The following is a 42,724-nucleotide window of genomic DNA, read 5'->3' as shown; positions in this document are numbered from 1 at the left end:
GGGCTACAAAGGCTGGAGCAGCCCGCGCTGATCGCGCGACGCGACCCGCGATTCCTGGCGGCGCCGGTCGGCGCCGGTCGGTGCGGGTCGATGCGGGTCGGTGCCGCGCGCGGACACCGGCCCTACCCGTCCGTTCACCCCAACCGCCGCACCGCCGCGCGACACGCCGCGGCACATGGTCTCGACACAACGACGACGTTCCCCCGCCGTGCCGTATTCGGCGAAGCGCTGACCGACTTCATCCGTGATGACGCGCGGCATTGGCGCAGCGTCGCCGGCGGTTCATGCTGGAACGTGGCGCGCGCCCGCGCGCGGCTCGGCGTGCCGACCGCCTTCGCCGGCACGGTCAGCCGCGCTGATTCGGCGGCACGGGAAAACACCTGGCGAAGCATGCGCGCCGCCCAGTCACGCACCACGCTTCCCGCCGTTACCGCGCGCCTGCAGCAGTTGCAGGCTCTCGTCGACACTCAGTTCGGACATCGCATCGTCGCGCAGCGTATCGTCGGTCGCGCGGCGCAGCGCATGCAACGCGTGCTCCTTGAGCCGCACGATCGCGAACTGCAGCCCGCGTGCCGCGCATTCGGCGGCGAACGTGCGCAACGACTCGATCGTCGTGCCGTCGACGTCCGGCGTTTCCTCGAGACTCAGCATCACGGTATGCGTGTCGGGCGCGGCCTTCATCAGCGCGCGCACGCGATTGAGCATCCGGTCCGCGTTCGCGAAAAACAGCTGCGCCTCGGGCCGCACGATCAGCACACCGGGGATCGGCTTCGCATCGGCGTGATTCGCGACGTCGACGAAATCGTGGCCGTCGCGCAGCCGGCCGAGTACGCTCACGTTCGGCTCCGACAACTTGCGCAGCGTCAGCAGCAGGTTCACGCCGATGGCCGCGAGCAGCCCGTGCAGCACGCCGAGCACGAGCACCGCGAGCAGCGCGGCGATCACGACGAGCCGGTCGCGATGCCAGACCCAATACGGCCGGAACACCGACGGATGCAGCGAGTGGCTGACCGCGAAGATCACGATCGCCGCGAGCACGGGCTCCGGCGTGCGCGCGAGTTGCGGCAGCAGCAGCCACACGATCAGCGCGACCACGCCGGCCGCCCACAAGCCCGCGAAACGCGACTGCGCGCCGGCCGCCTCGTTCGCGGACGTCGCCGAATAGCCCGCGCCGACCGGCATTCCGTGCAGCAGCCCCGACACGAGGTTCGCGCAGCCGATCGCGACCAGGTCGCGGTTCGCCGACACGCTGTCGCCGTGCTTCAGCGCGAAGTTGCGAATCGATCCGTACGACTCCGCATACAGGATCAGCATCAGCGCGAAGGCGAGCTCGACCGTCTGCATCCATGCGTTCCGGTCGAGATGCGGCAGCCCGAATTCGAGATGCCGGAAATCGATGTGTCCGACGATCGCGATCCCGTAGTGCTGCCAGTCGAGCACATAGCCGGCCGCGATCGACAGCACGATCACGACGAGCGTCGCGGGCACGCGCGAGCGCCGCCCGAGCACGAACAGCAGCGCGAGCGCGGTCGCGCCGAGCGCGACGCTCGCGAGGTTTGCATGCGGTGCGCCGGTGACGAGGTCGAGCGCGACGCGCGGCGCATCGCTGTGCTGCACGGAGATCGCGAGAATCTTCGGCAGCTGCTTGATGACGATCGTCAGCGCCAGGCCGAACGTGAAACCGCGCAGGACCGGACGCGCGACGAAATCCGACATGCCCCCGAGCCGCGCGACGCCCGCCAGGATGAACAGCACGCCGGTCATCGCGACGAGCGCGGCCGCGAGCGCGAGCTGCGCGGCAAGCGCCATCCCCGACTCGGCCAGCACGGTCGCGGCGAGCACGGCCGCCGACGACGACGTCGACGACACGATCGCAAAGCGACTGCTGCCGGCCAGCGCATAGACGACGAGCCCCGACAGCAGCGCGATCAGACCGGCCTGCGGCGGCAGGTTGGCGAGACCCGCGTACGCGACCGCCTCGGGAATCAGCAACCCGGCGATCGACAGGCCGGCCAGCGCATCGAGGCCGATGCGCTGCGTGGGCGGCGGTGGCGCCGCATTGAGTGCAGCAAAATGCTCGGGATGCTGCAAGCCGGCATCCGGACGGGTCGGGGCAGTCGTCATGAGGCGGTAGGCGCCGGGGTGCGGGTCAGGGTTTGACGGCGATGACACCCGACCAGCCGGGCAGATAGCGCGCGTCCTGCTCGTGTGCGCGGCGCAGCGAGATGTCGAGCGCCTTCGCGAAGTTCTTGCGGATCTGGTCGAGCGTCACGTGTTGGCGCAGGTAGTCGGCCCACAGGAATTCGCTGAACGGCGTCGCATCCTTCGCGTAGCCGCCGGCCGTGCGCAACTCGCCCGCGAGGCTTCGGTACGGATCGTCCTCGAGCCCCGTCAGCGCCTTCGGCAGTTGTGCGTAGTCGCGACGCGAGCCGTCCACGCCGAACGGATGCACCCACTGGTTGTGTTCCATCATCCGCCAGAAGATCGTGTCGTCGAGCCAGGACAGATCCTTCAGCAGCATCGCGTTCACGCGCGCCTCCCCTTCCTCGATCAGCGCCAGGCCGAGATGGTGATGGTCGGTGATGTAGTGCAGCCCGCCCGGGCCGAGGACGGCCGGAAACCAGTGCGAGTCGATCGCGGCCTTGCGCGCGCGCTTGCCGAGCGCCTTCCAGTGCTTGCGCTTCGCTTTCACTTCACGATAGCCGACCGTCATTTGCGTCGGACGCAGTGCGTCGAGCCGGACGGGAATGAGATGAACGTCGTTGCCGAGTGCCATGGTCGTACCCCATGTTACGAATTTCCGGCAACGATACTCCTGATCGTGCGAGCCGTTAATACGTCGCGACCTCGATGCGCGTGCGCTTGACCATCCCTGACATCCGGTCGCGCCCGCACGCGACGCTATGCACGCAGGTCGTCGCGCTCGAGACGATGGCGAACGTAGGGAATGCCGTCGTGAACGACGCTCACGCGCCGCATCCCGAGCTTGCGCGCGACGTTCAGCGAACCCGAGTTCGCCTCCGCGATATCGGCGATCACGCGCGGCAGCCGCACGGTGTCGAACGCGTGACGCACGACGGCCGCCGCGGCCTCGCACGCGATGCCGCGCCCCCACGCCGCGCGCACGAGCCGCCAGCCGATCTCGACGTCGCGCGCGCCGTCCGCATAATCGGGAATCAGCAGGATCCAGCCGATGAACGCGTCGGGCGCGGCCTTCTCGAAGATCGACCAGTAACCGAGGCCCGGCGGATAGGCGCACGTGATCCGGTGCGTGACGAAGCGGCGATGTTCGTCGGGGTCGTGCCACGGGCCCGCGATGTAGCGCGTGACCTCGGGATCGCGATCCATCGCGATGCTCGCGTCGAGGTCGGCCAGCACGCGCGGGCGCAGCCACAGCCGCGCGCTCTCCAGGACGGGCAGCGCGGCAACGGACGGTTCGGTCATCGGGACTCCTGATTCGGTGGCGATGCGCATCGCGTGCATTACGTATCTGATACAAAAAACCTTCCGGAATGATACAGACGACTGTCGCTCGTCACGCGCACGTTCATTTCCGTTTTCTCAACAGTTCATTTCGTAGGGATTATTCCTGATTCGCGGCTATCGCGCCCCACATCGCACGGCGCCGCGGCCTACACTCGATCCATGCCCCCGCGCCGCGCGCCAGCCGGGCCGGCATCCGCCGGCAGAGTGTGCGCACAAGCCAACGAGGAGACCTCGGACATGAGCTGGACCCGCGAACAACGCAACGTCACGATCGCCGCCTACCTGGGCTGGACACTCGACGCGTTCGATTTTTTCCTGATGGTCTTCGTGCTGAAGGACATCGCCGCCGAATTCGCGTCGACGATCCCCGCCGTCGCGTTTGCGCTTACGCTCACGCTCGCGATGCGCCCGATCGGTGCGCTGATCTTCGGGCGACTCGCCGATCGTTTCGGCCGCCGTCCGACGCTGATGGTCAACATCGCGTGCTATTCGCTGCTCGAGCTCGCGTCGGGCTTCGCGCCGAGCCTCACCGCGCTGCTTGTGCTACGCGCGCTGTTCGGCATCGCGATGGGCGGCGAGTGGGGCGTCGGCTCCGCGCTGACGATGGAAACCGTACCGACCCATGCGCGCGGCTTCGTGTCGGGCCTGCTGCAGGCCGGCTATCCGAGCGGCTACCTGCTCGCGTCCGTCGTGTTCGGCCTGCTCTACCAGACCATCGGCTGGCGCGGGATGTTCATGGTCGGCGTGCTGCCTGCGCTGCTCGTGCTGTACGTGCGCACGCACGTGCCCGAATCGCCGGCCTGGAAGCAGATGGAGAAGCGCCCGCGCCCGAGCCTCGGCGCCACGCTGCAGCAGAACTGGAAGCTCACGATCTACGCGATCGTGCTGATGACCGCGTTCAACTTCTTCTCGCACGGCACGCAGGATCTCTACCCGACCTTCCTGCGCGAACAGCATCACTTCGATCCGCACACCGTGTCGTGGATCACGATCGTGCTGAACATCGGTGCGATCGTCGGCGGCCTGTCGTTCGGCGCGATCTCGGAGCGGATCGGCCGCCGCCGCGCGATCTTCATCGCCGCGCTGATCGCGCTGCCGGTGCTGCCGCTGTGGGCGTTCTCGAGCGGCCAGCTCGCGCTCGCCGCCGGCGCGTTCCTGATGCAGATCTCGGTACAGGGTGCGTGGGGCGTGATCCCCGTCCACCTGAACGAGATCTCGCCCGACGAGATCCGTGCGACCTTCCCCGGCGTCGTCTACCAGCTCGGCAACCTGCTCGCGTCGGGCAACGCGACGATGCAGGCATCGCTCGCGGTCTCCCAGGGCAACAACTACAGTTTCGCGCTGGCGCTCGTGGCCGGCATCGTCGCCGTCGTGATCGCCGTGCTGATCCTGTTCAGCCGCGAACGGCGCGGCATCGACATGACGCAATCGGTCAATACGCGTACCACCGTTGGCTGAAGCCGCGCATTGCCGCGACGCACCATCGCGCGTGCCCCGTCCCGCCTGGGCCGCGCGACATGCTTTCCGCATTCGCACATCGAACTAGAGGAATTTGTCCAGATTCCGCGCTTGCCCGCGCCGCACGCGTTTTTTTATCTTAATAAAAACGGCTGTTTGAATCAGATAATCAAATCACCTGTTCGCGGCCGGGCAACCGGCATTGGGAGGCGGGACATGGCAGTCAGTCAGGAGGGGCGAGCGTCCGCGGGACGACCGTCCGGGACGCGGTCATCCGGCAATCGGCAGGCCGGCGGGACGAAGGCGCGCATTCTCGATGCGGCCGAGGACCTGTTCATCGAACATGGCTTCGAAGCGATGTCGATGCGGCAGATCACGTCGCGCGCGACGGTGAACCTCGCCGCGGTCAACTACCACTTCGGCAGCAAGGAAGCGCTGATCCACGCGATGCTGTCGCGCCGGCTCGACCAGCTCAACCTGGAACGCCTCGGCATCCTCGACCGCTTCGATGCGCAGCTCGGTGCGCACATCACCTGCGAGCACGTACTCGGCGCGATGTTCATTCCCGCGCTGAAGGCGTCGCGCGACCCCGAGCGCGGCGGCCCCGCGTTCCTCCGGCTGATCGGCCGCGCGTACACCGATCCGTCGCCGTTCGTGCGCAACTTCCTGACCGCGCACTATGCGAGCGTCGCCGGCCGCTTCTTCGATGCGTTCCAGCGCGCGCTGCCGCATCTGCCGCGCACCGAGCTCGGCTGGCGGCTGCACTTCGCGATCGGCGCGCTGTCCGGCGCGCTGGCCGGTGCCGAAACCGAAAGCCTGATCGACGAATTCTCGCAAGGCCGCACGATGAACGACGTGCAGATGATCGCGCGGCTGTCCTCGCTGATCGTCGCCGCGCTGAAGGCGCCGATGCCCGACAGCGCGCAGTTGTCGATCTTCGCGGCCGTGCTCGACGATGCGGGCGCGAGCGAAGCGTTCGGGCTGTCGTCGAGCACGGCTGCTGCCGATACGGCGACGGCGCCTTCGGCGAGCTGATCGCACCAGGCCGCGCAGGCGGCGTTTCACGATTTGGGCGGCCCGGGCCGGCGTTGATGCGCGGGCCCGGGCCGAACGAATGTCATGCGGCGGGAGCCAAGGCAGGCTTGCTTTCGTCGACGAAAAGCATGGGTACGAGTAAGCGCTGAAGTGCCAACTCTCACCGACCGCGAAGCATGGGGTACGAGTAAGCGCTAAAGCGCTAACTCTCACCGACCGCGAAGCATGGGGTACGAGTAAGCGCTAAAGCGCTAACTCGTACCGACACCGGAGACACATCATGGCCTCATCCGCAGCAACCGCAGCGGCCCAGCTCCCGCCTAACAGCGACGGCATCTGGTACGCGTCGTATCCGCCCGGCGTGCCGCACGAGATCGACGTCACGCAATACGCATCGCTCGTGCAGTTCTTCGACGAATGCACGACGCGCTTCGCCGACCGGGTCGCCTACGTGAGCGCCGGCGCATCGATGACCTACCGCACGCTCGCGCAGAAAGTCGATGCGTTCGCGTCGTATCTGCAAAGCACCGGCGTAAAACCTGGCGACCGCGTCGCGATCATGCTGCCGAACACGTTCCAGTACCCGGTCGCGCTGTTCGGCACGCTGAAGGCCGGCGCGATCGTCGTCAACGTCAATCCGCTCTATACCGCGCGTGAACTCGCGCACCAGTTGAAGGACAGCGGCGCGCAGACGATCGTCGTGTTCGAGAACTTCGCGCGCACGCTGCAGGACGCGCTGCCGGAAACGCAGGTGCAGAACATCATCGTCACCGCGCTCGGCGACCTGCTCGCCGACGGCTTCAATGCGAAGGGACGCCTGATCAATTTCGTGCTGAAGCACGTGAAGAAGCTCGTGCCGGCCTACAACCTGCCGCAGGCGATCCGGCTGCGCTCCGCCCTCGCGCTCGGCGCACGCGGCAAACCGCAGCCGGTGCAGACGACCCGCGACGATCTCGCGTTCCTGCAGTACACCGGCGGCACGACCGGCGTCGCGAAAGGCGCGATGCTCACGCACGGCAACCTGATCGCGAACCTGCTGCAAGCGAAGGCGTGGATCGCCGACCAGGTGTCGGGCGACGTCGAGACCGTGCTGACGCCGCTGCCGCTCTATCACATCTATTCGCTGACGGTGAACGCATTCATCTTCATGGGGCTCGGCGGGCGCAACATCCTGATCGCGAACCCGCGCGACATGAACATGGTGATGAAGATCATCCGCAACGAAACGTTCACCGGGATCACCGGGATCAACACGCTGTACAACGCGTTCCTCGACAACGAGGAATTCTGCAAGCGCGACTTCTCGAAGCTCAAGCTCGCGATGGCGGGCGGCATGGCGATGCAGCGCGCAGTCGCGGAGCGCTTTCAGCAAGTCACAGGCCGGCCGGTCGTCGAAGGCTACGGGCTCACCGAATGCTCGCCGATCGTCACGATGAATCCGGTGAACCTGAGCGACATGGCCGGGTTCAGCGGCTCGATCGGCCTGCCGGCCCCGTCGACACTCGTGCGCTTTCGCCGCGAGGACGGCACCTGGGCCGCCGTCGGCGAGCCGGGCGAGCTGTGCGTGCACGGCCCGCAGGTGATGCGCGGCTACTGGCAGCGGCCCGACGAAACCGCGAAGGTGATCGACGCCGACGGCTGGCTCGGCACCGGCGACATCGGCGTAATGGACGAGCGCGGCTTCATCCGCCTCATCGACCGCAAGAAGGACATGATCCTCGTGTCGGGTTTCAACGTGTATCCGAACGAGATCGAGGAAGTGCTGGTCATGCATCCGGGCATCAGCGAAGCCGCTGCGATCGGCATCCCGGACGAAGTACAGGGCGAACGGATCAAGGTGTTCGTCGTGCGCCGCGACCCGACGCTGACGGTCGACGACGTGCTCGCGCACTGCCGCAAGAACCTGACCGGCTACAAGATGCCGAAATTCGTCGAGTTCCGCGATGCGCTGCCGCAGACCAACGTCGGCAAGATCCTGCGCCGCGCGCTGCGCGACGAGGAACTCGCCAGGATCAAGGCCGCGAAGCAAGGCTGAACGATCCAATGCGCCCGGAGACGCTGTCGATGAACGAAGGAACGAAGCGCCGCGCGCGGTACGCCGCCGCGGCACTCGCATGCGTGCTGTCGCTCGCACAAGCCGGCCTGCACGCCGAGGAAATCGCCGATACCGCACGAGACGTACGGCCATCTCGGCGGCCTGCTCGGCAAGATTCCGTTGTGGACGGCGCTCGACGGCGCACTCGCGCGTGCGCAGTCGAATCACCAGGTGAAGGATCTCGGCACCGAGTTCATCACGAACCTGTACCTGACCGAAGGAAGGAAATACCAGGAAGCCGGCGTGCAGCGGCCGACCCAGGTGGAGGCGAAGACGATCGGCGGCGTGCGCGTCGTCGCGCTCACCTACGAGACGCCGACCGGCCGGCCGCAGTTCTACGCGAAAAAGGAAATCCTCGGGCTCGACCTGCACGCGCCCTACTTCAGGACCATCGAGTCCTATGACAACGACGGCAGGATCTTCGAACGGATCGTCATCGAGAAAATCGCGCCGGCGACGCTCGACGAATCCGCGTTCGACCCGAAGAACCCGGACTACGCGTTCTGATCGTAACCGGCGCCGGCGCTACGCACGTCGCGCTCAATCATCATCGTCGTCGTGATGATGCTTGTGCCAATGCTTGTAATAGTGCTTGCGCCATTTCCGGTAGCCGTCGTCGTCCTCGTCGCCATAGTAGCCGTATCCGTAACCCGGATAAGCGACCACCGCAGGCTGCGGCGCCACATAGACCGGTGCCGGCTCGACATAGACCGGCGCGACCGGCACGCCGATGCCCACTGACAGGTCGACCCGCCCCGCCATTGCACTGCCGGAAGCGAGCAACGCCACACTCCCGATCCACACCGCCAATCCCCTCTTGTTCATGTTCCCCTTCCCGGATCCGCCGGCCTGCCCGGCATGCGCGTGGAATGTAATCCCGGCGCGCGCCGCCAGGTGCTACGCCATTGCGAGATTCGTAACGCGACGTAACGAAACGGCCTAGCCATTTGACCGAATCGCGAAAATGCACGGGAACGTCTATAGTGGGTTACGGTTCGACACAATCACGACTGCGCGCTGGTGGAACGAACAGGGTAAAATCCCGCCAAACACTTGGTGGGCAACCACGCCACACACACGCACAACATATTCTCTGACGCAGGCTCCTGCCGCACCTCAATGGCCAATCCCGCAGAATCCCATCCGCAAAACGACTTCATCAATTCGGCGCGCAAGGAACGTAAGCGTGTTGAAATCTATCTCGTCAACGGCATTCGTCTGACGGGATGTATCGAGTCGTTCGACCAGTACCTGGTGATGCTGCGCACCCCCGTGGGTCTGCAAGGCATCTACAAGCGTGCGATTTCCACGATCCAGCTCGACACGGGCGGCTCGCGCCCGGGCGGCGGCGGTCCCCGCGGCCCGCGGCCCGGCGGTCGGCCGGGCGGCCGCGAAGGCGGCGGCCACAGCCCGTACGGCTCGCACGGCGGCCCCCGCGAATCGCGTGGCGACGGCGGCTACGGCTCGCGCGAGCCGCGTGAAGGCTACGGTTCCCGTGAACCGCGCGAGGGTTATGGCGCGCCGCGCGAGCCCCGCGAAGGCTATGGCGCCCCGCGCGAAAGCTACAGCGCACCGCGCGATGCCGGCGACGCATCGGGCAACACGTCGCCGTCCGACGCACGCGGCGGCAACGGGCCGGTGATCGTCACGCGCCGCCGGCGAATCGTGCCGGACGGCCAGTAAAACAAAAGGGCAAGCCAGGCGGCTTGCCCTTTTTTCTGGCGGATCGGCGCGGCATGTCGCCGCACCGGCCGTGCCGTGATCGCTCAGTGTGCCGTCGTCGGCAAACCTGCGTCGGCCTCCCGCTGCAGCGAACGCACCTGCTGCTGCAACGCGCGCAGTTGCGACTGAAGCGCCGCCTGTTGCGCCTGCAGCGCCGCCGTTTCGTTGCGGACGCTCTTCTGGCGATCCGCGACCGCCGCCTGCTGCTCGCGGGCGATCGAGATATCGGCCTGCAGACGCCGCGCCCGCTCCTGCGCGACTTCGATCTGCCGGTCCGTCTGCACCTTCTGCGACTCCAGCTTCGCCGCACGCAGCTCGTTGACGGACAGCCGTTCCGCCTGACGCGAGAAATCGCGATAGATCGCTTCCGCCCGCGATTCGTCGTAAGTCTTGATCACGCGCCAGAACGCCTTCTGCTGGAACAGCGCGACGAAATAGCAACCGTCCTTCACGCTGAACAGCTGGCTGGCGCCGTAGCTGCCGTTATAGCTGGTGCGCATTTCCGTCAGCGAATGCGCCTGGATCTGGCGCTGCAGTTCGTCAACCGTGCTCTGCCCCGTCGTCTCGCCTGCCTGCGGCTGTATCGAGGTTTGAACCTGCTGATCGATCATCGGAATCGCCGCCACCGGTGCCGACGCCTGCTGTACCGCCGGCGATGCATTGCCCGCCAATCCCTGCGCGAACGCACCCTGCATGGCTCCCATCATCGCGAGCAACACCCACGCCCGCCCCCACCCCGTCATATGGCTCATGAATTTTGATTCCTGCCCGTGTCGTTGTAATTCAGCGCGATTTTATCGCATTAATTATTCGCTTTCGCGGGTCTCGGGCTCTTCGTCGAAGATCTGATATTTGCGCATCTTTTCCCACAGCACCTTCCGGCTGATGCCGAGCTGCTGCGCCGTATCCTGGCGTCGCCAGCCGTTTGCGTCGAGGGCCGCGATCACGCGGCTGCGCTCGTTCATGTCCCACTTGCTGCGGTCGACGAAGACCTCCGCCGCGCTCTCCACCGGCACCGGCTGCGCCGCATTGCGCGCATGCGCGACCAGCCGCTGGAGTCGCGCGGCGTCCCAGCCGCCCGTTTGCCGCACCGTCACGCCGACGCGCTCCGCAAGGTTGCGCAGTTCGCGCACATTGCCGGGGAAATAGCTGTCCGCGACCGCATCCGCGAGCCAGTAAGGCAGGTCGGACAGTTGCGCGAGCCGTTCGTCGCCCACCACCTCCGCGACGAACGACTTGAACAGCGCGATCTTGTCGACCGCGCCCCGCTCTTCCAGCGACGGAATGCTCAGTTCGATCACCGCGAGCCGGTAATAGAGATCCGCGCGGAACAGGCCTTCCTTCACGAGCTGCGGCAGCTTCTTGTTGCTGGCCGCGACGAGACGGAAATCGACCTTGATCGGCGTCGTCGCGCCGACCCGCAGCACGGCGCCGTCCTCGAGCACGCGCAACAGCTTGACCTGCTGATACAACGGCAGATCGCCGACTTCGTCGAGGAACAGCGTGCCGCCCGCCGCCTGTTCGAAATAGCCTTTATGCGCAACAACCGCGCCGGTAAACGAGCCTTTTGCGTGCCCGAAGAACAGCGATTCGAACAGGCCGTCCGGAATCGCACCGCAGTTGACCGGCACGAATTCGCCGTCGCGGTAGCGCGAATGCTTTTCGTGGAGCAATTGCGCGATGCGTTCCTTGCCGACGCCGGTTTCGCCGTGCAGCAGCACGTTGGTGTCGCAGTCGGCGAACGTATCGACCTCGTGCAGCAGCGCCTGCATCGACTCCGAGTGCGCGACGAGTTCGGACGGCCGCAGCGTATCGGCCGCATGCGCGCGCAGCTGGGTGTCGAGCTTGCCGATCATCCCGCGTAGCTCGGCGCACGTGAAGTCGAGCGGCAGGATGTGCGAATAGTCGGGCGGATACTGCGACGCGTCGTGGTCGCGCGCCGCGCCGACCCAGACGACCGGCATGCCGATGTTGGCCTGCCAGTCGCGCAGGAACGCCGCGCCGGTTTCGATCATCGTCACGCTGATGATCGCGAGCGATGGCCGCAATGCGGCGCGCTCCGGCGAGATTTCCGCATTGTCGGCGCGGATCACTTCGACGTCGAAGCTCGCCATGCAGCGGGCAACGCGGTCGACAATGTCCGCCTTGCCTTCCCAGACGTACAGGTCGAGTTCTGCGATTGCGGAGGGGGTTCTCATCGTTGATGCTTTCAATGAACGATTTGCGGGGCGTTGCAAGTCAAGCCGTGTTGAATCACGGTCAGCTGTCCGATCTGCAATCCTAATGCCGTCAGCAATGGTGTCACCAGCGTATTGAGCAACGGATTGACGAGCCCGAGCAGCAAAGGAATGAGCTGCCCCGTCAGCGGCTGAAGAATCTCGGTCAGGATCGATAGATCCAGCCCCAAGACATTCAGCTGAAGCGACGGTAGATTCAACAGATTGGTCAGTTGTACGTTGAGTGTGTTGGTCGCCGTCGACGACGTGGTCCAGTTGGGCCCGGGAGACCACGCGGACGACGTACAAGCGCCGTTGCTCGGCTTGGTATTGCAGAACGAGTATTGCGAACTGTTCTGATAGACGATCCCCGTCCCGCTCAATGACAGGCTGGCGTTCAGCGCGCCAGGGGTCGAGGGCAATGGCGGCCCGCTGTAGATGGGCGTGCTGGCGCTACTCCCAACGTACGCGACGGGATTCGATACCGACAGGACGACTTGTAGAAGCGAAAAATTGCCGAGTAGTCCCCCGCCCGACAACTTGGCAACGGGAATCGTGCCGGAGGTGGACGCACAGCTCGGTGAATTGAGGTTCAGCTTGCCGCCAGTTGTTTGTCCGGCGCAAATCATCGCTACACCCGGCAACGCACCGAACGTCGCGGTGCTCGATGCAGGGGTCGATTGGCAACTCGTATTGGCCAGCCAAGCGCGCCCTGGGCCGCCCAGGATGATATAGAGCGGCAAGTGCGGTCCCGTCAGCTGAAGCGTCAATACGCCGGGAATTCCCAGTGGAGGCGGATCCGACAGCGCCTGCACATCGACGTAGAGTCCGATCTCCGCTTGCGACGCCTGCGTGCGCCAGATGCCGTTCACTTGTCCGGCCTCGCCGATCCCGATCGACGGCGGTGCCAGCACCTGCAATTGCAGGCTGTTGACTCGAACCAGCGACGACACCGCTGAAATGAGCGGGCAAAACGGACTGCCGGGGCAGTTGCCTTGGCCGACCGACACCGTCAGCGCGCTGTTGTATGCCCCGACCTCCGCCGTCGTCAGCAACAGTTGAAGCACATTGATGCTTGCGTTCGCGGCCGCTTCCGCATTGCTGCCCGAGTATTGAAGGAGACTTCCCAAAGAGATCTTGTTGGCATTGACGTTGGCGCCAACACTGTTCTTCAGCGCGGTGAGTACCGTGCCCACCGTGGTATTGCTGCCGACCGCGGTGGCGGTGAGGTTCAGGATATCCGCTACGGTCAGATTGAGACCAAGCAACTTCCCGACGCTGGCTGGACTCGACATCCCCGCGGTGCCGAGCTGTGTCGCGACGTTCGCCAGCTGACCCAGCGTAATGTTTGCCCCGGCCAACGCCTGGTAACTCGCCAGACCGACATTGACGTTGGCCGACGCGCCCAGCAATCCGGTGAGCAGCGGGTCAAGGATCGCGGACGACGAGGAATTCAGGCTCGCGAGCGTCGACCCCACGCTGAACGTGTCGATTGCCGCCGCGCGTGCGGTAGCCGTTGCGGAAACAACGACCTGCCGCCCGCTCAACTTGTTCAGCAGCCCAAGGAAGAAGTAGCTCACCTGCCGGTACGCCGTCACCTGCGCCGCATTCGCCGCGGCCGACGCCGGCGTCACATAGGCGGTCGACGGATCCCACCTCCCGCAACTGACGGCAATCTGGTCCCTTCCCGCCGTAGGATTTGCCGTTGCCGTGGCGCTTATCAGCGTAACCGTATAACCCTTGTCGTTGATGTTCGCGCTCGTGGTTACATTGTTCTTCGCATCGCTCAGGCAACCAGTCGGATCGCTCGACATCGGCTGCACCGCCGCCAACGCGGCCAGGTCCGCGACCCGCTGCAGATCCCGCTTCTGCAGATACAGATTCGCGATGTCGATGACCCCGAGCACGACGATCGCGACCGTGACCCAGAGCGCTGCCATGACCACGATGGAACCGCGTTGACGTCGCTTCCCCGGCCTGCGAGCACCCCGCCGCCGAGATCCATATGGTTGATCTACGCGCATCGTCATCTCGCTTACTGCGCGCCCTGCCCGCTACCCGACATGCCACCGGACGAGCTACCAAGTTGCGTGCTCATCGACTCGGGAATCTTGTTCTTGAACGAATCGAGATAGCGCTGATAAACGACAGACGCGACATCGCCGAGCATCGGTTGCGTCGGCGCCGCCGCGCGATTGTCTCGTTGCAACGAAAGCCACTCCTTCGTCGAACGGTCGACGTCGGATGCGGACGGTGCCGTTCCCTGTTGCGCCTGTGCGGCTGCAGTGCCCATCGCCATGCCCATGATCGCGCTCAACACCACGACGCGGCCCGCAAGCGTGTTTCGATAATATTTATTGTTCATGTCGTTCCCCGCCTGTCTGTTCATTGTGCAAACCGTTGCAGCAGCGGCACGGTCTGGTCATAGCCGAAATTATTTGCCATCGGCGTGATCGGTGCAGTCGTGGAGCGCCGCGATACCACCGGCGGCGTCGCGACCGCACGCTGCTGCGCACGTGCCGCGGCCGCGATTTTTGCGGCATCGCCGACGATGTTCTTGCGGATATCCGTCGGAAGATGCTGCTGGTTCATCAGCCGCTGCGCGTCCTGCGAGCGCCCGGCAGCTAGCAGATACAGCGCGAGGTTGCTGACGATTTTCGGGTTGCGTTGATCCAGTTCCGCCGCCTTCATCAGCGGCACCCGCGCACCGACCACATCGCCGTTACGCAACTTCGCATAGGCGAGATCGGACAGCAGCGACGCGTCGGTCGGAGCGAGCTCGGACGCCTGCGTCAGGGCCTGTACCGCCTGGGCGAAATCGCCGGCCGCACCGGCGATCAGCCCAAGCCCCCGGAAACCACGCGCGGCGAGCGGCGTCTTCAGCAACTGTGTGTATGCAGCCGCGCTCGCAGCCGGCTGGTCGGTCATGCGCAGCGCATCAGCGCGCAGCAAGATCGAGTCCGGCGACACGCCGTACGCCTTGTCGTATGCGTCGATGTGCGCAAGCGACGCGTAATAGAGACCCTGTGCCTGCATCCGCTGGATCAGACCGAGATACATCGCGGGCGTATCCGGCACTGCCTGTTTCTGGTCAGCCGCCTGGATCAGCGCCGCACGTTCGGTCTGTGCACCGACGCCGTACCCGCTTTCCTTGGTCGCACATGCGGCAAGGAGCAGCACCGCCATCGCCATACTTGCGTGCCTCGCCATCCTGCTTATCCGCTTCATCGTCGTTCCTTCCAACCATCAATGACGCGCCGACAGCGCATGCATCACCGCCAGAAACCCGGGCCCCGCCGTCACGATCAGCAGTGCGGGCAACAGCGTCAGGACCATGACACCTGTCATCTTCACGGTCAGTCGACCGATCCGCTCGCGCAGCATCGCGCGGCGCGTTTCGCGCAGCCGGTCGCCGAACTGCTTGAGCGGCTCCTGCACCGCGCCGCCGTGCTTGTCGACCTGCACCATCAACCGGGCAATCGCGCGCAAGTCCTCGTTGTCGAACCCGCCGGACAACCGCTGCATCGATTGGTCGCGCGTGCGGCCCGCCGCAAACTGGCGCTGCGCGATTCCAACCTCGGACGACAGCACCGGCATCATCCCGCGGAAATCGTTCGTCACGACCTGCAGGCTTTGATCCAGCGACAATCCCACGCCCTGCAACAGGCGCAGCATGTCGACGAGTAAAGGCAGTTCATCGACGACGCTCTGGCGCCGTGCCGCTGCACGACGGCGCACATAGAGTTTCGGCAGCATGAAGCCAAACCCGAATGCGGCGAACATGCCGATCGTCCAGTGTCCGCCTTTCATTCGTCCGCTCGCGACTACCGCGAAAAACACCGGCACCGCGATCCCGCAAGCGATCCGTGCGATCAGAAACAGCCCGCGCGTGCGCGTGTCGACGTAACCGCATTGTTCGAGAAGACGACGATCCTCTTCCGCGACGATGTGCTTGCCGAAACCGGTATCGAGCCAGCGCATCCCCGCCGCAGACAACCGTGCGAGCATCCGCTCGATGCGCTGCTGGCCACGCATGTCCGGTCTCGCTTCCGTACGTTCTTCCGTCGAGGTCCGTAGCTTGGCCGCTTCGAGTGCTGCCATACGCTGGTCGAGCGCATCGGCCAGCGCGCGTTGGGCACGCGACGCGGCCCTCGCACGCAGCAACGCGATCATTCCAAGCAAGAGCACGCCCAGCGCGCCGAGCGCCAGAGCAATCGAGCCGATCTGAGTTGCCGTCATCGCATCACCTGAGTCGAGCCATTCGATACAACCACACGCTCCCGGCAACCTGCATCAGGAACGCGAAGACAAGGAACGTGCGCCCGTTCGGATCAATCCACATGCCTTCCAGATACTTCGGATTGGTCATCACGACAAAACTGCCGATCGCGATCGGCAGCATCATGAGCACGAACGCCGACAGCCGCGTCTCCGCCGACATCGCCGCCAGTTCGCGCTCCGCCTGCTCGAGGTCGCGCATGAACACGGCCATGCGCTCGAGCATCACGTCCGCACGGCCGCCATATTTGACCGACAATCGCAGCACGGATCCGAGAAGTTCGAATTCCTTCGTCCGGTAGATCTTCGCGATATGAAGCATCGCGCGATCGATCTCGACACCCGTGCGCAACATCCGGGACACGTGGTCGAGACACCCCCGCAGCGGCTCCTCCGTCGTCAGCAGCGCTGCCTGGAATGCGGCCGGCACGCTGTTGCCGAGCGTCACCAGTCTCACGATCCCGTCGAGAAACGATGGAATCTGCCGGACGATTTTCAGTCGACGCCGCTGGATGCGCGATGTGAGCCAGATGCCGAAAATCGCGCTCCCGCAGACAAGCGCAGCGAAACACGCGAGCACGCCGCCGCGGCTGCCCGCGATTGCCGCAACCGTCACGAGAGCCGCCAGCGCGACGATCGCCTTGCCGCGTGCCCCTTCGATCCCGGCCCGGTTCACGAGGTCGGTAAGATACTCCGTCGCCATCGCAAGCCAGTGGACCCAGAAAGCACCGGACGCCGCATTGCGCGCGCCACTGGATGACGACACGGCACGCGGCGCAGCGGATGCTGCCGGTCTTGCAGCCGGTGCCGCCGCGCGTGCGCCGGGCTCCAGCCGACTGTCGATGAAGCGCTTCGCATCGGTGCGCACGCGCCGGGTTTCCGCATGTCGCCACAGCATCAGTGCCGATGCCACGCACAGCATCGCGACCGCGAGCATCCAGATCGTCGCGCTATACATTGAAGCCCCCGCCGCGACCGAAACCGCCGCCGCCAAAGCCGCCGCCGAAACCGCCCAGGCCGTTGTTCGTCAGCGTCTGGCGGAAACGCGCGAGCTTCGGCGAATGCGGATGAATGCCCAGCGATTCCCAGTGATCGACTTCCTCGCCCTCCGGCGTGACGCGCGCTTCGTAGCGATACAGCTCCTGCGTCGCGATGATGTTGTCGGACAGCCCGGTCACCTCGGTGATCGACAGAATCCGGCGGCGTCCATTCGACAGGCGTCCGATCTGCACGATGAAGTCGATCGCGTTCGCGATCTGGCGACGCAGGCTCGACTCGGTCCCCTGGAAGCCCGCGAAGCCGGCGAGCATCTCGAGACGGTACAGGCACTCGCGCGGCGAGCTCGCGTGCACGGTGCCCATCGAACCGTCGTGACCCGTGTTCATCGCCTGCAGCATTTCGAGCACTTCACCGCCGCGCACTTCGCCGACGATGATCCGGTCCGGACGCATCCGCAGCGTATTGCGTAACAGATCGCGAATCGTCACGACACCGTTACCGTCGAAACCGCCCGGCCGGCTTTCGAGCCGCACGACGTGCGGATGGTTCAGCGACAGTTCCGCCGTATCCTCGATCGTCACGACACGCTCGGCCTCCGGAATGTGGAATGCGAGCGCATTGAGCAGCGACGTCTTGCCCGAGCTCGTGCCGCCCGACACGAGCACGTTGCAGCGGGCCTCGACCGCCGCCTCGAGCAATGCACCGATCTCTTCGTTGTACGTGCCGTTACCGAGCAGGTCCGAAGGCTTGAGCGGATCCTTGCGGAATTTCCGGATCGACACGATCGGGCCGTCGATCGACAGCGGCTCGATCACGACGTTCACGCGGCCGCCGTCAGGCAGTCGTGCGTCGACCATCGGGTTCGATTCATCGAGACGGCGCCCGATCGGTGCGAGGATCCGACGCACGATTCGCAACAAATGCGCGTTGTCGGTGAAGCGCACTGGCAGCTTCGCGAGGATCCCGTGACGCGACACGTACACGTCGTTGTAGCCGTTGATCAGGATGTCCTCGACCGCCGGATCCGCGAGCAGATCCTCGATCGGCCCGAAGCCCGCGAGTTCCTTCGTCAGCGCCTCGGCGATCGCACGCACCTCGTTCTCGTTGAGCGGAATGCGGCGCAGGCGCACGAAGCTGTCGATCTCGAGATCGACGAACTGATTGATCGCCTGGCGCGACCATCGGCCGAACTCGGCGCCCAGTTCTTCGATACGCGTCAGCAGGTGCTCGTGCGCGGCATTCTTGATGTCGTGGAATTGCTGCGTCTGGGAGAACGGCGCTGCGCCGTCGGCGAATTGAATGTCGTGTGCCATCGGTTACGACCGCTTGGACGAAGGTTGAATGAAACGTTTGAGCGCGGACAGGCCGGGCGCCGCGCGCGACGCGCCCGCCATGCCGGATACGCCGGGCAACCGCGTGGCGAGGGATTCGAGTGCGCGCACGTAAGGATCGCGCTCTGCCGCATCGACGATGAGCCGCCCCTGGTTCGCCGCATGGCCGATCGCGACGCGGCGCGCGGGCAAGCTGCCGACCAGCGACAACCCGAGACGCTCGGCGATCTGCCCGGGCATCAGGCCCAGCGCCGGATCGTACTGGTTGACCACGAGCTTGACGCGATCGGTATCGACGCCCGCATCGCGCAACCCGGTGAGCAGGTCGGCGGCCGACACGATCGATGCGACGCCTTGGTCGCAGACCAGCCACGCCGCATCGGCCGATGCGGCGATCTGCGTGACGAACTCGCGATTCGAGAACCCGCCGAGATCGACGACCTGCTGGTCGAAGAACGCACGAAAACGGTTCAGCAGGCCGACGCATGACGCATAAGACACGTCGCGCAACCCGCCCAGGTCCGGCGGCAGCGTCGTCAGCGCGACACCGCTCTGATGCCGCGTGAGCGCGGTGTTCACGAACGTGCGGTCAATGCGGCGTAGATTCTGCACCGCGTCGATGAAATGAAATTCGCAACGCGTGTTCAGGAACAGCGCGCCGTCACCGGCCGGCAACCCCAGGTCGATCAGCGCGGTCTGGCGGCCGGCCGGCGCACCGCCGTCCGTGCCCGCCGCACCCGGCCCGAGTGCCCGCTTCTGAAGCCAGACCGCGAGATTCGCTGCGAGCGTGCTGACCCCCATGCCCGCGCGCGCGCCGAGCAACGCGACGACCTTGCCGTGACGGCTCGTCGGCTCGCCGACGTGGGACAGCAATCCACGCGTCGTCCGCAGTGCATCCTCGGCCGATGCCGACACGTCGATGAAATCGCGCACGCCCGCGCGCAGTGCGGCGAGCGTGCTCTCCGGCTGGGCGAGCGAGCCCAGCGCGACGATCGGCAACCCCGGATGTGCCGCGCGTACCGTGGCCGCAGCGACGCTCGCTGCTTCGCTGCGTTCGGAGAAATCGATGAACACGAGCGCCGGATTGAGCCCCGTGATGCGCTGCGCAAGCACGCCCGGCTCCAGCGACGCGGCCTCGACCGCACCGGCCGACATCAGCGTATCGGCCAGCCAGCGCACATGCGCTTCCTTTGTCGATGCGCAAACGAAGTAGTCGGTCACGGCGGGTTCACACAACGATTGGGTTCGTGCATTCATGTCGAACACCCCCGATTACGCAAGGCGTAGCGATGTGCCACGACGCGCAATGCCTCAGATTCATTTCGAAAACCCCGGTGCCGCATCCGGTGATGCCGCACCGCCCAGATAGGATCGCCACACCGGCCCGTCGCGCTGCTCGGACAATTCGCCGGGCGTCGCAGGCAGCACCGCCCCCTTCGCAATCGGTGCGACGAGATGCGGTGTCACGATGATCAGCAATTCCTTGTCGTTCTGCTGGTAGTTCAGGTTCTTGAAGAACGTGCCGATGATCGGCAGGTCGCCGAGCAGCGGCACCTTGCTCACGTTCGACATCGTCTGGCGATCGATCAGGCCGCCGATCACGAAGCTCTCGCCATCGCCGAGTTCGACCGTCGTATCGGCACGGCGCGTCGTGATGCCCGGCACGGCGACACCGCTGATCGTCACGCTGTTCACGAAATCGAGTTGGCTCGATTCCGGCGCGACCTTCAGCGCGATCCGGCTCGGGCTCAGCACCGTCGGAGTCAGCGACAGCCCGACGCCGTATTGCTTCCACTGGATCGCGGTCGAGCCAAGCCCCTGCGGCGACGGCACCGGAATCTCGCCGCCGGCGAGGAAGCTGGCGCTCTGGCCGGACAGCGCGACGAGCGTCGGCTCGGCGAGCACGCGCGCCAGATTGTTCGCTTCGAGCAGCGACAGGTCGGCGAAGATGCCGCGGCCCGCTGCGTTCACGACCAGGTTGAATGCAGACGCAACCGGTGCGCCGAGCGTCGGAATGTACCCCGCCGCGCCAGGCCCCGAACTGCCGTTGTACGACTGCACGCCGCCCGGCGAGAACGACCCAAACGAAAAACCGTTGCTCTGCTTGAAGAAGTTGAAGCCAACCTGCTTGAGCACCGAGCGGCTGAATTCCACCACCCGCACGTCGACCTGCACGACATTCTTGCCGGCCAGCGTCGAACGATCGATCACCGTGCCTTTCGGGCTCATGTTCTTGGCGACCGCCACGGCACGTTCGTGCGCATCGAGCGATGCCGACGTTCCCCGCAGCACCGACGTCCCGCCGTACGCCTTCACCTGCGGCGTCGAACCGTCCAGGACCGCTTGCGCGGCCGCGTCGACGACTTCGACGCTCCACACCGTCGGCTCGTCGTGACCGCGCTCCCACAACATCACGTTCGTTGTACCCGGCGCTTTCGCGGTCAGCAGCACCGAACCGGAACGACTGCCCTTCATGATCAGCACATCGGCGATCGCCGGATCGCCGACGGCAACGCGCTGCAGTGCGCGGCCAGCGGAAATCTGCCGCTGCGCGCCGACCGCGAGTTCAATCGTGCCGCTCGCGCTTGCAGTGGATGCGAATGTCAAGGTCCAGAGAGCAATCGCGAATGCAGTCAGTATGTTTTTCATTGTTTGTTGGACCGTCGCACGGCCTTTACTTGTCGTCGCTGATATCGATGGCCATCGATGTTGTTCAATACGCAACCGTTTCCGCCCGGCCGCCGCGGATCAACTCGATGCTGCCCGCGCTTCCGCTGCCGCTCGCGCGCACCGCCGGCGGCAGACGCGACGGCAACGGCGGCACGTTCATGTTGGCCACCGCGGCCCTCGACGTACCGGACAGCTGTTGCAGCGATACGCCGGCCGCAGCAAGCGCCGACGGCGACAGCTTGTTGTCCGTGCGCACCGCCACCGTCTGTATCGCAAGCTCGTCGTCGCGCGGATTGCGCAGTGCGAGCGTCAGCCGACCGCTCGCCTCGCCGAGCGTGAGTGCATCGACCTGCGCCGTCGGCACCGCGAGCACCGCAATGCGCGTGTTGCTCGGCTGGCCGTTATTGCCGTTCGTGTTGCTGCCGCTGTCGCGCTCCGGCGTCGCGTCGCCGAACGACAGCACGCGCACCTTCGACATCAGGAGCCGCGCTTGTGTCTGCGCGACTTCGCCGTCGAGCATCGCGCCGCCCGCCTCACGCTTCAGGTTCACGAAGACGTCGACGAAGTTGCCGGGCCGCAGGCGATTGCCGACCGCATTGGTCTCGTCGACACGAACCGCAATCGCGCGCTCGCCCGGCTGCACGTCCTCGGCAAGCCCTGACACCAGTGCGTCCGACACAACCGGTACTGACGCCAGAATGTTTCTCGCCGGAACGCGACCGACCAGGGCGGCCGGATCGGAAAACGCACCTGCCGGCGCAGGAGCAACTGGTTGAACCTTCAACGCATCGGCGGCAATCGGCTGTCCCATCGGCAGCGCGCGCGTCGCGATAACTACCGACACCGGGCTCGCAGCGACAGCCTGTTGCACGGGGACGGAACCGGGCGTACTGCGGCCAAGCATCCACGCGTAGATTCCAAGCAGAACAGCGATCGCAATCAGCAACCCCGCGATGATTTTTGTCAGATTGTTGGCCATGTTGATATCGGAATGCCGGAATCAGGTTCTGGAGCGTGATGACGGTCGGGCGACTCGATTAAGTAGGATTGCGATTCAGAGCATGCTTGGCTGAACTTGCACGGTCGCACTACTCTGCAACTGCGGCGCAGTGAACAGGAATATCCATGGAATCAGCGGATTCGCCGCGTATGAATAGGTCGTTGTCACCATCACGTTGAATGCGGCGGTGGACGTCGATGTGAATGTCCCGCCGCAGGTCACGCCGGGCGTCGACGTCGGCGACGGTATCGAGGTGGACACCTGCGCGGCGAAACTGACGTTCTTCGACCACGGGGCGCCGCCCAATGCTTGCGTCACGGCATTTCGCGCATTGACCTGCAGGCGGTCGCACGGCGCCGACGTGTAGTTCAACGCAGCGCGCGCGCCTTCGGATGCCGCAAATGTCAGGCTTTGCTGGATGATGAACACCATCCCGAACGTGACGATCGCGTAGAAAATCAGGAAGAACAAAGGAAAGACGACAGCGAACTCAACCGCCGCCACTCCCCGTTGCCGCCGCCATGCGGACGGCTGGCGCGCTTGCGTCCCCCGAGTCATCACATTCCCCTCACATACATAAGATGCAGAAGCCAAACAGCTGCGGGTATAACGAGAAAGGCCGCATAGGGCGTCGCGCGACGGCCGCCGAGCGTCATGGTGGGCGTCGTGCGCTTGTACAGTCGGGAAACAGACGTCCGCGACAGCAGCATTAACCAGAGCGCGTGCAGCCCCCCGGCGAGACTCGCGACAACCCAAAGCCACAACAACGCTTGCGCACCACACCATGCACCCAGTACGGCGAATACCTTAACGTCGGCCGCGCCCATGACGCGCAATGCGAACAAGGGCGAAAAGCAAATCAGCCCTACGACCGCGCCCGCCAATGATTGAGAGAGGGAAATTCCAAACGGATTTACGGAGGTCGTCGCGCCCACCAATGCGACCACCAAACCGAAAATGACGAGTGAATTTCGAATGCGCCGAAGACGGATATCACTGGCCGCGACAAATACCACCCAGCCCAGGAATGTCCCGCAGAAAATAAGACGTACCATCACGCCGCGATGGATCCCGGCCAGATCCGCGGGCGAACAACTAATGCAGTCCGCCCGCTGCCCAGCCGCAAGATGATTTCCGGAACCCGCGCCCTCTCACCCGCCGCGATTAACTCGAAGCAGCCGCAGTCCAGCACGTGCTGCTCGGCGCCGAGACACAGGTCCCAATTTTCGAGAAGGTACTGTTGAGATTGGACCCCACCGAGGAGGCGCCCACGATGATGGCAACAGCAATCAGACCCGCAATCAGCCCATACTCGATTGCGGTAACCCCGTCTTCTTCCTTGAGGAAGCGCTTGATGAGTGCTTTCATTTTTTAATTCCTCGTGCCTGTATGTACGTTTTTTGGCCTTTTATACGTTGTAGTTCCCGTATATCTGGCCCTTGCCCCGCGTCGTTCGCCACAACTAAGTAACGACAACCGGATGCGCTTTCTTTATATGTCACCCCGAGGGGTATGTATCACAATTTGATGCAAGTTAACATTCGCGATAGTGACCCTCCTCGAACGTCGTGTACCGAGCTGTACATTTCCTTACACCTGCTCCGGATTCTATATCCGATCCTATTTAACTTCCAACCTCTTTTAAGACCGGATCGAAAAAACTTTCCGGGAGCACAGCCGTATTTGTACGGCGTTTCGGTACGACTTACACATAGGACTTACGATAGGTTAGATGTGCACACCTAATCCATCAGTAAAACAGCCGGACCACCCGCCAGGCCTGCACGCCCGCCCACGTTACGCCGCACGCGTAACGCCATTGTTGTGACGTTACGTTACGAAACGGCCGAAACCGTTCTCATTCGACCGTTCTTAAACAGATTCAACAATCTTTCAGTTTGCCTAAATCCCTTTTCCGACAAGGAATTGCCCCGTTTAAAACCAATCATCGATCCGTCGGCCATCGAAATGGCACGACAGTTGCAGAGTAATCCCCGCATCACTCAACACAACATCAGCTTCAATGCGAGGACGAAATGGACATTCAGGTTATCCCTCATGGCACGCTCCGGACGACTATGATCGCGGCCACCGTGGCAGCCATGCTTTCCCTCTCCGCGTGCGGCGGCTCCGGCTCCATCAGCAAGGGGCTCAGCGGCGGCTCCAGCTCGGGCGGCGGCGACTCGATCTCCACGTCGGGCGGCGGCACCTCGGGCGGCACGTCCGGTTCGACGAGCGGCAGCACGTCGGGCGGCACCAGCGGCTCGACCAGCGGCAGCACGAGCGGCTCGACGAGCGGCAGCACCAGCGGCACGACGAGCGGAACGTCCAGCGGCACATCCAGCGGCACGAGCGGCACCTCCGGTGTGTCGTCGAACGCAGTGGGTCAGGTCCTCGCAAGCGGCAGCAATCTCGTCACCAATCTCGGCGGCACCGTGTCAAACCTCGGCGGCGTCGTCGCAAGCCAGTCGTTGCCCGGCGTCAACCCGGCCACGACGCAGGCGGCGGGCGGCATCATCCAGAACGTCGGCGGCGCGGTCACTGCGCTCGGCAATGGCCTCGGCAACGGCCTCGGCCAGCTCGGCGCGACGAAAGACCCGGTCGGCGTCACGGTCGCCAGCACCGGCGGCGTGGTGAACCAGCTCGGCGGCGCAGTCACGCAGACCGGCAACCTGGTCACGAGCCTCGGCAGCGGCCCGCTGTCGCCACTCGCCCCCGTCACCGGCGCCGTCGGCGGCCTCGTGACGCAGGTCGGCAACGCGGTTTCGAACGGCGGCACCACGCTGTCCAACGTGCTGTCGACCGGCCCGATCCAGCAGGTCACTCAGACGGTCAGCTCGGCGATCACGCCGATCACGACGATGGTCGGTCAGACGACGCAGACGATCGGGACGGCCACCGGCCTCGGCGCCCCAGTCAACACGCTGCTCGGCACGATCGGCAACGGCCTGAACCAGGGCGGCGCGCTGATCGCGTCGACGGGCGGCAACCCCGTCACGACCGGCCTCGGCGGCACCGTCTCGTCGACCGGCAATACCGTGAAGGCCGTCGGCGGCCTGCTCACGGGCGGCACCGGCGGCGCGACCAACCCGCTCGCGCCGCTCACGGGCCTCCTCACGACCGTCACCGGCACGCTCGGCGGCGCGACGGGCGGCACGAGCGGCGGCCCGCTCGCTCCGGTCACCGGTCTCGTCTCCACCGTCACCGGCGCACTCGGCGGCGCAACGGGTGGCACCAGCGGCGGCCCGCTCGCTCCTGTCACCGGTCTCGTCTCCACCGTCACCGGCGCACTTGGCGGCGCAACGGGTGGCACGAGCGGCGGTCCGCTCGCTCCGGTCACGGGCCTGGTCTCCACCGTCACCGGCGCACTTGGCGGCGCAACGGGTAGCACGAGCGGCGGTCCGCTCGCTCCGGTCACGGGCCTGGTCTCCACGGTTACCGGCGCGCTCGGCAGCGCAACGGGCGGCGCAGGCGGCAGCACCCCGCTCGCTCCGGTGACGGGCGCGGTGTCCGCGGTCACCAGCACGGCCGGCGTACCGGCACTGAGCGGCACCACGGGCGCCGTCACGAATTCGGGCTCGGGCTCGAACCTGCTCGCGCCTGTCACGTCGCTGCTCGGCGGCCTGCTCGGCGGCACGCACGGCAAGTAATCGAACATCCATTCATCGACAAGACAGCGAGGAGTCCATCATGTCCCAGCAACGTTCCATCACGACGGCCGCCCTGCGCCAATGGCGCGCGCCCCTCACCGCTTTCGCCGCAGCGTGCCTGCTGGCCGCCTGCGGCGGCAACAGCGTCAGCACGCCGCCGACGAGCAGCAATGCCGGCAGCAGCAGCGGCACGAGCGGCACGAGCGGCACCAGCGGTACGAGCGGTACCAGCGGCTCGTCCACCGGCACCAAGGGCGCTGTCAGCACGGTCGGCCAGACGGCAACCGACCTCGGCAGCACGGTCGGCAACATCAGCGTGCCCGGCCTCGGCGACGGCGTGACGAAGGGTGTCGGCAGCACCGTCTCGAGCACCGGCACGATCATCAACGCGGCTGCCGATGCGTTGAGCAACGGGCTGGGACAGACCGGCTCGATCAAGGATCCCGTCGGCACGACGGTCGCCGGCCTCGGGAATGTCGTCGGCGCGACGAGTAACACCGTTTCCGGGCTGAGTTCGACGGTCAAGGCGCTCGGCACGGGTCAGCTCGCGCCGCTCGCCCCTGTCACGACGCCGGTCGGAACCGTGCTCGACACGGTTGCCAACGGCCTCTCGGCAGCCGGCACGACGATCGGTTCGACGCTGTCGTCGGGTGCCGTGCAGCAGGTAACGCAGCCGCTCAGCTCGGCGATCACGCCGCTGGTGATCACCGCAGGCCAGGTCACGCAACAGGTCGGCACGACCACCGGCCTCGGGCAGCCCGTGTCGGGCCTGCTCGGTCAGGTCGGCGGTGCAATCAGCTCGGCGGGCACGAAGGTCGCAAGCACGTCTAACCAGCCACTCGTCGGCGACGTCGGCCAGCTCGTCACTGCGGTCGGCAACACCGTGACCAACGCCGGCGGCCTCGTGAACCCGAACGGTCCGAACGGCGCGGCACCGATCCCCGGCCTGCTCACCAGCCTCGTCGGCGGCTCGACGGCTACGGTCCAGAACGGCACGTCGTCGGGTTCCGGCTCGACGAACCCGCTCGGCGGCCTGCTGTCCGGTCTCGGCTCGACGCCGCTCGGTCCGCTCACGGGTGCGGTCGGCGGCGCAACGGGCAGCTCGGGCAGCAATCCGCTCGCGCCCGTCACGGGCCTCGTGTCGACGGTCACGGGCACGCTGGGCGGCGCAACGGGTGGTGCAGGCGGGGCAAACCCTCTCGCGCCCGTCACCGGTTTGCTGAATACTGTCACCGGAACAGTCGGCGGTGCAGCGGGAACCGGGGGTTCGTCGAGCCCGCTCGCACCGGTCACGTCGCTGGTCGGCAGCGTGACGGGTGCGGCATCGTCGGGCAGTTCGACGGGTCTGCTGGCACCGGTCACGGGGCTGCTGGGCACGCTGGGTAGCGTCGGCAAGTAAAGGAGGACGATCGCGCCTTTGCAGCCGGAGCAGGAGGCGCGGCCGTACCAATTCAACCGGCAATGCGGCACGCGGCGCGCGACACCCTGGTGTCGCGCGCCCGCATTAGAAAGAAGACGAAAAGCAAGGCCTACGAGGAAGAACAATGAAATCCAGACTCGACAGATGGATGATGCTGCTCGCTATCGCGGCAGCAGGCACGGCACATGCACAAACGCGCGCGGCAGGTAACCCGCTCGATTCCCTCCCCCAGATCAACGCCCCGCAGAAAGGCCCGAACGTCACCGTGCAGGTCGCGCCGCAGGCACCGCAACTGCAGGAACTGCTGTCACGGCACCTGACGCCGACGACGTTCCAGGTCGAAGGCGTGAAGTCGGTGCCGTTCGACGAAATCTCGCGTCGCTTCACGCCCCTCGTCGGCAAGGACATCACGATCGGCGAGCTGATCGAAACCGCCAACGGCGTGACCAAGCTGTACCAGGATCGCGGCTATGCGCTGTCGTTCGCGTTCATTCCCGCGCAGACGTTCGAGAACGGCGTCGTGCGCGTCACGGTCGTCGAAGGCTATGTGTCGGACGTCAAGGTGACCGGCAAGCCCGGCGCGATGGAATCGAAGATCCGCGCGATCGCCGCGCACATCACGGCCGATCGCCCGCTGCGCCGCGCGACGTTCGAACGCTACGTGAACACGTTCGGCCTCCTGCCCGGCGTGTCGGTGAAGGCCAATGTGCCGCCGCCGCAGACGACCGACGGCGCAACGACGCTCGAACTGGCCGTCGACCGCAAGGCATTCAACATCAGCACCGGCATCGATTTCAATCATCCGGGCGTGCAGGGACTCATCACCGCAACGGAGAACGGCCTCACGTCGTTCGGCGAGCAATTGAGCATTTCCGCGCTGGTGCCGCCCGGACGCGACAAGCAGACCTACGTCGCATTCAGCGGTGCCGTGCCGGTCGGCAGCAGCGGCCTGGTCACGCGCCTCGACGCCAGCACGTATCGCGGCAAGCCGACCGACAACCCGGGCCTGCCGTCGACCGTCGAGCGCACCGTCAAGAACGAGAAGCTCGGTCTTTCGGCATCCTATCCGTTGCTGCTGAACAACCAGCGCAGCCTGCTCGGCACCGTGTCCGGCTATGCGTCGCACAACGAAGACCGCTACCAGAACAAGATCAGCGGCAACAGCATCGATACACGCTCGCAGGTCCGCGTGCTGCAGATGCAGCTCGACTACACGAGCGTATCGGCCAAGCAGGTACAGAAGCTGAGCGTGAACGTCGCGAAGGGCTTCAACATTCTCGGCGCGTCGAAATCGCAGGACATCACGATCGGCTCGAACACGACGTCGGTGGACAGCCCGATCTCGCTGACGTTCGTGCGCACCGGCGCGACCTTCACGCAAACCAATGAATGGCCGTTCAAGATCGGCACGTCGGTCTCGCTGACCGGCCAGTACAGCCCCGACTCGCTGCCGACGTCGGAGCAGATCTCGTTCGGTTCGACGCGCTATGCGCTCGGCTACCAGCCCGGCGAAACGTCGGGCGACTCGGGCTGGGGGATGTCGCTGGAGGTCAACCGCGGATTCACGCCGGGCTGGACGTACATGAAATCGATCACGCCGTACATTGCGTACGACATGGCGCGCGTGTACCTGCATACCGGCACGCCGTCGCCGAGCCGCCTGTCGTCGGTCGGTATCGGCGTGCGGTTTACCGACAGCCGCTACTACAGTCTCGACCTGAACATCGCGAAGCCGGTCGGCGATGCACCGGTTGAAAGCGCATCGCGCAGCCCGCGCGTGAATGCCGCGTTCTCGTATCAGCTCAACTGATCGGTCACGAGGCAGCCTGCGTCTCGCGGGCCGTTTGGATTAGAACCCCCTCTATCAAACGCGGCGTGCGGTTTCACGTATTCTGGCAAAGCTCGCAACATGCCACCGCCCCATGCAGGCGGTCGTGCGGGCACATCGAACACGACATGAAACAAGGAGGAAGACGATGATTCAACTGACCCGCCCGTTGCGCGCACTGGCCATCGCAAGTGCACTGCTCGCTTGCGCCGCTCCCACCTTCGCCCAGGCCGACAGCCCCGTCGGCATGTGGCAGACGATCGACGACAACACGCATCAGCCGAAGGCGCTCGTGCAGATCGCCGACGACGGCGAAGGCTCGCTGTCGGGCAAGGTCGTCAAAGGCCTCGGCGCCAATGACACGCCCGATCGCCGCTGCACCGCATGCACGGACGAGCGCAAGGATCAGCTCATCAAGGGCATGACGATCATCAAGGCGATGAAGAAGGACGGCGATCACTGGGACGGCGGCAACATTCTCGACCCGGAGAACGGCAAGGTCTACAAGTGCAAGATGTCGCTCGAAGACGGCGGCCAGAAGCTCGTCGTGCGCGGCTACATCGGCGTATCGCTGCTCGGCCGGTCGCAGACCTGGGTTCGCGCACAATGACGCAACGCGCGTCGACACGCGCAACGCGTTAAAAAAATCGGCCTGCGACGACGTCGTCAGGCCGATTTTGTTTTGACGCCGACGTGCATGGAACCGATCGACATCACGCTGCGCGCTTCAGCGCATCCGCCGTGTAGCTGCGCGGCGTGCGATAGACCGGCGCCACGGCACTGCGCACCGCTGCCGCCTTCGATTGCGCGTGCTTGCGCATCCGCGTGGCCAGCTGGTCGCACAGATCCGTGCCTGCGTCGCCATACAACGCGTGCATCACCTGCCACAGCGTGCCGGTCTCGTGCCAGACCTTGAAACGGCGGTGGCAGGTTTGGTACGAAGGGTAACGACGCGGCATCGCGGACCAGGTCGCGCCGCTATAGATGATCCACAGCACGCCGTTCAGGACGGCGCGTGTGTTGGCCAATGGTCGGCCGCGCAACTCGGTGCGCGGCTGCATTTCGGGCAAAAGCGGCGCGACGCAGCGCCACTCATGGTCAGTCAGATCGCGATACGGTGTCATGGATATCTCCAGCCTTGGGAACCATGACACAACGATATCGGCTGACCTCAACCGTGAACATAAGACGAGTCCGAAAATACCCGGAGATTGCGGGAATTTGACCGGAATTGACCTTTGAAGCCCGCCGCTCGCCGGCAACCGCGATCAGGTCAGCGAAGTATCGACGATACGACGCGGCGTTTCGAGGTATTCCTTCGACTGCATCTCGACGATCCGCGACACCGTGCGCGTGAACTCGTTCGCCATCGGCCCTTCGACGTACAGCTGCTCCGCCGGCACCGCCGCGGACATCAGCAGCTTGACCTTGTGGTCGTACAGCACGTCGATGAGCCAGGTGAAGCGTCGCGCCTCGGACGCCATCCGCGGCGACATCTGCGGCACTTCCGACAGCACGATCGCATGGAAGCGGCTGGCAAGCTCGAGATAGTCGTTCTGTGAACGCGGGCCGCCGCACAGCGTCGCGAAGTCGAACCAGACGACCCCGTCAGCCTTGCGCAGCGCCTTCAACTCACGCTTCTCGATATGCAGGATCGGGCTTTCGTCGGGCACCGCGGCGAGCTTCGCGAACGCATGACGCAGTTCGCGATCGGCGTCCGCGCCGAGCGGCGTGTGGTACATCTGCACCTGCGCCAGCGTGCGCTGGCGATAGTCGACGCCCGCGTCGACGTTCAGCACGTCGAGCTTTTGCTTGATCAGCGCGATCGCCGGCAGCATGCGGTCGCGATGCAGGCCATCGGGATACAGATCGTCGGGATCGTAGTTGGACGTCATCACGAACTGCACGCCGTTGTTGAAGAGGCGATCGAGCAGCCGGTACAGGATCATCGCGTCCGCGATGTCCGACACGTGGAATTCGTCGAAACAGATCAGCCGGTAGCGCTTCGCGATGCGCCGCGCGAGCTCGTCGAGCGGATCGGCCTGCCCTTTCAGCTCCTCGAGTTCGCGGTGGACTTCACGCATGAATTCGTGGAAATGCAGGCGCGTCTTGCGCTGCACGGGCACCACCGCATAGAAGCTGTCCATCAGGAAGCTCTTGCCGCGGCCGACGCCGCCCCACATGTAGACGCCGCGCGGAAGGTCAGGATGATTGATGAGCTTCTTGAACGCGTTCGAGCGACGCGCCTTGTACTCGACCCACTCGTCGAAACATTGCTGCAGGCGATCGACGGCCGCGCGCTGGGCAGGATCGGACTGATAGCCGCGCGTGGTCAGTTCGCGCGTGTAGTATTCGGTGACGTTCATCGGGCAAACCGGAAAGAACGAAGGCGAGCGGGAAACCCCCGCCCGCCTTCGTCATGAGACGGCTGCACCGGCCAATGGCCGGCCGGCGCTATACCGCGCTCAGCTGTTCAGCGAGCGCTTGTCGACGGCGAGCGCCGCTTCGCGCATCACTTCCGACATCGACGGGTGCGGATGGCAGATGCGGGCGATGTCTTCCGACGCCGCCTTGAACTCCATCGCCACCACGGCTTCCGCGATCAGGTCCGACGCGTTCGCGGCGATCACGTGCACGCCGAGCAGTTCGTCGGTCTTCGCGTCCGCGATCATCTTCACGAAGCCGTCCGGCGCGTTCATGCCGAGCGCGCGGCCGTTGATCGAGAACGGGAACTTGCCCGACTTGATCTCGCGGCCTTCGGCCTTCAGCTGCTGTTCCGTCTTGCCGACCCATGCGATTTCCGGGTACGTGTAGATCACCCACGGAATGCAGTTGTAGTCGATGTGCGGCTTCTGGCCGTCGATCACTTCCGCGACCAGCACGCCTTCGTCTTCCGCCTTGTGCGCGAGCATCGGGCCGCGCACGACGTCGCCGATCGCGTAGACGTTCGGCACCGCGGTACGGCAGTGGTCGTCCACGTCGATGAAGCCACGCTCGTTCGCCTTCAGGCCGATTGCCTCGAGGCCGAGGTTGTCGGTGTTCGGCACGCGGCCGACCGACACGATCAGGCGGTCGGCGTCGAGCGTCTGCGCGTTGCCGTCCTTGTCCGTGTAAGCGATCGACACGCCGTCGGCGGTCGTCTTCACTTCGCCGATCTTCACGCCGAGATGGATGTCGAGGCCCTGCTTCTTGAACAGCTTGGCCGCTTCCTTCGCGAGCGCTTCGTCGGCTGCACCGAGGAATGCCGGCAGCGCTTCGAGCACCGTCACTTCGGCACCCAGGCGACGCCACACCGAGCCGAGCTCGAGGCCGATCACGCCTGCGCCGATCACGGCGAGCTTCTTCGGCACCGAGTCGAACGTCAGCGCACCTTCGTTGTCCGACACGATCTTGTTGTCGACCGGGATACCCGGCAGGTGACGCGCCTTCGAGCCCGTCGCGATGATCACGTTCTTCGCGGTGACGACTTCGGTTTCACCTTCGCCGCTCACTTCGATCTGCACGCCGGCATCGGTCTTGCCGGTGAACTTGCCATGGCCCTTCAGCCAGGTGATCTTGTTCTTCTTGAACAGGAACTCGATCCCGCTCGTCATCTTCTCGACGATCGCATCCTTGCGGCCGAGCATCTTCGCGACGTCCATCTTCACGCCGTCGACCGTGATGCCGTGGTCGGCCAGGTGATGCGACGCGTTCTCGAACTCTTCCGACGACGCGAGCAGCGCCTTCGACGGGATGCAGCCGACGTTCAGGCAGGTGCCGCCGAGCTTCAGCGCGCCGGCCGGGTTCTTCCACTTCTCGATACACGCAACGGTCTTGCCGAGCTGCGCGGCGCGAATCGCGGCGATGTAGCCGCCGGGGCCGGCGCCGATCACGACGACGTCAAATTCCTTGGACATGACAATCCTTTCTACTTGTACGCCCGCACGCTCGCGCAAGTGCGCGAGCGTGCGGGGCGGGTCAATGCAGTGAGACTCGGCTTACAGGTCGAGCAGCAGGCGGGCCGGATCTTCCAGCGCATCCTTCATCGCGACGAGCGACAGGACGGCTTCGCGGCCGTCGATGATGCGGTGGTCGTACGACAGGGCCAGGTAGTTGATCGGACGGATCACGATCTGGCCGTTTTCGACAACCGGGCGCTCCTTCGTCGCGTGCACGCCGAGGATGGCCGATTGCGGCGGGTTGATGATCGGGGTCGACAGCATCGAGCCGAACACGCCGCCGTTCGAGATCGAGAACGTACCGCCCGTCATTTCCTCGATCGACAGCTTGCCGTCCTTCGCCTTCTGGCCGAATTCGGCGATCTTCTTCTCGATCTCGGCGAGGCTCAGCTGATCCGCGTTGCGCAGGATCGGCACGACCAGGCCGCGCGGCGAACCGACCGCGATACCGATGTCGAAGTAGCCGTGGTAGACGATGTCGTTACCGTCGATCGACGCGTTCACCAGCGGGAACTTCTTCAGCGCGTGCACGGCCGCCTTCACGAAGAACGACATGAAGCCGAGCTTCACGCCATGTTCCTTCTCGAACTTGTCCTTGTACTTGTTGCGCAGTTCCATGACCGGAGCCATGTTCACTTCGTTGAACGTCGTCAGGATCGCGTTGGTCTGCTGCGACTCGAGCAGACGCTCGGCGATACGCGCACGCAGGCGCGACATCGGCACGCGCTGTTCCGGACGATCGTTCAGCCACGTCGCTGCCGATGCCGGCACCTTCACTTCCGGCAGCGCCGGCTTCGCAGCAGCGGCCTTCGCCGGTGCGGCGGCCGGAGCAGCCTTCGGTGCGCTGCCTGCGGCCAGCGCGTCGCCCTTCGTGACACGGCCGTCGCGGCCCGAACCTGCGACGTCGCCTGCCGACAGGCCCTTCTCGGCCAGCAGCTTCGCTGCGGCCGGCGATGCGGCGGCCGAGCTCGACGCGGTCGCGACGGCCGGCTGTGCTGCCGGTGCGGCTGCAGCGGGCGCTGCTGCCGGCTTCACTTCGGCGGCGCCTGCCGCTGCTTCGGCAGCACCTGCCTTCGCTTCGGTGTCGATCGTCGCGATGATCTGGTCGGCGACCACGGTGTCACCGTCGTTCTGCAGCACTTGCGCGAGCACGCCCGCGGCCGGTGCCGGCACTTCGAGCACGACCTTGTCGGTCTCGAGTTCGATCAGGATTTCGTCCTGCGCGACTGCTTCGCCCGGCTTCTTCTTCCACTGCAGCATGGTGGCTTCCGAAACCGACTCCGAAAGCTGGGGGACTTTGACTTCTACGATAGCCATGTGATTTTCCTGGATGCTTAATCTGGGGTATGACGAGGTTCGTGCGATTCCTTCGGCCGGTGCGGCGCGCGACGCGCCCGGCAGGCCAAAAGAGACGGGAAAGCGCAGTGCGCCTTCCCGTTTCGCTTGACGTCGGTTATTTCGCGATCGATGCGCTCTTCAGGCGGCCGAATGCACCTTCGATGAGGGCCTTCTGCTGCTCGTAGTGCTTCGCGTAGTAGCCAACCGCCGGCGAGGCCGAAGCCGGACGGCCGCTGTATGCCAGCTTCTGCCCTTCCTTCATGCCTTCCTTCAGGTGGTGCTCGACGTAGAACCAGGGACCCTGGTTCTGCGGCTCGTCCTGCACCCAGACCACTTCAGTCGCGTTCTCGTACTTCTTCATTTCGGCTTCGAACTGCTTGTGCGCGAACGGATACAGCTGCTCGATACGGATGATCGCGACGTCGTTCGCCTTCGCTTCGCGGCGATGCGCGACGAGGTCGTAGTACACGCGGCCCGAGCAAGCCAGCACGCGCTTGACCTTCTTCGCGTCGATGCCGCCGTCGGTTTCGCCCAGCACCGGCTGGAACGAACCCTTTGCGAGTTCCGACAGGTCCGACACCGCTTCCTTGTGACGCAGCAGCGACTTCGGCGTGGCGACGATCAGCGGCTTGCGGAACAGACGGATCATCTGGCGACGCAGCAGGTGGAAAATCTGCGCCGGCGTCGTCGGCTGGACGACCTGCATGTTGTGATCGGCACACAGTTGCAGGAAACGCTCGATACGCGTCGACGAGTGTTCCGGACCCTGGCCTTCGTAGCCGTGCGGCAGCAGCATCGTGAGACCCGACACGCGGCCCCACTTCACTTCGCCCGACGAGATGAACTGGTCGATCACGACCTGCGCGCCGTTGACGAAGTCGCCGAACTGCGCTTCCCACAGCACGAGCGTGTTCGGCTCGGCGGTCGAGTAACCGTATTCGAAGCCCAGCACCGCTTCTTCCGACAGCACCGAGTCGATCACCGTGAACTTCGCCTGACCGTCGGCGATGTTCTGCAGCGGCACGTACGTGCCGTCGTTCCAGCGCTCGCGGTTCTGGTCGTGCAGCACCGCGTGACGGTGCGTGAACGTGCCGCGGCCCGAGTCCTGGCCCGTCAGGCGCACCGAGTAGCCCGATGCGACGAGCGACGCGAACGCGAGGTGTTCGCCCATGCCCCAGTCGAGCGGCTGGTCGCCACGCGCCATGTTGCGGCGGTCGTTGATCACGCGCTCGACGAGCGGGTGGACCTTGAAGTTTTCCGGGACCGTCGTGATGCGTTCGCCGAGGCGCTTCAGTTCGGCGAGCGGCACGGCCGTATCGGCTGCGTCCGTCCACTTGCGGTTCAGGAACGGAACCCAGTCGACCGCGTACTTGCTCTTGTAGTTCGACAGGACCGGATCGACGGTGTGGTGGCCGTCGTCCATCGCCTTGCGGTACGCCTTCACGTAGTTGTCGGCGTCTTCCGCGGTGATCACGCCCTGCTGCACGAGCTTCTCGGCGTACAGCGCACGGGTGCCCGGGTGCTGCGCGATCTTCTTGTACATCAGCGGCTGCGTGACCGCCGGCGTGTCCTGCTCGTTGTGACCCAGCTTGCGGAAGCAGACGATGTCGATCACGACATCCTTGTGGAACTGCATCCGGTAGTCGATCGCGATCTGGATCGCGAGCACGACGGCTTCCGGATCGTCACCGTTCACGTGCAGCACCGGCGCTTCGATCATCTTGACCACGTCGGTACAGTACAGCGTCGAGCGCGCATCGCGCGGGTCCGACGTCGTGAAGCCGATCTGGTTGTTGATGACGATATGCAGCGTGCCGTGCGTGCCGTAACCGCGCGTCTGCGCGAGGTTCAGCGTTTCCATCACGACGCCCTGGCCGGCGAAGGCCGCGTCGCCGTGGATCTGCACCGGCAGGACTTGCAGGCCGTCTTCGTCGCCGCGACGGTCCATCCGCGCCTTCGCGGAACCTTCGACCACCGGGTTCACGATTTCGAGGTGCGACGGGTTGAACGCGAGCGACAGGTGGACCGGACCGCCTTCGGTCGACACGTCCGACGAGAAGCCCTTGTGGTACTTCACGTCACCGGCCGGCAGGTCGTCGACGTGCTTGCCTTCGAATTCGGCGAACAGGTCGGCCGGCATCTTGCCCAGCGTGTTGACCAGCACGTTCAGACGGCCGCGGTGGGCCATGCCGATGATGATTTCCTGCACGCCGCGCTTGCCCGCGTGCTGGACGACTTCGTCCATCGCCGCGATGAAGCTTTCGCCGCCTTCGAGCGAGAAGCGCTTCTGGCCGACGTACTTGGTGTGCAGATAGCGCTCGAGGCCTTCCGCTGCCGTCAGGCGATTCAGGATGTGCTTCTTCTTGTCGATCGAGAAGGACGGCGTCGCGCGGGTCGATTCCAGGCGCTCCTGCCACCAGCGCTTCTGCTCCGGATCGCTGATGTACATGTATTCGGCGCCGATCGTGCCGCAATACGTATCACGCAGGCCCTTGACGATGTCGCGCAGCGAAGCCTGGTCGAAGCCGAAATACAGGTTGCTTGCGCTGTACGTCTGGTCGAGGTCGCCTTCGGAGAAGTCGTAGAACGCGGGTTCGAGTTCGGGAATGGCGGGACGTTCGCGACGCTTCAGCGGATCCAGATTGGCCCATTGCGAGCCGAGGAAGCGATATGCGCTGATGAGGGACTGGACGTGGACCTGCTTGCGCGCGGTCGCCAGATTGCTGGTGCTTTCGCGCGGGATGAAGGCATTGGCCTTCGCACGCTCGGCAAACGATTCGACGATCGGAAAATGAGCGACGTCATTGGCATTCGAGCCGTCGGTTGCAGGCACGTTCTGCAGCGCGTCGAAATACTCTCGCCAGTTCTCCGGCACCGATGCCGGATTGTTGAGGTATGCATCGTACAGTTCTTCAACGTACGAAGCATTGCCGCCGAACAGATAGGAGTTCAGCTGAAACTGCTTCATTACATCTGACATTTTACGCTCACCTTTCTTCGAGCTTCTCGAGAAATAGCGGGTTACTCAACCTTCCGCGACACGGCCTGACCGTTTAGCGGATTGCGAATCAAGTCTTGCTTGGAAGGACCTAAAACTTGCGTGCGCGCAGCATATCACAGAACCGTTACCGAAGTTCACGACGAAATGTGCCCGAAAGCACCGCGCGACGGGGTTTTGCCGGATTGCCACGACCCGCGGGAACAGTGTTTTGCAGCCCGCCCGATTGCGCATCGCGCAGATGCAAAAAAGGCCGCCCGAAGGCAGCCTTTTTCGTCATGCGCGGGAACAGCCGATGCTTAGTCGACCGCGCCTTCGCGGCTCGCGCGGCGACGCTCGTGCTCCTTCAGGAAACGCTTGCGCAGGCGGATCGACTGCGGCGTCACTTCCACGAGTTCGTCGTCGTCGATGAATTCGACCGCGTATTCGAGCGACATCTGGACCGGCGGCACGAGACGCACGGCTTCGTCGGTACCCGACGCACGCACGTTGGTCAGTTGCTTGCCCTTGATCGGGTTCACGACGAGGTCGTTGTCGCGGCTGTGGATGCCGATGATCATGCCCTCATACAGCGCGTCGCCCGGCTTCACGAACATGCGGCCGCGATCCTGCAGCTTCCACAGTGCGTAGGCCACGGCCGCGCCGTCGTCTTGCGAAATCAGCACGCCGTTGCGGCGCTCGAAGACCGAGCCGTCCTTGACCGGTGCGTACGAGTCGAAGATGTGGCTCATCAGGCCCGTGCCGCGCGTGAGCGTCAGGAATTCGCTCTGGAAGCCGATCAGGCCACGTGCCGAGATCTTGTATTCCAGTCGCGTGCGGCCGCGGCCGTCCGATGCCATGTCGAGCATTTCGCCCTTGCGGCGGCCGAGCTCTTCCATCACGCCGCCCTGGTGTTCGTCTTCGACGTCGACCGTCAGCAGCTCGTACGGCTCGTGGCGCACACCGTCGATTTCCTGCATCACGACGCGCGGACGCGACACGGCCAGCTCGTACCCTTCACGGCGCATGTTCTCGACGAGAATCGTCAGGTGCAGTTCGCCGCGGCCCGACACTTCGAACACCGTTTCGTCGCCCGTGTCCTTCACGCGCAGCGCGACGTTGTGGTTCAGTTCCTTCATCAGGCGGTCGCGGATCTGGCGGCTCGTCACGAACTTGCCTTCGCGGCCGGCCAGCGGCGACGAGTTGACGAGGAAGTTCATCGTCAGCGTCGGTTCGTCGACCGTGATCATCGGCAGCGCTTCCGGCGTGTCGACCGCGCAGATCGTCGCGCCAATGCCGACGTCTTCAATACCGTTGATCAGCACGATGTCGCCGGCTTCGGCCGACTCGACCTGCACGCGCTCGAGGCCCTTGAACGACAGCACCTGGTTGATCTTGCGGTTCAGCACGTCGCCTTCCGGACCGAAGCGCATCACGACCGGCTGGCCCGGCTTGATGCGGCCGCGCGTGATGCGGCCGACGCCGATCCGGCCGACGTACGTCGAGTAGTCGAGCGACGTGATCTGGAGCTGCAGCGGCGCTTCCGGATCGGCCGGGCGAACCGGCACGTGCGCGAGGATCGCCTCGAACAGCGGGCGCATGTCGCCTTCGCGGGTCGCCGGATCGAGCGACGCATAGCCGTTCAGGCCCGATGCGTAGACGATCGGGAAGTCGAGCTGCTCTTCGGTCGCGCCGAGCTTGTCGAACAGGTCGAAGGTCTGGTTGATGACCCAGTCGATCCGCGCGCCCGGACGGTCGATCTTGTTGACGACGACGATCGGCTTCAGGCCGAGCGCAAGCGCCTTCTTCGTGACGAAGCGCGTTTGCGGCATCGGGCCCTCGACCGCGTCGACGAGCAGCAGCACCGAGTCGACCATCGACAGCACACGCTCCACCTCGCCACCGAAGTCCGCGTGCCCCGGCGTGTCGACGATGTTGATGTGCGTGCCTTCGTATTCGACCGCGCAGTTCTTCGCGAGAATCGTGATCCCGCGCTCTTTTTCGATGTCGTTCGAGTCCATCACTCGCTCGGCAATCTGCTGGTTCTCGCGGAAGGTGCCGGACTGGCGGAGCAGTTGGTCGACGAGCGTGGTCTTGCCGTGGTCGACGTGAGCGATGATGGCGATATTGCGAAGGGCGCGGGTCATAGAAACCTGGAAATCGTTGAACGCGCAAACGCGCACGCTCGTCAGTCACCGGGACACGTGCGCGCGCGTTGCAGCTTGGAAAGCCTCAAATTATAGCACGTGAGAATGTCGAGAGCCGGACCGCGTGTTGCAACGCGAAAGATGATGCGCCCCGCCCCCGCTTCGCAGAGGGCGATTTCGCCTGCCGACACACCGCCCGCTAACGAAGACCCTGACGCCCGCAAGGGAATTTCCGGCCACTCAGCGCCCGCCTGCCGGTTCGATTAATATTTGCCGCGGCAAGCAAATAGCGCCTATACTGCTGCCTAGTCAACTATTGCAGCTTCAGGGTTTTATGTCGGATTCTCCTTCCCAACCGCCCGTTTCGCCGCTGTCCTCGTATCAGATGAACGACAGCGTCGGTTATCTGATGTCGCGTGTGAAGTCGGTGATGACCAACCTCGTCACGCAGCGCACGCAGGAAGAGCTCGGCATTACGGGCACGCAGGCGAGCATGCTGTTCATGATCGCCGTCGGAAAGTGCTCGACGGCCGCCGAACTCGCGCGGGAATACGGGATCGACGCGAGCGCGGTCACGCGCCTGCTCGATCGCGTCGAGAAACGCGGCCTGCTGTCCCGCGTGCGCAGCATCGAGGATCGGCGGGTCGTACGGCTCGAGCTGACCGATGAAGGCCGCGCGCTTGCCGAGCGTTTGCCGCCGGTGTTCCGTAGCGTGCTCGACGAGCTGCTGGACGGATTTACGCCGGAAGAAGTCGGGTTCCTGAAGAGCATGCTGCGCCGCATTCTCAGCAACTACTGCGAAACCGCGGGCGGCAGCATCACGTAATAGTTGCCATAACAATTACTTTTGACAGATTAATGTAAGGAAATCCTTGCAGTGTCCATCATTCATTCCGAGTCAGGGAACAGCGCGATGAAATCCTCCCCGTTGTCCGTGCGCGCCGGGTCGTGCCGCGCCGCCGTCGCCGCCGCGGTTGCCGCGCTGGCGCTGGCGGGCTGCGCAAACTACATCGGCATCAAGAGCGACAAGCAGATCGCACCCGCATCGCAATTCGAAACCGCCCAGAGCCTGCCGGCCCAGGGCGGCCAGTGGCCGGCGCTCGACTGGGCCAACCAGTTCGGCGATCCGCAGTTGCCGAAGCTGATCGACGAGGCGCTCCAGGGCAACCCGTCGATCGCGCAGGCACAGGCGCGCATCGCGAAGGCGTCGTCGTACATCGAGTCGTCGCGCTCGAACCTGATGCCGAAGGCCGAAGCCAGCTACTCGTGGACACGCGAGCTGTATTCGTCGAACGCGCTGTTCCCGCCCCCGTACGGCGGCCAGTGGTACAGCGAGAACAACGCCCTCGCGAGCGCGTCGTGGGATCTCGACCTGTGGGGCAAGAATCGCGAGCGCCTGCACACCGCCGTGTCGCAGGAAAAGGCCGCCGAGGCCGACATGCAACAGGCGCGCATCACGCTCGCGTCGTCCGTGGCCCGCACCTACAACTCGCTCGCCCAACTGTATGCGCTGCGCGACATCGCGCAGCGCGAGATCGCCAACCGCCAGACGGTCGGCAGGATCACCGACGGCCGCGTGTCGGCCGGTCTCGACACCAACGTGGAACGCCAGACGGCGCGCGGCAACATCGCGACGACCCAGGCATCGCTGTCCGACCTCGACGGCCAGATCACGACCGTGCGCTACCAGCTCGCCGCGCTGCTCGGCAAGGGGCCGGACCGCGGATTGCAGATCGCCGCGCCGGTGATGAACCCGACCGGCGAAGTCGCACTGCCCGGCAACCTGCCGGCCGACCTCGTGTCGCGCCGCCCCGACATCGTCGCCGCGCGCTGGCAGGTCGAGGCCGCGATGCACGATGTGAAGGAAGCGAAGGCCGAATTCTTCCCCGACGTGAACCTCGCGGCCGGCTTCGGCTTCGATGCGTTCGGCTGGGGCAAATTCCTGAATTTCGCGAGCCGCCAGGCGCAGTTCGGCCCGGCCATCCACCTGCCGATCTTCGATGCCGGTGCGTTGCGCGCGCAGCTCAAGGGCCGCTACGCGGACTTCGACCTGTCGGTCGCGAACTACAACCAGACGCTGATCAACGCGCTGAACGACGTCGCGACGCAGGTCGCGTCGATCCGTGCGGTCGATCGCCAGATGGATGACGCGCAGCGTGCGCTCGATGCGTCGACGCGGGCGTACGACCTCGCCGTGATCCGCTACAAGGCCGGCCTGTCGCCGCAGCTCCAGGTGCTGACCGCGGACACCAACCGCCTCGCATCGGAACAGACGGTGACCAACCTGAAAATGCGCCGGCGCGACATGCAGCTCGCGCTGATCAAGGCGCTCGGCGGCGGGTTCGACGCGACCGGCACGCGGCTCGCCGCGCCCGACGCCGACAAGCAGACAAGACAGGCCGCCAACTGATCCGGCGCCACCACTACGCAGACACTCGAAATAACGGACGGAGAAAATCGCCATGAGCGACCCTCAACAAAACGCCGCCAGCGCACAGCCGCAGAACAACGGGAAGCGCAAACGGATGATGACGCTGCTGATCGCGGTCATCGTGATCGCGGCCGTCGCGTACGGTCTGTACTACTTCCTCGTCGCGCGCTTCCATGAAGAGACGGACGACGCATACGTGAACGGCAACGTCGTGCAGATCACGCCGCAGGTCACGGGTACCGTGATCGCCGTGAAGGCCGACGATACGCAGACGGTCAAGGCCGGCGATCCGCTGGTCGTGCTCGACCCGGCCGACTCGCAGGTCGCGCTGCAGCAGGCCGAGGCCAACCTCGCGCAGACGGTGCGCCAGGTGCGCGGCCTGTTCGTCAACGACGACCAGTACCGCGCGCAAGTCGCGCTGCGCCAGTCCGACCTGTCGAAGGCGCAGGACGACCTGCGCCGCCGGATGGCCGTCGCGCAGACGGGCGCCGTGTCGCAGGAAGAAATCTCCCATGCACGCGACGCGGTGCGCGCCGCGCAGGCGTCGGTCGACGCCGCGCAACAGCAGCTCGCATCGAACCGCGCACTGACCGCGAACACGACGATCGCGTCGCACCCGAACGTGATGGCCGCGGCAGCGAAGGTTCGCGACGCGTACCTCGCGAACGCGCGTAACGTGCTGCCCGCACCGGTCACCGGCTATGT

36 protein-coding genes and 2 pseudogenes (1 of these 38 cut by a window edge) are annotated in these 42,724 nt (G+C 64.9%); 13 read left to right on the top strand and 25 right to left on the bottom strand.

The window, feature by feature from the left end:
• Positions 1–3: 3 nt before the first annotated feature.
• Positions 4–261 carry a hypothetical protein gene (locus NQV17_RS24230; RefSeq protein WP_257774157.1) on the bottom strand — a complete coding sequence of 86 codons (258 nt, stop codon included), beginning with the start codon at positions 259–261 and terminating at the stop codon, positions 4–6.
• Here NQV17_RS24230 and NQV17_RS24225 point away from each other — a divergent pair.
• Positions 229–354 (top strand): annotated as a pseudogene (locus tag NQV17_RS24225) (carbohydrate kinase); the annotation flags it as partial. The gene NQV17_RS24230 and the pseudogene NQV17_RS24225 overlap by 33 nt on opposite strands.
• Positions 355–405: 51 nt before the next feature.
• Here the strand turns inward: NQV17_RS24225 and NQV17_RS24220 are convergent.
• The 3 genes from NQV17_RS24220 to NQV17_RS24210 all read right to left on the bottom strand — a co-directional run bounded on the left by NQV17_RS24220 (position 406) and on the right by NQV17_RS24210 (position 3,444).
• Positions 406–2,124, bottom strand: coding sequence for a SulP family inorganic anion transporter (locus NQV17_RS24220; RefSeq protein WP_257774156.1), 1,719 nt, complete (start codon positions 2,122–2,124; stop codon positions 406–408).
• 25 nt (positions 2,125–2,149) lie between these two features.
• Positions 2,150–2,776, bottom strand: coding sequence for a ParB-like protein (locus NQV17_RS24215; RefSeq protein WP_257774155.1), 627 nt, complete (start codon positions 2,774–2,776; stop codon positions 2,150–2,152).
• A gap of 125 nt (positions 2,777–2,901) precedes the next feature.
• A complete protein-coding gene (locus tag NQV17_RS24210; protein WP_257774154.1) occupies positions 2,902–3,444 on the bottom strand; it encodes a GNAT family N-acetyltransferase in 543 nt (180 codons plus the stop codon).
• A 279-nt stretch (positions 3,445–3,723) separates the two neighbouring features.
• Here NQV17_RS24210 and NQV17_RS24205 point away from each other — a divergent pair, with 279 nt between their 5' ends.
• The 4 genes and pseudogenes from NQV17_RS24205 to NQV17_RS24190 form a co-directional block, all read left to right on the top strand.
• Positions 3,724–4,944 (top strand): MFS transporter, encoded by a 1,221-nt coding sequence (locus NQV17_RS24205; protein WP_257774153.1) that lies wholly within the window; start codon positions 3,724–3,726, stop codon positions 4,942–4,944.
• Between the two features lie 216 nt (positions 4,945–5,160).
• The gene (locus NQV17_RS24200; protein WP_257774152.1) at positions 5,161–5,979 is read left to right on the top strand and encodes a TetR/AcrR family transcriptional regulator; all 819 of its coding nucleotides are present in this window, start codon (positions 5,161–5,163) and stop codon (positions 5,977–5,979) included.
• Between the two features lie 280 nt (positions 5,980–6,259).
• A complete protein-coding gene (locus NQV17_RS24195) occupies positions 6,260–8,014 on the top strand; it encodes an AMP-binding protein (RefSeq protein WP_257774151.1) in 1,755 nt (584 codons plus the stop codon).
• A gap of 138 nt (positions 8,015–8,152) precedes the next feature.
• Positions 8,153–8,581, top strand: a pseudogene (locus NQV17_RS24190) (DUF1571 domain-containing protein); the annotation flags it as partial.
• Positions 8,582–8,614: 33 nt separating this feature from the next.
• On the opposite strand, the gene NQV17_RS24185 reads toward NQV17_RS24190, so the two are convergent.
• Positions 8,615–8,899: a PXPV repeat protein gene (locus NQV17_RS24185; protein WP_044846004.1), complete on the bottom strand. Its 285-nt coding sequence runs from the start codon at positions 8,897–8,899 to the stop codon at positions 8,615–8,617.
• A gap of 294 nt (positions 8,900–9,193) precedes the next feature.
• Between NQV17_RS24185 and hfq the strand changes: the two genes are divergently transcribed.
• Entirely contained in the window at positions 9,194–9,757 is a 564-nt protein-coding gene (hfq, locus tag NQV17_RS24180; RefSeq protein WP_257774166.1) for an RNA chaperone Hfq, read from the top strand.
• 83 nt (positions 9,758–9,840) lie between these two features.
• On the opposite strand, the gene NQV17_RS24175 is transcribed toward hfq, so the two are convergent.
• From NQV17_RS24175 to NQV17_RS24110, 14 genes are all read right to left on the bottom strand, one after another.
• A complete protein-coding gene (locus tag NQV17_RS24175; protein ID WP_257774150.1) occupies positions 9,841–10,548 on the bottom strand; it encodes a DUF2968 domain-containing protein in 708 nt (235 codons plus the stop codon).
• Positions 10,549–10,602: 54 nt separating this feature from the next.
• A complete protein-coding gene (locus tag NQV17_RS24170; RefSeq protein ID WP_257774149.1) occupies positions 10,603–11,994 on the bottom strand; it encodes a sigma 54-interacting transcriptional regulator in 1,392 nt (463 codons plus the stop codon).
• A gap of 11 nt (positions 11,995–12,005) precedes the next feature.
• Complete coding sequence (locus NQV17_RS24165) at positions 12,006–14,036, bottom strand: pilus assembly protein TadG-related protein (RefSeq protein WP_257774148.1); 2,031 nt, start codon at positions 14,034–14,036, stop codon at positions 12,006–12,008.
• An 11-nt stretch (positions 14,037–14,047) separates the two neighbouring features.
• Positions 14,048–14,401 (bottom strand): DUF3613 domain-containing protein, encoded by a 354-nt coding sequence (locus tag NQV17_RS24160; RefSeq protein WP_374692737.1) that lies wholly within the window; start codon positions 14,399–14,401, stop codon positions 14,048–14,050.
• Positions 14,398–15,240: a tetratricopeptide repeat protein gene (locus tag NQV17_RS24155; protein WP_257774147.1), complete on the bottom strand. Its 843-nt coding sequence runs from the start codon at positions 15,238–15,240 to the stop codon at positions 14,398–14,400. The genes NQV17_RS24160 and NQV17_RS24155 overlap by 4 nt, the downstream gene beginning before the upstream one ends.
• An 18-nt stretch (positions 15,241–15,258) precedes the next feature.
• The gene (locus NQV17_RS24150) at positions 15,259–16,251 is read right to left on the bottom strand and encodes a type II secretion system F family protein (protein WP_257774146.1); all 993 of its coding nucleotides are present in this window, start codon (positions 16,249–16,251) and stop codon (positions 15,259–15,261) included.
• Between the two features lie 4 nt (positions 16,252–16,255).
• On the bottom strand, positions 16,256–17,248 hold the full coding sequence (locus NQV17_RS24145) for a type II secretion system F family protein (RefSeq protein ID WP_124667736.1): 993 nt from the start codon (positions 17,246–17,248) through the stop codon (positions 16,256–16,258).
• Positions 17,241–18,602 (bottom strand): CpaF family protein, encoded by a 1,362-nt coding sequence (locus NQV17_RS24140; protein WP_257774145.1) that lies wholly within the window; start codon positions 18,600–18,602, stop codon positions 17,241–17,243. Before NQV17_RS24140 ends, NQV17_RS24145 begins: the two co-directional genes overlap by 8 nt.
• A gap of 3 nt (positions 18,603–18,605) precedes the next feature.
• Positions 18,606–19,877, bottom strand: coding sequence for a fimbrial protein (locus tag NQV17_RS24135; RefSeq protein ID WP_257774144.1), 1,272 nt, complete (start codon positions 19,875–19,877; stop codon positions 18,606–18,608).
• 60 nt (positions 19,878–19,937) lie between these two features.
• The gene (locus NQV17_RS24130) at positions 19,938–21,269 is read right to left on the bottom strand and encodes a type II and III secretion system protein family protein (RefSeq protein ID WP_257774143.1); all 1,332 of its coding nucleotides are present in this window, start codon (positions 21,267–21,269) and stop codon (positions 19,938–19,940) included.
• Between the two features lie 64 nt (positions 21,270–21,333).
• Positions 21,334–22,269 (bottom strand): Flp pilus assembly protein CpaB, encoded by a 936-nt coding sequence (gene cpaB / locus NQV17_RS24125; RefSeq protein ID WP_257774142.1) that lies wholly within the window; start codon positions 22,267–22,269, stop codon positions 21,334–21,336.
• 75 nt (positions 22,270–22,344) lie between these two features.
• Positions 22,345–22,848: a TadE/TadG family type IV pilus assembly protein gene (locus NQV17_RS24120; RefSeq protein WP_257774164.1), complete on the bottom strand. Its 504-nt coding sequence runs from the start codon at positions 22,846–22,848 to the stop codon at positions 22,345–22,347.
• A complete protein-coding gene (locus tag NQV17_RS24115; RefSeq protein WP_257774163.1) occupies positions 22,848–23,345 on the bottom strand; it encodes a prepilin peptidase in 498 nt (165 codons plus the stop codon). The genes NQV17_RS24120 and NQV17_RS24115 overlap by 1 nt, the downstream gene beginning before the upstream one ends.
• Positions 23,346–23,454: 109 nt before the next feature.
• Entirely contained in the window at positions 23,455–23,658 is a 204-nt protein-coding gene (locus tag NQV17_RS24110; RefSeq protein ID WP_257774141.1) for a Flp family type IVb pilin, read from the bottom strand.
• Between the two features lie 668 nt (positions 23,659–24,326).
• Between NQV17_RS24110 and NQV17_RS24105 the strand changes: the two genes are divergently transcribed.
• The 4 genes from NQV17_RS24105 to NQV17_RS24090 all read left to right on the top strand — a co-directional run bounded on the left by NQV17_RS24105 (position 24,327) and on the right by NQV17_RS24090 (position 29,798).
• Positions 24,327–25,940, top strand: coding sequence for a collagen-like triple helix repeat-containing protein (locus NQV17_RS24105; protein WP_257774140.1), 1,614 nt, complete (start codon positions 24,327–24,329; stop codon positions 25,938–25,940).
• Positions 25,941–25,980: 40 nt separating this feature from the next.
• Positions 25,981–27,339, top strand: coding sequence for a collagen-like triple helix repeat-containing protein (locus NQV17_RS24100; protein WP_257774139.1), 1,359 nt, complete (start codon positions 25,981–25,983; stop codon positions 27,337–27,339).
• Positions 27,340–27,484: 145 nt separating this feature from the next.
• Complete coding sequence (locus tag NQV17_RS24095) at positions 27,485–29,170, top strand: ShlB/FhaC/HecB family hemolysin secretion/activation protein (RefSeq protein ID WP_257774138.1); 1,686 nt, start codon at positions 27,485–27,487, stop codon at positions 29,168–29,170.
• A 166-nt stretch (positions 29,171–29,336) separates the two neighbouring features.
• Positions 29,337–29,798 carry a DUF2147 domain-containing protein gene (locus NQV17_RS24090; RefSeq protein WP_044846021.1) on the top strand — a complete coding sequence of 154 codons (462 nt, stop codon included), beginning with the start codon at positions 29,337–29,339 and terminating at the stop codon, positions 29,796–29,798.
• Positions 29,799–29,901: 103 nt separating this feature from the next.
• On the opposite strand, the gene NQV17_RS24085 is transcribed toward NQV17_RS24090, so the two are convergent.
• The 6 genes from NQV17_RS24085 to typA all read right to left on the bottom strand — a co-directional run bounded on the left by NQV17_RS24085 (position 29,902) and on the right by typA (position 39,588).
• Positions 29,902–30,342 (bottom strand): transposase, encoded by a 441-nt coding sequence (locus tag NQV17_RS24085; protein WP_257774137.1) that lies wholly within the window; start codon positions 30,340–30,342, stop codon positions 29,902–29,904.
• A gap of 114 nt (positions 30,343–30,456) precedes the next feature.
• On the bottom strand, positions 30,457–31,554 hold the full coding sequence (zapE, locus tag NQV17_RS24080) for a cell division protein ZapE (RefSeq protein WP_257774136.1): 1,098 nt from the start codon (positions 31,552–31,554) through the stop codon (positions 30,457–30,459).
• A 99-nt stretch (positions 31,555–31,653) separates the two neighbouring features.
• On the bottom strand, positions 31,654–33,084 hold the full coding sequence (lpdA, locus tag NQV17_RS24075; protein WP_257774135.1) for a dihydrolipoyl dehydrogenase: 1,431 nt from the start codon (positions 33,082–33,084) through the stop codon (positions 31,654–31,656).
• A gap of 81 nt (positions 33,085–33,165) precedes the next feature.
• Positions 33,166–34,443, bottom strand: a complete 1,278-nt coding sequence (odhB, locus tag NQV17_RS24070) for a 2-oxoglutarate dehydrogenase complex dihydrolipoyllysine-residue succinyltransferase (protein ID WP_044846025.1) — start codon at positions 34,441–34,443, stop codon at positions 33,166–33,168.
• 136 nt (positions 34,444–34,579) lie between these two features.
• Positions 34,580–37,444, bottom strand: a complete 2,865-nt coding sequence (locus tag NQV17_RS24065) for a 2-oxoglutarate dehydrogenase E1 component (RefSeq protein WP_044846026.1) — start codon at positions 37,442–37,444, stop codon at positions 34,580–34,582.
• A gap of 317 nt (positions 37,445–37,761) precedes the next feature.
• Positions 37,762–39,588 (bottom strand): translational GTPase TypA, encoded by a 1,827-nt coding sequence (typA, locus tag NQV17_RS24060; RefSeq protein WP_044846027.1) that lies wholly within the window; start codon positions 39,586–39,588, stop codon positions 37,762–37,764.
• 334 nt (positions 39,589–39,922) lie between these two features.
• Between typA and NQV17_RS24055 the strand changes: the two genes are divergently transcribed.
• From NQV17_RS24055 to NQV17_RS24045, 3 genes are all read left to right on the top strand, one after another.
• Positions 39,923–40,414 (top strand): MarR family winged helix-turn-helix transcriptional regulator, encoded by a 492-nt coding sequence (locus NQV17_RS24055; protein ID WP_014897211.1) that lies wholly within the window; start codon positions 39,923–39,925, stop codon positions 40,412–40,414.
• Positions 40,415–40,501: 87 nt separating this feature from the next.
• Positions 40,502–41,998 (top strand): efflux transporter outer membrane subunit, encoded by a 1,497-nt coding sequence (locus tag NQV17_RS24050; RefSeq protein ID WP_257774134.1) that lies wholly within the window; start codon positions 40,502–40,504, stop codon positions 41,996–41,998.
• Between the two features lie 52 nt (positions 41,999–42,050).
• Positions 42,051–42,724, top strand: partial view of an efflux RND transporter periplasmic adaptor subunit gene (locus tag NQV17_RS24045; RefSeq protein ID WP_257774133.1) — the 5' portion only. The gene runs 544 nt beyond the window's last position; only the first 674 of its 1,218 coding nucleotides appear in the window; the start codon lies at positions 42,051–42,053; its stop codon lies off the right edge, out of view.

Source organism: Burkholderia sp. SCN-KJ (genome assembly GCF_024656005.1).
In the GTDB taxonomy this organism is placed as follows: Bacteria; Pseudomonadota; Gammaproteobacteria; order Burkholderiales; family Burkholderiaceae; genus Burkholderia.
The sequence above is the reverse complement of the archived record's forward strand: the minus strand, read 5'-3'. Positions and strand labels throughout refer to the sequence as shown.

Coding starts and splice junctions, on each gene's coding strand:
- NQV17_RS24230 (WP_257774157.1), bottom strand. CDS start 261: ATGCCGCGCGTCATCACGGATGAAGTCGGTCAGCGCTTCGCCGAATAC.
- NQV17_RS24220 (WP_257774156.1), bottom strand. CDS start 2,124: ATGACGACTGCCCCGACCCGTCCGGATGCCGGCTTGCAGCATCCCGAG.
- NQV17_RS24215 (WP_257774155.1), bottom strand. CDS start 2,776: ATGGCACTCGGCAACGACGTTCATCTCATTCCCGTCCGGCTCGACGCA.
- NQV17_RS24210 (WP_257774154.1), bottom strand. CDS start 3,444: ATGACCGAACCGTCCGTTGCCGCGCTGCCCGTCCTGGAGAGCGCGCGG.
- NQV17_RS24205 (WP_257774153.1), top strand. CDS start 3,724: ATGAGCTGGACCCGCGAACAACGCAACGTCACGATCGCCGCCTACCTG.
- NQV17_RS24200 (WP_257774152.1), top strand. CDS start 5,161: ATGGCAGTCAGTCAGGAGGGGCGAGCGTCCGCGGGACGACCGTCCGGG.
- NQV17_RS24195 (WP_257774151.1), top strand. CDS start 6,260: ATGGCCTCATCCGCAGCAACCGCAGCGGCCCAGCTCCCGCCTAACAGC.
- NQV17_RS24185 (WP_044846004.1), bottom strand. CDS start 8,899: ATGAACAAGAGGGGATTGGCGGTGTGGATCGGGAGTGTGGCGTTGCTC.
- hfq (WP_257774166.1), top strand. CDS start 9,194: ATGGCCAATCCCGCAGAATCCCATCCGCAAAACGACTTCATCAATTCG.
- NQV17_RS24175 (WP_257774150.1), bottom strand. CDS start 10,548: ATGAGCCATATGACGGGGTGGGGGCGGGCGTGGGTGTTGCTCGCGATG.
- NQV17_RS24170 (WP_257774149.1), bottom strand. CDS start 11,994: ATGAGAACCCCCTCCGCAATCGCAGAACTCGACCTGTACGTCTGGGAA.
- NQV17_RS24165 (WP_257774148.1), bottom strand. CDS start 14,036: ATGCGCGTAGATCAACCATATGGATCTCGGCGGCGGGGTGCTCGCAGG.
- NQV17_RS24160 (WP_374692737.1), bottom strand. CDS start 14,401: ATGAACAGACAGGCGGGGAACGACATGAACAATAAATATTATCGAAAC.
- NQV17_RS24155 (WP_257774147.1), bottom strand. CDS start 15,240: ATGAAGCGGATAAGCAGGATGGCGAGGCACGCAAGTATGGCGATGGCG.
- NQV17_RS24150 (WP_257774146.1), bottom strand. CDS start 16,251: ATGACGGCAACTCAGATCGGCTCGATTGCTCTGGCGCTCGGCGCGCTG.
- NQV17_RS24145 (WP_124667736.1), bottom strand. CDS start 17,248: ATGTATAGCGCGACGATCTGGATGCTCGCGGTCGCGATGCTGTGCGTG.
- NQV17_RS24140 (WP_257774145.1), bottom strand. CDS start 18,602: ATGGCACACGACATTCAATTCGCCGACGGCGCAGCGCCGTTCTCCCAG.
- NQV17_RS24135 (WP_257774144.1), bottom strand. CDS start 19,877: ATGAATGCACGAACCCAATCGTTGTGTGAACCCGCCGTGACCGACTAC.
- NQV17_RS24130 (WP_257774143.1), bottom strand. CDS start 21,269: ATGAAAAACATACTGACTGCATTCGCGATTGCTCTCTGGACCTTGACA.
- cpaB (WP_257774142.1), bottom strand. CDS start 22,269: ATGGCCAACAATCTGACAAAAATCATCGCGGGGTTGCTGATTGCGATC.
- NQV17_RS24120 (WP_257774164.1), bottom strand. CDS start 22,848: ATGACTCGGGGGACGCAAGCGCGCCAGCCGTCCGCATGGCGGCGGCAA.
- NQV17_RS24115 (WP_257774163.1), bottom strand. CDS start 23,345: ATGGTACGTCTTATTTTCTGCGGGACATTCCTGGGCTGGGTGGTATTT.
- NQV17_RS24110 (WP_257774141.1), bottom strand. CDS start 23,658: ATGAAAGCACTCATCAAGCGCTTCCTCAAGGAAGAAGACGGGGTTACC.
- NQV17_RS24105 (WP_257774140.1), top strand. CDS start 24,327: ATGGACATTCAGGTTATCCCTCATGGCACGCTCCGGACGACTATGATC.
- NQV17_RS24100 (WP_257774139.1), top strand. CDS start 25,981: ATGTCCCAGCAACGTTCCATCACGACGGCCGCCCTGCGCCAATGGCGC.
- NQV17_RS24095 (WP_257774138.1), top strand. CDS start 27,485: ATGAAATCCAGACTCGACAGATGGATGATGCTGCTCGCTATCGCGGCA.
- NQV17_RS24090 (WP_044846021.1), top strand. CDS start 29,337: ATGATTCAACTGACCCGCCCGTTGCGCGCACTGGCCATCGCAAGTGCA.
- zapE (WP_257774136.1), bottom strand. CDS start 31,554: ATGAACGTCACCGAATACTACACGCGCGAACTGACCACGCGCGGCTAT.
- lpdA (WP_257774135.1), bottom strand. CDS start 33,084: ATGTCCAAGGAATTTGACGTCGTCGTGATCGGCGCCGGCCCCGGCGGC.
- odhB (WP_044846025.1), bottom strand. CDS start 34,443: ATGGCTATCGTAGAAGTCAAAGTCCCCCAGCTTTCGGAGTCGGTTTCG.
- NQV17_RS24065 (WP_044846026.1), bottom strand. CDS start 37,444: ATGTCAGATGTAATGAAGCAGTTTCAGCTGAACTCCTATCTGTTCGGC.
- typA (WP_044846027.1), bottom strand. CDS start 39,588: ATGACCCGCGCCCTTCGCAATATCGCCATCATCGCTCACGTCGACCAC.
- NQV17_RS24055 (WP_014897211.1), top strand. CDS start 39,923: ATGTCGGATTCTCCTTCCCAACCGCCCGTTTCGCCGCTGTCCTCGTAT.
- NQV17_RS24050 (WP_257774134.1), top strand. CDS start 40,502: ATGAAATCCTCCCCGTTGTCCGTGCGCGCCGGGTCGTGCCGCGCCGCC.